At 71.3% G+C, this 57,671-nt stretch carries 45 protein-coding genes (2 of these 45 only partly in view); 32 read left to right on the top strand and 13 right to left on the bottom strand.

The genetic code is table 11. The features are described 5' to 3' along the window. The 3 genes from HZB25_10195 to HZB25_10185 form a co-directional block, all read left to right on the top strand. Positions 1 to 86, top strand: partial view of a hypothetical protein gene (locus HZB25_10195; protein ID MBI5837605.1) — the 3' end only. It extends 2,878 nt beyond the left edge of the window; the window shows 86 of its 2,964 coding nt (coding positions 2,879-2,964); its start codon lies off the left edge, out of view; its stop codon occupies positions 84 to 86. Positions 87 to 135: 49 nt separating this feature from the next. Continuing rightward, complete coding sequence (locus tag HZB25_10190) at positions 136 to 1,173, top strand: PorV/PorQ family protein (protein MBI5837604.1); 1,038 nt, start codon at positions 136 to 138, stop codon at positions 1,171 to 1,173. 739 nt (positions 1,174 to 1,912) lie between these two features. Continuing rightward, positions 1,913 to 3,274, top strand: a complete 1,362-nt coding sequence (locus HZB25_10185; GenBank protein ID MBI5837603.1) for a D-alanyl-D-alanine carboxypeptidase — start codon at positions 1,913 to 1,915, stop codon at positions 3,272 to 3,274. Between the two features lie 1,338 nt (positions 3,275 to 4,612). Here HZB25_10185 and HZB25_10180 read toward each other — a convergent pair. Further along, complete coding sequence (locus HZB25_10180) at positions 4,613 to 5,989, bottom strand: Glu/Leu/Phe/Val dehydrogenase (protein MBI5837602.1); 1,377 nt, start codon at positions 5,987 to 5,989, stop codon at positions 4,613 to 4,615. Positions 5,990 to 6,188: 199 nt separating this feature from the next. Here HZB25_10180 and HZB25_10175 point away from each other — a divergent pair, with 199 nt between their 5' ends. The 13 genes from HZB25_10175 to HZB25_10115 all read left to right on the top strand — a co-directional run bounded on the left by HZB25_10175 (position 6,189) and on the right by HZB25_10115 (position 20,552). Further along, on the top strand, positions 6,189 to 7,433 hold the full coding sequence (locus HZB25_10175; protein ID MBI5837601.1) for a rhomboid family intramembrane serine protease: 1,245 nt from the start codon (positions 6,189 to 6,191) through the stop codon (positions 7,431 to 7,433). Between the two features lie 209 nt (positions 7,434 to 7,642). Continuing rightward, a complete protein-coding gene (locus HZB25_10170) occupies positions 7,643 to 8,680 on the top strand; it encodes a rod shape-determining protein (GenBank protein ID MBI5837600.1) in 1,038 nt (345 codons plus the stop codon). Between the two features lie 107 nt (positions 8,681 to 8,787). Beyond that, positions 8,788 to 9,642, top strand: a complete 855-nt coding sequence (gene mreC, locus HZB25_10165) for a rod shape-determining protein MreC (protein MBI5837599.1) — start codon at positions 8,788 to 8,790, stop codon at positions 9,640 to 9,642. Continuing rightward, positions 9,639 to 10,142 (top strand): rod shape-determining protein MreD, encoded by a 504-nt coding sequence (gene mreD / locus HZB25_10160; GenBank protein ID MBI5837598.1) that lies wholly within the window; start codon positions 9,639 to 9,641, stop codon positions 10,140 to 10,142. The genes mreC and mreD overlap by 4 nt, the downstream gene beginning before the upstream one ends. Position 10,143: 1 nt before the next feature. Further along, positions 10,144 to 12,054 carry a penicillin-binding protein 2 gene (gene mrdA / locus HZB25_10155; GenBank protein ID MBI5837597.1) on the top strand — a complete coding sequence of 637 codons (1,911 nt, stop codon included), beginning with the start codon at positions 10,144 to 10,146 and terminating at the stop codon, positions 12,052 to 12,054. Then, entirely contained in the window at positions 12,041 to 13,267 is a 1,227-nt protein-coding gene (rodA, locus tag HZB25_10150; protein ID MBI5837596.1) for a rod shape-determining protein RodA, read from the top strand. Before mrdA ends, rodA begins: the two co-directional genes overlap by 14 nt. Before the next feature lie 18 nt (positions 13,268 to 13,285). Next, a complete protein-coding gene (gene lgt, locus HZB25_10145) occupies positions 13,286 to 14,083 on the top strand; it encodes a prolipoprotein diacylglyceryl transferase (protein ID MBI5837595.1) in 798 nt (265 codons plus the stop codon). Continuing rightward, a complete protein-coding gene (locus HZB25_10140) occupies positions 14,070 to 15,065 on the top strand; it encodes a shikimate dehydrogenase (protein ID MBI5837594.1) in 996 nt (331 codons plus the stop codon). The genes lgt and HZB25_10140 overlap by 14 nt, the downstream gene beginning before the upstream one ends. Before the next feature lie 58 nt (positions 15,066 to 15,123). Next, a complete protein-coding gene (locus HZB25_10135; protein MBI5837593.1) occupies positions 15,124 to 15,738 on the top strand; it encodes a ComF family protein in 615 nt (204 codons plus the stop codon). Between the two features lie 74 nt (positions 15,739 to 15,812). Then, complete coding sequence (locus HZB25_10130; protein MBI5837592.1) at positions 15,813 to 16,220, top strand: YjbQ family protein; 408 nt, start codon at positions 15,813 to 15,815, stop codon at positions 16,218 to 16,220. Then, positions 16,217 to 17,638: a replication-associated recombination protein A gene (locus HZB25_10125; protein ID MBI5837591.1), complete on the top strand. Its 1,422-nt coding sequence runs from the start codon at positions 16,217 to 16,219 to the stop codon at positions 17,636 to 17,638. The genes HZB25_10130 and HZB25_10125 overlap by 4 nt, the downstream gene beginning before the upstream one ends. 60 nt (positions 17,639 to 17,698) lie before the next feature. Further along, positions 17,699 to 18,493, top strand: coding sequence for an alpha/beta fold hydrolase (locus HZB25_10120; GenBank protein MBI5837590.1), 795 nt, complete (start codon positions 17,699 to 17,701; stop codon positions 18,491 to 18,493). A gap of 121 nt (positions 18,494 to 18,614) precedes the next feature. After that, on the top strand, positions 18,615 to 20,552 hold the full coding sequence (locus tag HZB25_10115) for an ABC-F family ATP-binding cassette domain-containing protein (protein MBI5837589.1): 1,938 nt from the start codon (positions 18,615 to 18,617) through the stop codon (positions 20,550 to 20,552). A 76-nt stretch (positions 20,553 to 20,628) separates the two neighbouring features. Here the strand turns inward: HZB25_10115 and HZB25_10110 are convergent, their stop codons facing one another. Further along, positions 20,629 to 21,594, bottom strand: a complete 966-nt coding sequence (locus tag HZB25_10110; GenBank protein MBI5837588.1) for a serine/threonine protein kinase — start codon at positions 21,592 to 21,594, stop codon at positions 20,629 to 20,631. A 409-nt stretch (positions 21,595 to 22,003) separates the two neighbouring features. Here HZB25_10110 and HZB25_10105 point away from each other — a divergent pair, with 409 nt between their 5' ends. The 3 genes from HZB25_10105 (at position 22,004) to HZB25_10095 (ending at position 24,971) form a co-directional block, all read left to right on the top strand. Further along, positions 22,004 to 22,792: a hypothetical protein gene (locus HZB25_10105; protein ID MBI5837587.1), complete on the top strand. Its 789-nt coding sequence runs from the start codon at positions 22,004 to 22,006 to the stop codon at positions 22,790 to 22,792. A 402-nt stretch (positions 22,793 to 23,194) separates the two neighbouring features. After that, positions 23,195 to 24,019 (top strand): hypothetical protein, encoded by an 825-nt coding sequence (locus HZB25_10100; protein MBI5837586.1) that lies wholly within the window; start codon positions 23,195 to 23,197, stop codon positions 24,017 to 24,019. Positions 24,020 to 24,152: 133 nt separating this feature from the next. Continuing rightward, entirely contained in the window at positions 24,153 to 24,971 is an 819-nt protein-coding gene (locus tag HZB25_10095) for a hypothetical protein (protein MBI5837585.1), read from the top strand. 47 nt (positions 24,972 to 25,018) lie between these two features. On the opposite strand, the gene HZB25_10090 is transcribed toward HZB25_10095, so the two are convergent. Next, on the bottom strand, positions 25,019 to 25,486 hold the full coding sequence (locus HZB25_10090) for an ATP-binding protein (protein MBI5837584.1): 468 nt from the start codon (positions 25,484 to 25,486) through the stop codon (positions 25,019 to 25,021). A gap of 39 nt (positions 25,487 to 25,525) precedes the next feature. Between HZB25_10090 and HZB25_10085 the strand changes: the two genes are divergently transcribed. From HZB25_10085 to HZB25_10065, 5 genes are all read left to right on the top strand, one after another. Further along, positions 25,526 to 26,476: a COX15/CtaA family protein gene (locus HZB25_10085; protein ID MBI5837583.1), complete on the top strand. Its 951-nt coding sequence runs from the start codon at positions 25,526 to 25,528 to the stop codon at positions 26,474 to 26,476. Continuing rightward, the gene (locus HZB25_10080; GenBank protein ID MBI5837582.1) at positions 26,473 to 27,531 is read left to right on the top strand and encodes a protoheme IX farnesyltransferase; all 1,059 of its coding nucleotides are present in this window, start codon (positions 26,473 to 26,475) and stop codon (positions 27,529 to 27,531) included. Before HZB25_10085 ends, HZB25_10080 begins: the two co-directional genes overlap by 4 nt. A 71-nt stretch (positions 27,532 to 27,602) precedes the next feature. Then, a complete protein-coding gene (locus HZB25_10075) occupies positions 27,603 to 28,841 on the top strand; it encodes a 6-bladed beta-propeller (GenBank protein MBI5837581.1) in 1,239 nt (412 codons plus the stop codon). Continuing rightward, positions 28,838 to 30,097: an MFS transporter gene (locus tag HZB25_10070; GenBank protein MBI5837580.1), complete on the top strand. Its 1,260-nt coding sequence runs from the start codon at positions 28,838 to 28,840 to the stop codon at positions 30,095 to 30,097. Before HZB25_10075 ends, HZB25_10070 begins: the two co-directional genes overlap by 4 nt. A gap of 166 nt (positions 30,098 to 30,263) precedes the next feature. Then, entirely contained in the window at positions 30,264 to 32,180 is a 1,917-nt protein-coding gene (locus HZB25_10065; protein MBI5837579.1) for a response regulator, read from the top strand. Here HZB25_10065 and HZB25_10060 read toward each other — a convergent pair. Together HZB25_10060 and HZB25_10055 are read right to left on the bottom strand one after the other, a co-directional pair. After that, positions 32,166 to 34,571: a PAS domain S-box protein gene (locus tag HZB25_10060; protein ID MBI5837578.1), complete on the bottom strand. Its 2,406-nt coding sequence runs from the start codon at positions 34,569 to 34,571 to the stop codon at positions 32,166 to 32,168. The two genes, HZB25_10065 and HZB25_10060, sit on opposite strands and share 15 nt — an antisense overlap. After that, the gene (locus tag HZB25_10055; GenBank protein MBI5837577.1) at positions 34,475 to 35,539 is read right to left on the bottom strand and encodes a hypothetical protein; all 1,065 of its coding nucleotides are present in this window, start codon (positions 35,537 to 35,539) and stop codon (positions 34,475 to 34,477) included. The genes HZB25_10060 and HZB25_10055 overlap by 97 nt, the downstream gene beginning before the upstream one ends. A 160-nt stretch (positions 35,540 to 35,699) precedes the next feature. Here HZB25_10055 and pepF point away from each other — a divergent pair, with 160 nt between their 5' ends. Continuing rightward, positions 35,700 to 37,577, top strand: a complete 1,878-nt coding sequence (gene pepF / locus HZB25_10050) for an oligoendopeptidase F (protein ID MBI5837576.1) — start codon at positions 35,700 to 35,702, stop codon at positions 37,575 to 37,577. Positions 37,578 to 37,630: 53 nt separating this feature from the next. On the opposite strand, the gene HZB25_10045 is transcribed toward pepF, so the two are convergent. The 4 genes from HZB25_10045 to HZB25_10030 form a co-directional block, all read right to left on the bottom strand. After that, a complete protein-coding gene (locus HZB25_10045) occupies positions 37,631 to 39,991 on the bottom strand; it encodes a hypothetical protein (protein ID MBI5837575.1) in 2,361 nt (786 codons plus the stop codon). Beyond that, positions 39,988 to 42,756, bottom strand: a complete 2,769-nt coding sequence (locus HZB25_10040; protein MBI5837574.1) for a hypothetical protein — start codon at positions 42,754 to 42,756, stop codon at positions 39,988 to 39,990. The genes HZB25_10045 and HZB25_10040 overlap by 4 nt, the downstream gene beginning before the upstream one ends. A 202-nt stretch (positions 42,757 to 42,958) precedes the next feature. Continuing rightward, positions 42,959 to 43,990 (bottom strand): inorganic phosphate transporter, encoded by a 1,032-nt coding sequence (locus tag HZB25_10035; protein MBI5837573.1) that lies wholly within the window; start codon positions 43,988 to 43,990, stop codon positions 42,959 to 42,961. Next, the gene (locus tag HZB25_10030; protein MBI5837572.1) at positions 43,990 to 44,634 is read right to left on the bottom strand and encodes a DUF47 domain-containing protein; all 645 of its coding nucleotides are present in this window, start codon (positions 44,632 to 44,634) and stop codon (positions 43,990 to 43,992) included. Before HZB25_10030 ends, HZB25_10035 begins: the two co-directional genes overlap by 1 nt. 199 nt (positions 44,635 to 44,833) lie before the next feature. Here HZB25_10030 and HZB25_10025 point away from each other — a divergent pair, with 199 nt between their 5' ends. The 3 genes from HZB25_10025 to HZB25_10015 are packed head-to-tail and all read left to right on the top strand — an operon-like array spanning position 44,834 to position 47,812. Continuing rightward, a complete protein-coding gene (locus HZB25_10025; GenBank protein MBI5837571.1) occupies positions 44,834 to 45,208 on the top strand; it encodes a hypothetical protein in 375 nt (124 codons plus the stop codon). Between the two features lie 13 nt (positions 45,209 to 45,221). Continuing rightward, on the top strand, positions 45,222 to 46,628 hold the full coding sequence (locus HZB25_10020; GenBank protein ID MBI5837570.1) for an amidase: 1,407 nt from the start codon (positions 45,222 to 45,224) through the stop codon (positions 46,626 to 46,628). A 2-nt stretch (positions 46,629 to 46,630) separates the two neighbouring features. Next, positions 46,631 to 47,812, top strand: a complete 1,182-nt coding sequence (locus HZB25_10015; GenBank protein MBI5837569.1) for a right-handed parallel beta-helix repeat-containing protein — start codon at positions 46,631 to 46,633, stop codon at positions 47,810 to 47,812. A gap of 134 nt (positions 47,813 to 47,946) precedes the next feature. Here the strand turns inward: HZB25_10015 and HZB25_10010 are convergent, their stop codons facing one another. The 4 genes from HZB25_10010 to HZB25_09995 form a co-directional block, all read right to left on the bottom strand. After that, positions 47,947 to 48,459 carry a hypothetical protein gene (locus HZB25_10010; protein ID MBI5837568.1) on the bottom strand — a complete coding sequence of 171 codons (513 nt, stop codon included), beginning with the start codon at positions 48,457 to 48,459 and terminating at the stop codon, positions 47,947 to 47,949. A gap of 9 nt (positions 48,460 to 48,468) precedes the next feature. Further along, positions 48,469 to 49,869 carry a thiolase domain-containing protein gene (locus HZB25_10005; protein MBI5837567.1) on the bottom strand — a complete coding sequence of 467 codons (1,401 nt, stop codon included), beginning with the start codon at positions 49,867 to 49,869 and terminating at the stop codon, positions 48,469 to 48,471. A gap of 467 nt (positions 49,870 to 50,336) precedes the next feature. Continuing rightward, positions 50,337 to 50,696 (bottom strand): DUF302 domain-containing protein, encoded by a 360-nt coding sequence (locus HZB25_10000; GenBank protein MBI5837566.1) that lies wholly within the window; start codon positions 50,694 to 50,696, stop codon positions 50,337 to 50,339. Positions 50,697 to 51,028: 332 nt separating this feature from the next. Beyond that, positions 51,029 to 52,063 carry a sigma-70 family RNA polymerase sigma factor gene (locus HZB25_09995; protein ID MBI5837565.1) on the bottom strand — a complete coding sequence of 345 codons (1,035 nt, stop codon included), beginning with the start codon at positions 52,061 to 52,063 and terminating at the stop codon, positions 51,029 to 51,031. Positions 52,064 to 52,267: 204 nt separating this feature from the next. Between HZB25_09995 and HZB25_09990 the strand changes: the two genes are divergently transcribed. From HZB25_09990 to HZB25_09975, 4 genes are all read left to right on the top strand, one after another. Next, positions 52,268 to 52,939 carry an SURF1 family protein gene (locus HZB25_09990; GenBank protein ID MBI5837564.1) on the top strand — a complete coding sequence of 224 codons (672 nt, stop codon included), beginning with the start codon at positions 52,268 to 52,270 and terminating at the stop codon, positions 52,937 to 52,939. Between the two features lie 131 nt (positions 52,940 to 53,070). After that, complete coding sequence (locus HZB25_09985) at positions 53,071 to 55,110, top strand: hypothetical protein (GenBank protein MBI5837563.1); 2,040 nt, start codon at positions 53,071 to 53,073, stop codon at positions 55,108 to 55,110. Beyond that, positions 55,107 to 56,882: a peptidase M14 gene (locus HZB25_09980; GenBank protein MBI5837562.1), complete on the top strand. Its 1,776-nt coding sequence runs from the start codon at positions 55,107 to 55,109 to the stop codon at positions 56,880 to 56,882. The genes HZB25_09985 and HZB25_09980 overlap by 4 nt, the downstream gene beginning before the upstream one ends. A gap of 173 nt (positions 56,883 to 57,055) precedes the next feature. Continuing rightward, on the top strand, positions 57,056 to 57,671 hold the 5' end (the start) of the coding sequence (locus tag HZB25_09975; protein MBI5837561.1) for a polysaccharide biosynthesis C-terminal domain-containing protein. Its footprint extends 917 nt past the window's final position; the window shows 616 of its 1,533 coding nt (coding positions 1-616); its start codon is at positions 57,056 to 57,058; the stop codon falls past the right edge of the window.

Raw genomic sequence — 57,671 nt, 5'->3', positions numbered from 1 at the left:
TCTATCACGTCGACGCGCCCGGGGTCGGGACCACGGTGGGCCGGATGGCCGTCTTCCTCGAGCGCGAGAAGATCAACTTCTTCTAGGCGCGGGCGGCGTACAAGGACTTCAAGGACGACAGGAGGCACTGAGTCCATGAATCGCAAGGGAGTTCTCGCGGCGGTCGCCCTGCTTGCGCTTGCCGGAACCGCGTGGGCGGGGAGTGAGAACCGCATCGGCACGGCCGGCGCCCCGGAATTGCGCATCCCGGTGGGGACGCGCACCTGGGCGCTGGCGGGCGCGGCCATCGCCGACGTCCAGGGCGCCGAGGCGGCGTTCTGGAACCCGGCGGGCATCGTGCTCTCGGAGCGCAACGAGGCGTACGTCTCGCACATGAAGTACATCGCGGACATGAAGCTGAACTTCATGTCCGTGCTCTACCGGACCGATGAGAACGGCACCCTGGCCATCTCGGCCAAGGTGCTGGACATCGGCGGCATCATCGTCACCAACGAGGAGAACCCGGAGGGGACGGGGCAGGTCACATCGCCCACGTTCACCGTGCTGGGATTCTCGTACGCGCGGCGCTTCACCGACCGCGTGAGCTTCGGCGGGACCGTCTCGGTCATCAACGAGTCGGTGCTGCAGGAGCGGGCCAACGGCCTGGCGTTCGACCTCGGATTCCAGTACGCGCTGAACTGGCACGGAGTGCGCCTCGCGGCGGTGCTCAAGAACTGGGGCCCCCAGATGCGCTACGACGGCCCCGACCTCGAGACGTTCTTCATCCCGCCCGGCGGCCGGCCGGACGCGACGGGCCGCAGCTACCGCAGCGTCTCGGGCGACTTCGAGATGCCGGCGCAGGTGCAGATCGCCGCGACCGGGAACGTGTTCGCGCGCGAGGGGCAGCGGCTGAGCCTGTCGGGCGCGTTCGTGGGCAACAACTTCTACAAGGACGAGTACCGCTTCGGGGCGGAGTACGCCTACCGCAACACGCTGTTCCTGCGTGGCGGCTGGACGTACTCGGACGCCAAGACGGCGGGCTCCAGCGACAACAGCTACCTGTACGGGTTCACCGGCGGCGCGGGACTGTCCTGGCCGATGGGCGACAACCGCGTCGACATCGGGTACGCGTTCACGCAGGTCCGGAACTACTTCAGCCAGAACCACACATTCAGCGTCCGGTACCTGTTCTAGCGTTCGTTCGGACGTTCTCGTGGACCGGGCACGTCCACGGAGCCCGTCGGGCCGGTCGTCCGTCGGGAGCCAGGAGAGGGAGGGGCGAGCGCCCCTCCCTCTCGCTTGTACGCCCAGCATGGGCACTGACTTGGGGGTGGAAGTCCCCCGGGGACTTGGTCACAGGGACCCAAGGGAACCGCAAGGGCATGACCGTGAGGGAGTGTCTGAAGGAAGCGGGAAACGAAACCGCGGGCCGACGAACAGAAACCGGATAGCAGGCGGTGCCGATCAGGGCGAGCGGGCAAGTGACCGCGAAGCTCTCGTGACCAAAGGTCGGTGGCGTAGATCCGGCGGTCGTGCGGGGAAGGCCAGTGCTCTTATCTGGGGAGATCTCGCCTCATGCCTGAAAGGGCGACGTGGCGACACGGAGCGAGAAGTCAGCCGAGGCCATAGTAGTGGGTGACCACGAAGGGCCGAACGGAAGCGAGGGCAGGAACGAGGATCACGAAGGGGCCATGCCCCAGATGTCTGCTCAGCAGAGCTCGTACGCGCGGGTAGGGTGAATCCCGAGAGGCGCGCACAGCGTGGGAAGCCCTGACGACGTTTCTCGATTGCTGGTGCCCAGGCGGGCCATTATGGCACGCCGTCAAGCTTCTGAACCGCCGGATGCGGACCCGCATGTCCGGTGGTGTGGGAGGGGGATGGCGGGGAAACCCGCCACCCCCTATCCCGATTGTCAGGACCCTGGAGGCGCCGCATGACCCGCGCACGGATCGCACCGGCACCTGCGGCCGGCCTTGCGATGGCTGCCCTCGTGGCCGCCGTCGTGGCTGTCCTCATGCCCGCCCCCGCAGACGCACGCAACCCGCGCAAGGAACTGCGCAAGGTGTGGGAGGCGGGCTCCGCCGGTGGAGGGAACTGGGCGGTGGTGGTCCGCCCGCTGGGCGAAACGGATGACGACGCCGCGTTCGAGGCGGAGGCCACGCTGCGCCTGCTGCCCGCCTCCACGGCGAAACTGTTCACGGCGTGGACGGCGGCGCACGTCCTGCCGCAGGACACCACCTTTGCAACCGGCTGGGTGTGCGACTGCCAGCGTCGGGCCGGGTCCGCATCCCTGGACGGGATCTTCGCGCTCTTCGGTGGGGGGGCTCCCGGCCTGTTCTCCCGCGCCCGCGGCGACTCGCTGGATCCCGACCCGGCTCCGGGGGTGTCGGCGCTGGATTCGCTGGCTCGCATGGTGCGCGACTGGGGCGTGGACTCCCTGGTGGGCGAGATCAGGGTGGAGAACTCACTCTACCGGGCCGATTCGCTCGGCGCCGGGTGGCAGTGGGACGACCTCGACGAGTGGTATGCCGCACCGGTCACCGCACTGGCGCTGGACGACAACACCGAGGAAAGGCAGGCAGGCCAGAGGGCGGCCGTCCACTCGCCCGGGTCGTACGCGGTGGCGCGCTTCCGGGAGGCGCTGGGCAGGGCTGGAGTGGCATTCCGGGAAGTTCGCGGCGGGGCCCGGCCGGGGTGCGATGCCCCCAAGAGCGACACCGCGCGGTTCGGAGAACTGCGCTGGCCGCCGCTTCGAAACGTCTACCACCCGATGCTCGCCCGCAGCCAGAACCTGCGCGCGGAGATGCTGCTGCGCGACCTGGGGGAGGCGCGGCGACGGTCGGCGTCCGCAAGGTCGGGCCTGGATGTCGTCGGCAACGCCCTCGCCGCGATCGGCCTGGGGGTTCCTGCGGATGTCCGGCTGGTGGACGGCTCCGGCCTCTCGAGGCTCAATCTCGCTACCGCCGACGCCCTGGCCCGCGTCCTCACCGACGCCTGGACCCGCGCCCGCGACGGCGAGCAAGGAATGCAGGCGCTGCTGGACGGTCTCGCCCGCCCCGGCCAGCGCGGCACACTGATCCGCCGCTTCACCGCCGACCCCTGGAGCGCGCTGCCCGCGGGCTGGCTGCGCGCCAAGACCGGGAGCATGGACGGCGTGGACGCCCTGGCCGCCATCGTCCAGCCCGATTCCGAACGCGCCTACGTTGTGATCAGCCTCCGCAATCGCTTCCCTGAAACGCACAGCGATGCCCGTGAATGGGAGGAACGCCTGATCCGGGTGCTGGTGGAGGAGTGAGGGGCTACCCGCAAGGGGAGTCTCCCGGCTCTCCGAGAGGGACAGATTCCGAATCTCGCGGGGGAAGAGATTCCGCCGATGCCGCCACGTTTCGAGCCTCTTCGCGCCGGCAACCCGGGTGGCGGAGGGCCAGCCTGACCTCCCGGGCATGACCGCCTGCGGGGGGCGGCTGCGCCCCGCGCGCACCACGCTGGCTCTGTGCGCTCACCCGCCTGCTCTCCATGAATCCGGGTCCGAAGACCCGCTCCGCCTCCAGTTGATTGTGCGCGCGGCACCGTAGCCTCACGTTCTCGACCGTGGACTCTCCGCCGCGGGCCGCCGGCTCTGCGTGGTCAAACTCCAGGAGTTCCCGCGCCGAGCAACGCCTGCCCTTCGCGCTCACGAAAGCACACCGCCCGCCGTCGCGCTCCCACACCACACGCCGCACGTGCGCGGGAATCGAGCGGGATGCCGGGCTCGTCCGGAGGAGCGGCGGCCGCCTGCGCGCGCGCGTGCCGCGCAGGGCGCCGTGGCCTCCGCCGAGGCATCCGGAGCGGCAACCGCCGGGATCTCCGAGGCGGCAACCAGCACTGCGCCGGGCGCCTCGCCCTGCCCGGGAGCCGGTGCGACATCCATCAGTTGTTGGTGTTCCACCCGTTCCGGAACGGATACGAGATTCTGCATGGATAGCAACGCTCCTGGGAAACCCTGCGAATCCGGCGTGGGAAAGCGCGCACCAAGCAGGCGCTGGACTTCCTTCTTGCTTCGACCGGCGGCCTCCTCGATCAATACCCTCACATTCCCGGACTCGAGGTAGGGAACGAGAAGGACCAGGCCGCTCAGATGAAGTCTGCCATCCTCCAGGGCCTCCAGCAGCGCCGGGAACCGTCGCGCCGCTCGCGCCGACTTGATCCGCAGGCAGCACGCCCGGTTTCGGCCTTCGCAGACTCGCGCCACATGCGCGGCAAGCCGCGACTCGAGCGCGATCTCTCGCAGGGCCCTTTCGCTTCCAGGAAAGCGGTCCCGCCTGTGTCAGGAGACATCGTGGGATGGACCGGCGGAGAATGCTCGTGGGGGAAGGAAGACCAGTCAAGGAAGAAACGACGGTGCGAGGGAGAGAATAACTCGAGCGCCCCCCCCGGCTGCAATCATGTTGTCACCGACCGAGCTACGTCTGCGCCTTCCCCCACGAGGGAGTGCGTGCTCGCGGCACAACTCTGCGTGTCAGCCTCCGCAGGAGACGGGTTAGAGAAGGCCCCGAGGGCAGTCGCCCCCGGGGCTTTCAGTGGAGAGGAGAGACGGGAATCCCGCGGCCTTGCGAAGCGGCTCCCAGGCCGACACAGCCCTCGAAACGCCTCCCTACGCGTACACCCCGCGCAACTTGATCACGTCCACCACGCGCTGGATCGCCAGGATGTAAGCCGCCACCCGCATCGTCACCCCGTGCTTGTCCCGCATCGCCACCACGTCGTCGAACGCCTGGTCCATGATCCGCTCCAGCCGCTCGTTCACCTCCGCCTCGGTCCAGTAGTAGCCCGCCCGGTTCTGCGCCCACTCGAAGTAGGACACCGTGACTCCGCCCGAATTGGCCAGGATGTCGGGGATCACCAGCACGCCCTTGGAGTTGAGGATCTTGTCCGCGTCGGGCGTGGTGGGTCCGTTGGCGCCCTCGGCCACGATGCGGGCCTTGATGCGCGCCGCGTTGGCGCCGGTGACCTGGTTCTCGAGCGCCGCCGGCACCAGCACTTCGCACTCCAGCTCCAGCAGCGCGGCCGGCGCGATGGACTTGCTGCCCGGGAAGCCCACCACCGAGCCGGTCTTCGCGGTGTGCGCGATAAGGGCCGGCACATCCAGGCCCTGCTCGTTGAGGATCGCGCCCTTGACGTCGCTGGCGGCGATCACCCGGCCACCCTCCTGGTGCAGCAGGCTGGCGGCCACCGAGCCCACGTTGCCGAAGCCCTGGACCACCACGCGGGCTCCCTCGAGGCTCAGGCCCAGCAGCTGCGCCGCGCGCCGCACCGTGAACAGTACCCCGCGCCCGGTGGCCTCGCGGCGTCCCAGCGAGCCGCCCAGCGTGAGCGGCTTGCCGGTCACCACGGCGGTTTCGGTGTGCCGGGCGTGCATGGAGTAGGTGTCCATGATCCAGGCCATCACTTGCTCGTTGGTGTTGACGTCCGGGGCGGGCACGTCGGTGTCGGGGCCGAAGACCTCGATCAGGTCGGCGGTGTAGCGCCGGGTGAGCCGTTCCAGCTCGCCCGCGGACAGCTTCGAGGGGTCCACGGCGATGCCGCCCTTGGCCCCGCCGAAGGGGATGTTCACCACCGCGCACTTCCAGGTCATCCACGCCGCCAGCGCCTGCACCTCGTCGATCGTGACGTCGGGGTGGAAGCGGATGCCGCCCTTGCCCGGGCCGCGCACGATGGAATGCTGCACCCGGTAGCCGGTGAAGACCTTGAACGAGCCGTCGTCCATGTGGATGGGCAGGTTCACGATCACGGCCTTGCGGAAGTTCTTGATCACGTGCAGCAGGCCGGGCTCGAGCTTCAAGGCCGCCGCGGCCTCATCGAATTGCTTCTGGGCGTTGGCGAGCGGGTTCAACTCCTTCTGGATCAGGGCACCTTCTTCCACGGCTCCTCCGTCGGATGGCGGGCTGGCAGGATTCCCCGGGCCCCGGCCGAGCGGGACCCCCCTGCGCACGCGAATTCGGCCCCCCCGCACGGAAGGGCCGTAAGACATTGCCGGAAAAAGAGAAGTTGCGGGTCGGGCCGGCCGATACCCCATCCGGGCATCCACTCCCGGCCGGGCCGGCGCCAGGGGGGCGCCGCGCCGTTCCCCATCCGGGCCCACGGCCCGGCGCAGGACCTGCACCCGGGGCACGCCCCGGGCCTTTCACACCAGCAGAATGACCCCCGGATTGTCCCCGGGGATGGGAGAGGTGTCAAGGGAACCCATGTACTTCCTCTACTACCTGCCCATCGGGACGGAAGTGCGGCTGAAGCGCGTGCCGTGGGTCACGCTGCTGCTCATCGCTCTCAACCTCGCCTGCTTCCTGGTCTTCCGCTACGACCCCAAGGGCTACGTGCTGATCAACGCGTGGGCGCTGGTGCCCAGCCAGCCCTCGCTGGTCAACGCCGTGATGGCGAACTTCCTCCACGCCAGCTGGATGCACCTCGCCGGCAACATGCTCTACCTGTGGCTGTTCGGTGCGCCGGTGGAGGACCGCACCGGACCGGTGCGCGCCCTGCTGGCCTTCCTGCTGTGTGGCGCGTTCTCCCTGCTGGCGCATGCGTGGTTCCTGCTCACCTTCACGCCCCAGTACCAGGCCGTGGGGGTGCTGGGCGCCTCGGGCGCGGTCTCGGGCATCACCGGCCTGTTCCTGGTGCGGTTCTACTATGTGCGGGTGCGCGTGGGCATCCCCGCGATGCTGCTGCTGCGCGGGGTGCGGCGCGGCTCGCAGGTGTTCCTGCCGGCGCTGGCCGCGGTGGCGATCTGGAGCGGCATCCAGCTGGTGTCCGCCATGATCGACCTGGTGCAGCGCCGCGCGACCACCGCCTACGCGGCGCACATCGCGGGCCTGGCGATGGGCATCGCCCTGGGCTACGGCTTCGGCCTGCACCGGGGCGCGCACGCGGAGCGGCTGCGCACCATGGCCGACCGCTGGTTCCGCGAGAGCGAGTGGTACCAGGCCATCGAGGGCTACGCGCGCTTCCTGGCGGTGGTCCCCGCCGACCTGGGCGCGCGCCTTCAGCTCGCGCGCGCCCACATGCTCACGCGCCAGGAGAGCGCGGCCGTGCGCGAGTACGCGCACGCGGTGCGCGCGGCGGTGGAGGCGAAGGACGCCCCGCAGCTGCGCGAGGCCTACCTCGAGATGCGCCACCTGCTGCCGCTGCAGGGCCTGCCGCCCTCGCTGCAGCGCGCGGTGGCCGGCACGCTCGAGGACACCGGCTACTTCTTCGAGGCCGCCGAGGCGTGGGAACGCTGCGGACGCCTGGAGCCGCAGGCCTCGCGCGCCGTGCCGGCGCTGTTCCGTGCCGCGCGGCTGGCGCAGGACCGCCTGGGCGACACGGCCCGCGCGCGCGACCTGTACGAGTCGGTGCTGGCGCGTTTCCCCGACAGCGACGCCGGCGACGTTGCGCGCGAGCGGCTGCGTCACATGGAAGGCTACGCCGAGGCGTCCTAGGGCGCGGCTCCGCCACTCTCCCAAATGCACTAACCCCCTGAAAACACAAGTGTTAACGCCGTGGGAGGCGCCCTTGTCTCCCCCCGTGGGGCGTGGTACAGTCCGACGGCGCGCACGGCACCCCCCCCGGCAACCCGAGAGCCGGAAGCGGCCCGCTCCGCGTTCCGCGGCCCGGGCTGCAGCCACCTTTTCCGACAAGGACTTCGGACATGTTCTTCGACCGGCTGATGGGCGTGGTTTCCAGCGATGTGGCCATCGACCTGGGCACGGCCAACACCCTCGTGTACGTGAAGGGCAAGGGCATCGTCCTGAACGAGCCCTCGGTGGTGGCGGTGGACAAGGTGACCGGCAGGGTGCTGGCAGTGGGCTCGGAGGCCAAGGCCATGCTGGGCCGCACCCCCGAGGGCATCACCGCCGTCCGCCCGCTCAAGGATGGCGTCATCGCCGACTTCGAGGTCACCGAGGACCTGCTCCGCGAGCTGATCAAGAAGGTGCAGCGCCGCCGCTTCCTGGTGCGTCCGCGCATCATCATCTGCGTCCCTTCCGGCATCACCGAGGTGGAGAAGCGCGCGGTGCGCGACAGCGCGCAGCACGCGGGCGCGCGCGAGGTGTTCCTGGTGGCCGAGCCGGTGGCCGCGGCGATCGGCGTGGGGCTGCCCGTGGACACCCCCACCGGCAACATGGTGATCGACATCGGGGGCGGCACCACCGAGATCGCGGTCATCGCCCTGAACGGCATCGTGAACGAGACCTCCATCCGCGTGGGCGGCGACGAGATGGACGACGCGATCGTCCAGTACGCCAAGAAGGTCCACAACCTGCTGATCGGGGACCAGACCGCCGAGCAGATCAAGATCCGCATCGGCTCCGCCTTCGAGCTGGAGGAGGAGCTGGAGATGGAGGTCAAGGGTCGTGATCTCATCGGCGGGATCCCCAAGACGGTCAAGATCACCAGCGAGGAGGTGCGCGAGGCGCTCGAGGAGCCCATCGCGCAGATCGAGGCCGCCCTGCGCCAGTCGCTGGAGAAGACCCCGCCCGAGCTGTCCGCCGACATCGTGGACCGAGGCATCGTGATGAGCGGTGGGGGGGCCATGCTGCGCGGGCTGGACAAGCGCATGCGCGAGGCCACCAACCTGCCCATCTACGTCGCGGACGATCCGCTCACCTGCGTGGTGCTGGGGACCGGCAAGGTGCTGGACAACCTCGAGCAGTATGAAAAGGTCATCATGAAGAGCGGGAAGGACTAGCCCCGCTCCGTCCCGTCCCGCGACGGCCGACGTCCCGCGGCCGCCGCCGCACTCTCCCCGTAGATCTCGTCGACAGCGACCCGCTTATGCCCGAACCCCGACACTCCATGGACCGCGTCGCGCTGGTGGTGTACGTGCCGCTGGCGCTGCTGGCGCTGGGCCTGTTCCTGATCCGCCCGGAGGCTCCCACCATGTGGGTCTCGCGGGCCGCGGCAGCGCTGTACCTGCCGTTCCGACTCGTGTCCACCACGACGCAGCAGCTGAGCTCGCTCCTGGTGGAGCGCGGGCAGCTGGCCACCGATTCCCAGGAGTTGCGCCGCGCCCGACGGCTGCTGCAGGAGCTGCGCGAGGAGAATCTCCTGCTGCGCGAGCAGGCCGGCTTCGCCCGCCGCGACACCCTGCACCTGCTGCCGGCATGGGTGCTGGCCAAGCTGGGCGACCGGCTGGGCACCCGCGTGCTGATCAACCGCGGGAACCAGGACGGCGTGCGCATGGGCAGCGCGGTCCTGAACCGCGGGGGGCTGGTGGGACGGGTGGACGCGCTGGAGGCGCACCTGGCGCGCGTGCGCCTGCTCACCCACCGGGCCAGCGCGGTGAGCGCGCGCGTGGAGCGCTCGCGCGTGGAGGGAGTGGTGGAGGGCGACCCGCTGGAGGGCCTGCGGTTGCGCTTCGTGCCTTCCTCGGCGGACGTCAGGGTGGGTGACGAGGTGGTCACCTCGGGCCTGGGCGGCGGGTTCCCCGAGGGACTGCGGGTGGGCCGGGTGCGCGCGCTGGGCCTGGAGCAGGGGGGGCTGCTGCGCCGGATTGACATCGAGCCCGCGGCCCCGCCCGAGCATCTCGAGGATGTCTTCGTGCTGGTCGCGCCGGACAGCTCGCGGGGCTGGGGCTACCTGTGGGCGCAGCCGAAACCGCCGGCCGACTCGCTGGCGGGCTCGGTGCGCGCGGACGGGCCCACGCCGTGAACGCGCTGTGGGCGGGCCTGCATGCGCTGTGGCTGTTCGCGGCGCTGGCCGGGGTGGGTTTCCTGCTGCAGACCGACGTGGCCTCCCGCATGAGCATCCTCGGCGCACGGCCCGACCTGGTGCTCGCCGCGGTGGTGCTGCTGGCGCGCCGCCGGGGCCCCCTGGCCGGCACCCTGGCCGGCTTCGCCGCGGGCCTGATGACGGACGGCCTCACGCCCGACCGCCTCGGGCTGCACGCGCTGCTGCTGGGCAGCGTGGGCTACTTCTTCGGCCACCTGCGGGTAAACCTGCTATGGGAGACCCCCGCCGCCGCGGCGCTGATCCTGTTCCTCGCGGGCCTGATGCACGAGCTGCTGCTGCGCGTGCTGCTCTCCGGCGGGCAGTGGGGTGCGGTGGGGGTGTCCTTCGTGGTGAACGGCGTGGCCACCGCCGCCTACACCGCGGCGCTGGTGCCGCTGGTGGCCTGGGCCGCCCCGCGCGTGGTGCGCGGGAAGGAGTGACGTGGGCAGCCCGCTGTCCTCCCACGGCGACCGCACCCCCCGGGCGCTGGTGCTGGGCGTGCTGCTGGTGGGCCTGGTGGGCGTGGCGTGGCTCCGCCTGGCGCAGCTGCAGCTGGGCCAGTTCGGGCAGTTCCGGGCCATGGCCGAGAACAACAGCATCCGCCTCAAGGTGGTGCCCGCGCCCCGCGGCGAGATCTTCGACTGCAAGGGCCGGCTGCTGGCTGACAGCCACGCGCTGTTCGCGGTCAGCGTGGACGTGCACCGCCCGGCGTTCGCGCGTCGACCCGCGCTGCTCCGGCTCACCCTGCTGCGCCTGGCCCCGCTCCTGAACCTGGCCGACTCCACCCTGCAGCGTATCGCGCTCACGCAATCGCGCGGCTCCATGCGCCCGGTGCGCGTGGCGGCCGATCTCGACCTGGCCACCCTGGCCCGCATCGAGGAACACCGCGACGAGCTGCCCGGGGTGGAGATCGAGACGCTGCCGGTGCGGCACTATCCCTGCGACACCCTGGCGGCCCACGTGCTGGGCTACAGCAGCGAGATCACCGAGCGCGAGCTGGCCGCCACCGGCGACGCCTACCTGCCCGGGGATCTCTACGGCCAGGCGGGCCTGGAGAACATGTACGAGAGCTGGCTGCGCGGGCGCGACGGCGAGAGCCTGGTGGAGGTGAATGCCCTGGGGCGCGTGGTGGGGGAGATGAAGGACCGCCCCGCGCGCGCGCCGGAGCGCGGCAAGTCGCTGTGGCTGACCCTGGACCTGGACCTGCAGCGGGCCGCCGAGGAGGCGCTCTCCCGGTGGCCGCGCGGCGCGGTGGTGGCGCTCGACCCGCGCACCGGGGCGATCCTGGCCATGGCCAGCCGGCCGGCCTTCGACCCCAACGAGTTCGCCCACGGCGTCACCGCCCGGCGCTGGCGGGAGATCGCGGAGGGCGCCGCCTTCCCGCTCCTGAACCGCGCCATGCAGTCGGCCTACCCGCCGGGCAGTACCTTCAAGCTGGTGACCGCCTCCGCGGGCCTGCGAGAGCGGCTGATCACGCCGGAGAGCCGGTTCCAGTCCTGCGGAGGCGCGTTCTCGCTCGGCAACGCGGTGTTCCACTGCTGGCAGCACAAGGGCCACGGTTCGCTGGGCCTCCATGACGCCATCGAACGCTCCTGCGACGTGTACTTCTACCAGGTGGGGTTGCGGCTGGGGGTGGAGCGCCTGATGCGGCAGGCGCAGGAGCTCGGCCTGGGAGTCAAGACCGGCGTGGACCTGCCCTCGGAGCAGAAGGGGCTGGTGCCCACGGAGAGCTGGTACCTCAAGCGCGCCCGGGCGCACGGGTCGAACCGCAGGCCCGGCAAGGGCGTGGCGGTGAACCTGTCCATCGGCCAGGGCGAGTTGCTGCTCACGCCGCTGCAGATCGCCATGCTGGCCGCGCAGGTGGGCACCGGCGGCCGGCGCGCGCGCCCCTACCTGGTGGAGACGGTGCGCGACATGGACGGTCGCGTGTGGATGCGCCACCACGCCGAGACCCGCGACGGCGTGCTGGGGCTGGACGCCGCCGGCGTGCAGCAGCTGCGCGACGCCATGGAGGCGGCGGTGGAGAATCCCTCCGGCACCGGGGGACGGGCCCGGGTGCCCGGCGTGCGGGTGGCCGGCAAGACCGGCACCGCGCAGAACCCGCACGGCGAGGACCACGCGGTGTTCATGGCCTACGCGCCCGCGGATGCGCCGCGCATCGCCATCGGCGTGGTGATCGAGAACGGGGGGCACGGGGCCAGCGCCGCCGCGCCGGTGGCGCAGCGGATCCTGGCGGCGATGTTCGCGCCGCAGACGCTGCTGCCGCGCGAGGGGGCGGCGCGCGATTCGTCCGGGACGGCGCGCCCGGCCCCGGCCGCGGCGGCCGTGGAGGACACCAGTGCCTCGGACTGAGCGCCCGCGCCTCATAACGGCCGACCCGCCGCTCTTCGCCGCCACGCTGGCGCTGCTGGCCGGAGGACTGCTGATGGTCTTCAGCGCCACCACCGGCGTCGAGGTGCACCGCGGGCTGTACCTGAAGCAGGGGGTCTTCGCGCTGGTCGCGCTGGCCGCGATGTTCGGGGCGGCGCGTGTGCCCACGCGCATCTACGAGGCTTTCGCCCCGGTGCTCTACACGGTTTCGATCGTGCTGCTGGCGGCCACGCTGGTGGTGGGACACGTGGGCATGGGCGCGCAGCGCTGGCTGGGAGTGGGCCCGTTCAAGTTCCAGCCCAGCGAGCTGGCCAAGATCACCACCGCGCTGCTGCTGGCGCGCTACCTGGCCGACCGCACCCGCGACGTGACGCGCGTGCGCACGCTCGCCGCGGTGGCCGCGCTCGCGGGCCTGCCGGCGGTGCTGGTGCTCAAGGAGCCCGACCTGGGCACCGCGCTGTCGTTTCCCGCGCTCACCGCGGCGATGCTGTTCTGGGCCGGGCTGCCGCCCGCCTACTTCCTGTTCCTGGCCCTGCCGCTGCTGGGGATGTTCTTCGCGTACTCCGCGGCGTGGGGGACCTTCCTGGGCGCCTGCCTGCTGGTGGTGCTCTACGCCACCCGGCCGCGCGCCAGCCTGGCGGCCACCGTGGTGCTGCTGTACCTGGCCGTGGCGGTGGTGGGACCGCGCGCGTGGACCCACCTGGAGGACTACCAGAAGGAGCGGGTGGTCAACTTCATCAACCCCGGCCACGACCCCACCGGCACGGGCTGGCAGCTGATGCAGTCGAAGATCGCGATCGGCTCCGGCGGGCCTCTGGGCCGCGGCTTCCTGAACGGCACGCAGAAGCGGCTGGCGTTCCTTCCCATGCAGCACACCGACTTCATCTACTCGGTGGTGGGCGAGGAGCTGGGCTTCTGGGGGGGGACGGCGGTGCTTCTGCTATACTGCGTCTGGCTCCTGCGGGGGCTCAAGATCGCGGCGCGCTCGCGCAACCGGTTCGCCGGACTGATGTGCGTGGGAATCGTGGGCGCGCTCTCGTATCACGTCCTGATCAACGTGTGGATGACGCTGGGGCTGGCGCCGGTCACGGGCCTGCCGCTGCCGCTGATGTCCTACGGCGGGTCCAGCCTGGTGATCACGCTCTCCGAAGTGGGGCTGCTCCTGGGAGCGGCCGCGCGCGAACGCGAGTTCTGACCCGGGAGTTTCGATCTCATGTTCCCCGATCTTCCCCCCCTGGGCCCCCTGCACCTGCACAGCTACGGCATCATGCTCGCCCTGGCCTTCTGGCTGGGCTCGGGCCTGCTGTGGCGCGTGTCGGCCCGGCGCGGCTGGGACGAGAACAACGTGGCCACCTTCTGCCTGGTGGTGCTGGTGGTGTCCGTGGCCGGCGCGCGCGTGTTCTTCGTCGCCACGCACTGGGGCGAGTACGCCGCCGACCCGTGGGGCGCGCTGCGCATCTGGGAAGGCGGGCTGACGCTCTACGGCGGCATCCTGGCCGCCATCCCCGCGGCGATCCTCTACTGCCGCCGGGCGCGGCTCCCGGTGTGGGAGGTGGGCGACGCGGTGGCCCCCGCGCTGGCCGTGGGAACGGCCGTGGGGCGCGCGGGCTGCTTCCTCAACGGGTGCTGCTTCGGCGTGCCCACCACGCTGCCGTGGGGCGTTCACTTCCCGGTGCACTCGTACGCGGCGTTGCAGTTCCCGGGCTACCCGGTGCATCCCTCCCAGGTGTACGCGGTGCTGGGGGAGCTGGCGGTGATCGGCGCGCTGTTCGCGGCCCGGCCGCTGCTGCGCCGGCCGGGGCAGTTGTGGTGGCTGTTCGTGATGCTGGACGCGGTGGCGCGCTACCTGGTGGACGTCACGCGCTACTACGAGCCGTCGGCGTTCCTGGGCCACGGGCTGACCGTGAGCCAGGCCATCAGCGTGGGTCTGTTCGTGCTGGGGCTGGCCATGTTCGCGTGGCTGGGCCGCGGGCCCGCGCGCGTGACGGGGGCCGCCGATGCCCGCCGTTGACGCCAGCACGGCGCTCTACGGGGTGGCCGGCTGGCCGCTGCGGGACACGCTCTCGCCGCGGCTGCACAACGCCGCGTTCACCGCGCTGGGGATCCCCGCGGTGTACGTGCCGTTGCGCGTGCGGCCGGAGCGCGGGGACGGGCTGATCGCGGCGCTGGAGACGCTGGGGATGAGCGGCGCCAACGTCACCGTGCCGCACAAGGAAGCCGCCTTTCGCGGGTGCGACCGGCTGAGCCCGGCCGCGCGGGCCGCGCGGTCGGTGAACACGCTGGTGCGCGCCGGCTCCGGGTGGACCGGGCACACCACCGACGGCGAGGGCCTCCTGGACGCGCTCGCGCGCGCCGCCCACGACCCGGCGTGCGGGCCGCTGGCGCTCCTGGGCGGTGGCGGCAGCGCGCGGAGTGCGGCGGTGGCGCTGCTGCGCCGGGGCGGGCTGCGCCTGAGGCTGATTACTCGCGACCCGCACGGGGTGGCGCGCGCGCTGGCGCATGCGGACGACGTGGGTGCGGGGAGCTCGCTGGAGATCCTGGCGCGCGGCTCGGAAGCCGCGGCGCGCGCGCTGCGCTCGGCGCGCACGGTGCTGAATGCCACCACCCTGGGCTCCGGCTCCGGGCGCGGCATGCCGTGCCCGCCCGCGTGGCTGCGCGCGGACGCGGTGGCGGTGGACTTCGTGTATGGCGCGCCGACCCCGTGGCGCACGGCGCTGCGGGCCCGGGGCATCACGGCGTTCTCCGGGCTGGGGATGCTGATCTGCCAGGCGGCGCGCTCGTTCAGGATCTGGACCGGGAAGGATCCCCTGGAGTGGATGCTGTGGGCGGGGGGGTGGGATCGTGAGATGGTCGAGTCCGGGGCGGGAGCGGGAACGGCCGGAAAGTCTCCGCCGGGCGGCCCCGCCCGGAGCGGTGCGAAATCGGCGCGCGCGCCTCGCCGCCTCCGCCGCATGGCGAAGCCTGTGGGCGGAACTCGGCGCGCTCGCCGCTGAGGCGCTGAGCCCGCCGGTCTGCGCGGGCTGCGCCGCCGAATCGGATCACCCCGGGGCGGTGTGCCCCGCGTGCCTGGCCGCGCTGGCCGACGACGGCGCCCGCTTCTGCCTGCGCTGCGGCGGGGCGCAGGAGGGCCGCCCCCGACACCTGCTGCAGGCCGCCTGTGCGCGCGCCGCGCACGAGGACTTCCGGGCCCGCTGCCTGTTCTGGATGCGCGCGCCCATGCCCGCGCTCATCCACCAGTTCAAGTACCGGGGCGTGACCCGGCTGGCGGAGACCTGGGGCCCGGCGCTGGGGCAGCTGCTGACGGGCGGCCTCGCCGTGGACCTGGTGCTGCCGGTGCCGCTGCACCCGGCCGCCGAGGCCCGGCGTGGGTACAACCAGGCCGCGCTCCTGGCCCGGCTTGCGGCGCGCGAGGCCGGACTCCCCTGCATCGAAGACGCCCTGGCGCGCGCGCGGCGCACGCCCACGCAGACACGCCTCGATCCGCTGGAGCGGCGCCGGAACCTCGCCGGGGCCTTCGAGGCCCGCAGGCCGGAGCTGCTGCGCGGCCGGCGGGTGGCGCTGGTGGACGACGTGGTCACCACCGGGGCCACGCTTTCGGCCGCGGTGGAAGCGCTGAAGTCCGCGGGGGCGGAGAAGGTGCGGTGCGTGGGGGTGGCGCGCGCCTGACGCGGTGGACGCAGGGCGCGCGGGACCTTCCCGCGCACGGCAAGGCGCGCCGTCACCCGGCTGGAGGCAAGGCCATGATCTTCGACACGCTGGGGGTGGAAACCTCCGCTCACACCCAGATGGTGGACCTCACCGGGCGGCTGCGCGCCTGGGCGGGGGAGCGGCGCCTGCGCGACGGCGTGCTCACGGTATTCTGCCCGCACACCACCGCCGGGATCACCATCAACGAGGGGTACGATCCGGACGTGGCCGACGACATGCTGCGCACATTCGCGCGCCTCGTCCCGCACCAAGGCGGGTACCGGCACGCCGAGGGCAATTCCGACGCCCACATCCTGTCCACCCTGGTGGGAGCCTCGGCGCGGGTGCCGGTGCGGGACGGCACGCTGGACTTAGGGCCCTGGCAGGCGGTCTTCTTCTGCGAGTTCGACGGCCCGCGCTCGCGCGAGTGCCGGCTGTGCTTCGAGGGGGAGGCCGGATGAGCGGGCAGGAGCCTCTGTTCGGCCCCGGCGTGGAGGGCGGTCCCGGCGGGGAAGGGGCGGCCGGCGGGCCGGGCGGGCCGGGTGGCGCGCGCGGCCGGCCGGGCGCGTCGGAGCACGCGCCGCTGGCCGACCGCATGCGCCCGCGCACCCTGGACGAGTTCGTGGGGCAGGAATCGGTGCTGGGCCCCGGGGCCCCGCTGCGCGAGGCGCTGCTGCAGGACCAGCCGCACAACATGATCTTCTGGGGCCCCCCGGGCACCGGCAAGACCACCCTGGCGCGCATCCTGGCCGAGCGCACCCGCAGTCGCTTCGAGGCCTACAGCGCGGTGACCTCCGGGGTGGCCGAGATACGTGCCGTGGTGAAGGCCGCCGCGGAGCGCATGCGCGCGAGCGGGCGCCCCACGGTGCTGTTCGTGGACGAGATCCACCGCTTCAACAAGGCCCAGCAGGATGCGTTCCTGCCGTGGGTGGAGAACGGCACGGTGGTGCTCATGGGCGCCACCACCGAGAACCCCTCCTTCGAGGTCAACTCGGCGCTCCTGAGCCGGGCGCGGGTGTACGTGCTGGAGCGGCTCTCGGAAGAGAACATCGTCGCCATCCTGGGGCGGGCCCTGGCCGACGCGGAGCGCGGGCTGGCACGCATGGAGCTGAAGGCCTCGCCGGAGGCGCTGCGCCACTTCGCCCGGGTGGCTGACGGCGACGCGCGGCGGGCGCTCAACGCGCTGGAGATCGCCGCCCGCCTGGCGGGTCACTGCGGCAGCGTGGACCTGGAGCTGGCCGAGCGCGCGCTGCAGCAGAAGTCCCTGCTCTACGACAAGGCCGGCGAGGAGCACTACAACCTCATTTCCGCGCTCCACAAGAGCCTGCGGGGCAGTGACCCGGACGCCGCGCTGTACTGGATGACGCGCATGCTGGTGAGCGGCGAGGAGCCGCTGTACGTGGCCCGCCGCCTGGTGCGATTCGCCTCCGAGGACGTGGGCCTGGCCGACCCCAACGCGCTGGCCGTGGCGCTCCACGCCATGGAGTCGTATCATTTCCTGGGCTCGCCGGAGGGCGAACTGGCGCTGGCCGAGGCGTGCCTGTACCTGGCCGTCGCACCCAAGAGCAACGCCGTGTACCAGGCGTGGCAGCGCGCGGAGAAGGCGGTGCGGGAGCTGCCGGGGGAACCGGTTCCGCACCACATCCGCAACGCGCCCACGCGGCTGATGAAGGACCTGGGCTACGGGCGCGACTACGAGTACTCGCACGAGTTCCCCGGGCACGTGAACGCGCAGAGCTACCTGCCGGAGGCGCTGGCGAACATCAGGTTGTACGAGCCCACCGACCAGGGGGTGGAGGCGCGGATCGCCGAGCGCCTGAAGCAGCTGGCCGCGCTCAAGGCCCGGCTGCGCGCCGCGCAACCCGGCGAGACGCCGTGACTTGCCGGTCCTGCCAACGCCGCGGGGCCCCGGCGCGTCCAAGGAGTGGAGGTGCACGACATGCTCACGAGACTCGGCGGTTTTCTCTGTATGACCGTGGTGGGACTGACTTTCGCGGTGGCACTGGCTTTCGCGGTGGGCCCGGCCTGCGCGGCGGGCGCGCCTGCGCGGGAGGCGGACGCTAAGATGCCGGGTCAGGCGGTCACCCTGGCCACGCCCGACGGCGTGGAACTCGCGGGCACCTGGTGGGCCGGCGAGGGCCGCGGTCCGGCGGTGCTGCTGCTGCACATGGTGGGCGGCCGGCGCGCCGACTGGCAGCCGGTGGCCGCCGAGCTTTCGACCGCGGGCTTCCGGGTGCTGGCGGTGGACTTCCGCGGCCACGGCGAGAGCCGCAAGCAGGGCAGCCGGCGGCTCGACTTCACCGACTTCACCACCCGCGAGTGGCGGCAGCTCACCGACGACGCCGCGGCGGCGCTGGCGTGGATGCGCGCGCGGCCCGAGGTGGACACCGCCTGCGTGGGCGTGGTGGGTGCCAGCATCGGCGCCAACAGCGCGCTGATCGCGGCGTCCAACGACCCGCGGGTGCGCACCGTGGTGCTGCTCTCGCCGGGGCTCGACTACCACGGCCTGCGCACCGAGCGGGCCATGGAGAAGTACGGCACGCGCCCGATCTTTCTGCTGGCCAGCGCCGACGACGAGGCCTCCGCTGCCGCGGTGAAGCGGCTGGGCTCGCTGGCCCGCGGGCGCAACGCGGTGAAGGTCTTCCAGGCGGCCGGGCACGGCACCGACATGTTCCGGGCCGAGCCCACGCTGCCGGCGCTGGTGAGGGGCTGGCTCGCGGAGCAACTTAGGTAGGTCAGGCATGAATGCCTGACCTGAGAGCCGGGCATCCCTGGTAACCCTGTCCGAAGTGCACAACCGTAGCTGCCGGAGCGCCCGGGACCACCGGGCGCTCCGCGCGTGAAGGCCCCGACCCATGTCCCTGCTCCGCGCCCAGTCCATCGCGCATCACTACTCCGGCACCTACGTGCTGCAGGACGTGCAGTGGCAGATCGGCCCCGGCACCCGCTGGGCGCTGGTCGGCCGCAACGGCGCGGGCAAGACCACGCTGCTGCGCATCCTGGCCGGCGAGCTGCAGCCCTCCGAGGGCACCGTGTGGCGCCGCCCGGGACTGCGCGTGGCGGTGCACCACCAGATGGACCAGGACCTGGATCCCGGCCTGAGCGCGCGAGAGGCGGTGGCCGCCGGGCTGGAGTCGCTGGCCGAACTGGAGGCGGAGCGCGAGGAGCTGCACCGTCTCCTGACCACGCTCACCCCCGACGGGGACGACGCCCACGAGGTCCTGGAGCGCCTCGGCCACGTGGAGGAGCGCTACCGCCACGAGGGCGGCTACACCATCGAGTCGCGGGTGGAGCGCGCGCTGGCCGAGATCGGCCTGCCCGAGTCGAGCTGGACGCTTCCCGTGGGGGCGCTCTCCGGCGGGCAGCGGACGCGCCTGCGGCTGGCGCGTCTGTGGCTGGGGGATCCCGAGCTGCTGCTGTTGGACGAGCCCACCAACCACCTGGACCTCGAGACCACCGAGTGGCTGGAGGAGCGCCTGCAGCAGTTCGACGGGGCCATCGTGCTGATCGCGCACGACCGCGCCTTCCTGGACGCGCTGGTGGACCGCGTGGCGGAGGTGGAGTCCGGCGGCGTCACGTTCTGGCAGGGCGACTACACCGAGTACCGCGAGCAGAAGGCCGTGGCGCAGCAGCAGGCGGCGCGGGCCTACACGCTCGAGAAGCGGGACCGGGAGCGAATCGAGGACTTCATCCGTAGGAACATCTACGGGCAGAAGACCAAGCAGGCCCAGTCCCGCCGCAAGCAGCTGGCGCGCCGCCAGGCGCTGGTGCGCCCGGAAACGGAGAAGGATGCCGCCGACCTGCGCTTCTTCGAGGCCTCCGGGACAGGCGAGCAGGTGCTGGTGGTGCGCGGCCTCACCCGGCGCTTCGACGACAACGTGGTCCTGGACCGCGTGGACCTGCGCGTGACGCGGGGGCGCAAGATCGGCATCGTGGGGCCCAACGGCTCGGGCAAGTCCACCTTGCTTCGCACGCTGGCGCGCAGCGAGCCGCCGGAGGCGGGGGAGATCGTGCTGGGCAGCCGCGTGAAGCCCGGCTACTACGACCAGCGGCACGAGCAGCTCTCCTCGCACAACAGCGTGCTGGACGAGGTGTGGAGCGTGCTGCCGCTGGAGAGCCAGGAGACCATGCGCACCTTCCTGGGCCGGTTCGACTTTCGCGGCGACGAGGTCTTCCGCCCGGTCTCCACGCTCTCGGGCGGGGAGAAGAGCCGCCTGGCGCTGGCCCGCCTGATCCTGACCGGCGCCAACGTGCTGATGCTGGACGAGCCCACCAACCACCTGGACCTCGGCCCCCAGGAGTCCCTCGCCCGCGCGCTCGCCCGCTTCAGCGGCACGCTGCTGCTGGCCAGCCACGACCGGTACCTGCTGGACCAGGTGGCCGACACGCTGTGGGTGGTGGGGGACGGGCGCGTGGAAGTGTTCGACGGCGCCTACTCGGAGTGGCGGGAGAAGCGCGAGGCGCGCCGGGCGGAGGCGGAGAAGGCGACGGCCGCCGCGTCCGAGCGGGCGGCACGCCGGGCCGCCGCGGATACTTCCCGCGACCAGGCGCCGGGCGCCGAGCGCCGTCGCGCCGCGGCCCTGGAGCGGCAGCACAAGCGGGACCTCGAGAAGCTGGAGGAGAAGATCGCCCAGTTGGAGCGCCGCCGCGCCGCGCTGACCGAGGAGATGGCCGACCCCGCAAACGCCATGAACTGGGCCAAGCTGGCGCAGCTGCAGGCGGTCGCCGGAGAGCAGGACACCGAGCTGGCGCGGCTTTTCTCGGAGTGGGAGCGACTGGGTTCGGAAGGGTAGCCGGCCGCCGCGAGTCCGGCGCAGGTCGGCGCGCGGCAGCATCCTCGCACGCCGCGGCACTTCGAGACTTCCCCCGCTACTCCAGCCCCAGGATCACACTCAACTGCTCCATCAGATCCTGCGTCTCCTGCTGCCAGTACCTGACCGTGCCGAAGTGCGGGAACACCCGCTTGAAGGCGGCGTCCTCCCAGCGGCGCGCGATCCAGGCGCTGTAGTGGATGATGCGCAGCGCGCGCAGCGGTTCCGCGAGCACGAGCGTGTCGCGGTCGAACTCCCGCAGCGCCTCGTAGCCTTCCAGCAGCGCCTTGCGCTGCGCCAGCCCCTCCGCGTCGCGCCCCGGCGCCAGCAGCCATACGTCCTGCACCGGCGGACCGTTGAGCATGTCGTCGAAGTCCACGAAGAAGAAGTCGCGCCCGTCCCACAGGAGGTTGCCGCGGTGGCAATCCCCGTGGATGCGCTGCTCTGCAATCCCCTCGAACAGCGGCTGGATGGCGTCGAGGATGCGGTTGGCGGTGTCGCGGTAGCGGGGCCAGGCACTCTCCGGCACCAGCTTGTTGGCCTCCAGGAACGTCAGGTTCTGCCGCCCGTAGGTGTCGGGGTTCACGCGCATGCGGTGGGGCGCTCCGCGGCGGGCGCCCACGTTGTGCAGCTGGGCCAGCAGCGCGCCCAGGCTGCGGAGGTCGGCCTCGCTGGGCTCCTCCACCATCCGTCCCCGCACCCTCGGCCACAGGGCGAACAGGATGCCGTCGCGCTCTCCCAGCGTGCGCCCGTCGGCCAGCGGCAGGGGGGCGGGCGTGGGCACGCCCTCGGCGGCCAGGTCGGCCAGGAAGGCGTGCTCGTCCAGGATGGCCTCGGCCGTCCAGCGGCCCGGCCGGTAGAACTTGGCCACCACGCGCTCGCCGTCCTCCAGCTCCACGTCGTAGACCCGGTTTTCCATGCTGTTGAGGGCCACCACCCGGCCGGTGGCCCGGCGGCCGTAGACTTCCACGGCGTCGAGGATGCCTTCGGGGGTGAGGTTGAGGAAGGTCTCGGTCAGGGACATGGCGGGGAGTGTACACGAAACGCCTGAGGGGTGCGGGGCGGGTGGCGGGGGAGCTTTCGGAGCGCGTGGCCACTCATGCGATGGTTTGAAGTACCAGGAACTCAGCGGGTCTCTGGCCAGCAGAGCTGCCGGGCGCGACCTTCGCTCGAGGTTCGGGCAGCCTGCCGCCGGGCAGGTCTGGCCCAAGCTAGGCTGGACTTCGTGGGGGCGGAGCCCCTGTATTTGCGCCTGCCCACTCATTACTGGGGGGGGGTACTCTCTCGGGAGACCCGCGAGATATCGAGCAGCGGGTTGATTGAGGGGGCAGCGTGTGCGCCTCTGGAATGCAGCGTGGCGGCGAACTGCGGGCTCAGCGGAGCCATCGGGTCGCCGCTTCTTGCTTTTCCGCATGGGAAACGGAAGGAGTATCATGAAAGCCAGAGTGTTCGCCACGGCCGCAGCGGCGCTCGTTCTGGTACTTGGTGTCCGAGACGCGATGGCCGGGCAGAACGCGGGAGCGACCGCGAGGATGTACTGGCAAGTGGGAACGGGCCAGGGGGACACCGCCCGAAACTCCACCGCCGCCACGGTGCAGTTGGTCGTGACCGTGAAGGGTGTAAAGTATGTCCGCGGTGCCGATGTTCAGCTCACGGTGCAGGGCTGCTCGGGCTTCCTACCGCCCGCCTGGCAGTTCCAGGGAGGCGGTTGCGCCGAGGCCGCCGTGGACTTCCGGCGGGGCGGATTTGGCGGCACGAATTACCCGAACTTGTTCACGTCCGGCAGCGCTGTGCCAAGTCTTGCGCAGACGCAGGGCGGGATGTACTACCAATTCGCCGAGAACCCCTGCATCGCCCCGGATAGCACCGCCACTGTCTGGCTTTCTTGTGCGGGGGCTGCGGGCGTCGCGCGGGACTGCACGAGGGAGTACGCGGTTCTTGCATTCAGCCTGGATCTCAGCGGCGCATCCACCGGCGGGTGCCAGGGGGACCTCGCGGACTCAAGCGGACCGCTCGGTTTCCTGATTGCCGCGAACCACCATATCCCGTGCGGCTTCCCCCCGACCGGTGCCTATGTCGTGCTCGTGGACACAAACGCGGAGAAGGACTGCGTTCCGATTGAAGCGGGGAACGATTCACTGATGTGGGAGTGCGCCGGGTCAATTACCCCCAACCTCTCCGCGGTTTCGCCGATACGGCTCTTCCCAAACCAGACAGCGTGATTGACTCTCCGAGGTAGCGCGCTTGCGGACCCGCGGCTGGTTGCCTTGACCAATCGGGAAGCTGGGATAGCGCTCATTGCGGATTCCCTCTCGTCCAGCCAGCCAACGTCCCTGCAGGCGAGTTTCACGGTGCCCTCGTCAGTCCGGGGCCCTCTGGACGTGCAGATTAGGACCGCCAACGGATCAGATTCACTGCCGTCAGCCGTGAGGGTGACGGACCCGCCCATCCCTGGGATCGTCGTCGATGGCGTTCCCCTCCAGTTGGATCCAGTCCCCGCTCGCTTGGAAGTCAGCGGTGGCGAAGCCCCGAGAGTCTATACTCCGGGATGCACACACTATTCCGCATGCGCCCTTCGCCGCCCACCGAGTGTGCGGCGCTTCCACAACAAGCATGGGCAGCTGGTGGACGTGCCCCCATTTCGCGGCAACTTCATCGCGCGCGGCCAAGTCATGTACTGCTTTGTTAATAGCCCTGGCTGCAACCCGTATCTGGACCCCGATTGTGCCGTCAAGAACGTGCCGGTTGCACTCGAAGTCTACCCGGTTGAGCTCTCAGGGAGCCACTACCACGCCGCAGACAACACCCGACCCACCGGTTTTCCGGCCCGGGGGCAAACCTACTACGGAAATACTGGCAGCGACGGCTGCCAGGTCGTTGTTACGCATGAATGGCCGGAGGTCTGTGGCAAACTGAATATTCTCTTCCGCTGCACTGCGGACACTTGCGCGCACGCCTGCGACCGCGACACGCTGGCGGTCCTCTGCATCATGGACACCCTGGGCAATGCGGCCGCCAATGGTCTCACGCTTCTGCCCGACGACACGACGCTCTACCTAAAGAACAACACCGGACAGGACCAGCAGGTCAGGCACCCATATCATCTCTATGGTACCCCGGAGATGATTGATTCCATTCGCGCGGCGGCGATCGAGATCAGGGCCAAGTTCCCCAGGAACCCTCACCTTCTGGTCGTCAACGACATCAGTCTGCCATGGGGTGGGATGTTCGATCTTGTGGACGCCACTCACAGCAGGCCGCCAGACTGGACCCCACCACATGGAGGACACCGGTTTGGCATTGAGGCTGATTTCCGGGACTGGAACATGGGCAACCGAATCGGGCTTCGCGACTCAGTCAGGAGCATCATGAGGCGTCACGGACTCATTCCTAACACAGAGACAGGGCATATTCACGTGACGCTCAGGTCGTTGTCACACAACCACTAGGGGGATGCTCATGCGAATGATTGACTTGTCCCTGGCTCGGCAGAGCGCAGTCCTAGTGGGCCTTGTAATCACCGCGCTGTTGACGGCGCCGGCCGAGAGGGCACCGGCGACCGCGGTGCAGGAGCGGCCAGTCGTGTCGCGGATTCTCTCCGCCGACTCCATTCTCATAGCCACCTCGCCCACGCAAATGGTCAGTGTGACAGTAGTGGCGTCGTGGTCCGGTCATCACAAGCACTACACGTATACCTACGTCGTGACCAACGACAGCACAAGCCAGAATTCGCTGCATCTATTCTCCATTGCCCCGGTGCCTCGCCCCACGAGCTTCACCTCACCCCTCTACTGGGAGGGTACGTACGGTTATGACGGAGACACAGTCGCCTTCGCATGGGAACGGACCGGTGGACCAGACACGACGCTTCCAGAGCCCGACGCTGCCAACGTTGTCCCGAGTCCCTACAACTTACAACCCGGCAGCTCATTGACCTTCAGTATTGATAGCGATGCAGACCCAGGGCTGGTGAGCTTCTACGGCGAGGGCTTTGACACGCTGGAGGAGGGTGGTGATGAAGGGCCGGTGGCGAAGTCTGTATTCGAACAAGGCGTCACCGGTATCGTCGTAGGCCCCGGCGGCATCGTTGGGGTGGTCCCCCCGAATCAGGAGGCGGCACCGCGTGGATTGTCAGCCCCGCGGCCGAATCCGACGAGGTATGCTGCATCGATCGCCTTCGAACTCGTGCGCGAGAAGAGCACCGTGAGGCTACAAGTATTCGACATTGGCGGGCGAGCAATCAGGACGCTCCTGGATGGCGGGTGCGATCCAGGAGTTCATGCGGTAACGTGGAATGGCCTGGACGGGGTTGGGCATCCTGTTGCATCGGGCGTCTACTTCTTCAAGCTGTGGGTGGATGCCAAGCCGATGGGAGAGCGGCGACTGGTCGTGGTAAGATAGGTCGCCGCTGATGCGGGAGCAGCTCGAGCACTGCTCTGCCCCGGGTTTCATCGCCATTGATTACGCCCCAGTTGTCGCACCGCACTCTCTCCTGTTCCGCAGCAACGCCAGCGCGCCCACTGCGCGCGCCGCGCCGCCTCCACGCGGGCATGCACCACGCAGCTCGCCTCCCCGGGCTCCCGCGCCAACATCTCTCGCAACGGCACCGAAGGCACCGGCACCTCCAAATCAATCCGATCCAGGATCGGCCCAGTGATCGACGAGCGATAGCGCTCGACATCGAGCGGGGTACACCGACACGGCCTATCAGGATGAAGGAAAGTTCCACAGCGACATGGGTTCCGTGCCCCTCCGCCCCCCAACTTCCCCGGCGTCTCCCGGCAGGCAGCCGCATCTAACCCCTCAGAAGTCGCGATCCGACAAGGTGTTCCAGCGCAGGAGTGGGCTGTGGGCGGTGGCCCGGCCCGGCCCGGGATGCCCCTAATAAGTAACGTATTCTCAAAGACTTGGCCCATTCGAGCCCGGCTGGACCCCCGGCCCGGGCAGGAGTTCCGATGCTTTCGACGGCTTCACCGCTGCGGGGCGCGGCCGCCCTGTCCCTCGCCACCGCGGCACTCACGTTTCTCCTGGTGGTGCTCGGCAACCTGGTCCGCAACACCGACTCCGGCCTGTCCTACTTGAGCTGGCCGCTTTACAACGGGCGGCTCATTCCGGACCGTGAATTCCACGTGCTGATGGAGTTTTCGCACCGCGCGGTGGCGGGGGCACTCTCGGTGCTGCTGCTGGTGCTTGCCGTGGAGGTGTTCCGCCGCCGCGAGGCTCGCGCGCGGGTGGGCACGCTCACCGCGGCGGCGCTGGGACTGCTCGCGGTCCAGATCCTGTTGGGTGCGCTCACGGTGTGGAAGCTGCTCGCACCGGCGGTGGTGACCAGCCACCTGGCCACTGCGGTGCTGCTCTTCGCCACGGTGGTTGCGATCCATGTGCGGGCCCGGTGGGGCAGCGAACCGCGGCCGGCCGGGGCGCTGGCGGGCCAGCCCCGGGGCCTGCGCGGCACGATGGCGTTCGCCGCCTTCGCGGTGTACCTGCAGGTGATCCTCGGCGGGCTGGTCAGCACGCAGCACGCGGGGCTGGCGGCGCCCGACTTCCCCAAGCTGAACGGTGAGTGGTTCCCGCCCATGGTGGGGCTGGTCGCGGTGCAAGCCGTGCACCGGTTCGGAGCCTACGCCCTGACGCTCATCCTCCTGCTGGTCGCCTGGCGGGCCCACGGCTCGCCGCAGCGGGAGGTGCGCGCTGGCGCCCGCCTGGCAGTGGCCCTGGTCCTGGTGCAGGTCGTGCTCGGCGCGCTCAACGTGCTGTGGCGGATCCCCGCCTGGCTCTCGGCGCTGCACCTGGCCAACGCGGAGGCCATCCTGGCCACGTGCGTGGTCACGGCGCTGCGCGCCGCCCCGGCGGCAGCATCGGAGCCGGTGCGCGGGCACGCGAGCCGCGTGGCGGTGGCGCGATGAAGGGCACGCTTCCGGCGGTCTCGCAACGGTCGCCGGTTTCAACCGCATTGCCGGCTTCGACCGCATTGCCGGCTTCGACCGCATTGCCGGCTTCGACCGCGTTGCCGGTTTCGCCGGCCTCGCCCATTGCACCCGTCTCGCCGGGCCGTGTGGTGCCCGGCGTGCCGCGCGAGCAGGGCCTGGCGCGTACGGCGCTCGCCTACTTCGAGCTGACCAAGCCCCGCATCATGCTCCTCGTGCTCATCACCGGCGTGCCCGCCCTCCTGGCGGCGGCGCGCGGGATGCCGCGGCCGTCGGTCTTCTGGGGCGCGCTGCTGGGGACCGCGCTCGCCTCCGCCTCGGCCTCGGCGTTCAACCACTACTTCGACCGCGACATTGACGGGCTCATGGTGCGCACCGCGCGCCGCCCGCTGCCGGCGGGGACGCTGCCACCGCGCAGCGCGTGGATGTTCGGCCTGCTGCTGGCGGCGCTCTCGTGGGCGGTGCTGGCCACCTTCACCAACGTGCTGGCGGCGGCCATCGGGCTGGTGTCCATCTTCTACTACGCGGTGGTGTACACGGTGTGGCTCAAGCGCAGCACCCCGGAGAACATCGTGATCGGCGGGGGGGCGGGGGCGGCGGCGCCGCTGATCGCGTGGGCGGCCGTGACCGGGCACCTTTCCGCGGCCGCCGCGCTGCAGGCCTCGATCGTGTTCCTGTGGACGCCGCCGCACTTCTGGGCGCTGGCGTTGTACCGGAGCGCGGACTACCATGCGGCGGGTGTGCCGATGTTGCCGGTCACCCACGGCGGGCGGGTCACGCGCCGGCGCATCCTGCTCTATTCCCTGGCGCTCGTGCCGGTCACGCTGGGGCTGCAGCCGCTGGGTGCGGCCGGATGGCTGTACACGGTGCCGGCCGCGGTGCTGGGCCTGGAGTTCCTCAGGCGGGCGGAGAAGCTGCGCCGCAGCGGCGCGGAGCGCGACGCCGTGCGGCTGTTCCGCTACTCGATCCTGTACCTGTTCCTGATCTTCGTCTTCATGACCGCGGACGCCGCCCTGCGCGCCGCCAGGGGGTGAGCGGGACCTTCGGGCCCCGTGCTTCTCCTGCCCCGGGACGGAGCCTCGGGGCGTCACCCGGAGTGTGAATCATGACCCGACACCGTGCCCTCCCTTCGTGGCTCCTCCTGGTCCTGGCCGCCCTCCTGGCCTCCCCGCGCGCCTTCGCCGCGGCTCCGCCGCCGGACCTCTACGCGGGCCAGTGGGGCACCCCAGGCTCGGGCCCCTCGCAATTCAACAGCCCCAACGGCGTGGCGGTGGACGCCGCCGGGTTCGTGTACGTGACCGACTACGTCAACAACGTGGTGCAGAAGTTCACCCCTGCGGGGGCCTTCATCCGCCAGTGGGGGGGCGGCGGGACTGCATCGGGCCAGCTCAACGCGCCCTACGGCATCGCGGTGGACCACACCTTCAAGGTTTACGTCGTGGAGTATGGCAACAACCGGGTGTCGAAGTTCGACAGCTCGGGGGTGTTTCTGGGCAAGTGGGGCTCGCCGGGCCTGGGCAACGGCCAGTTCCAGAACCCCACCGGTGTGGCCGTGGACGACAGCGCCAACGTGTACGTGACCGAGCCCCGCCGGGTGCAGAAGTTCACCTACTCCGGTACATTCCTGGTCAAGTGGGGCGGCCCCGGAAGTGGGGACGGCCAGTTCATCAACGCCAACGGCATCGCCTGCTTCGACGGCAGGATCTACGTGGTGGACACCGGCAACAACCGCGTGCAACGGTTCTCCCGCACCGGCGCCTTCGAGCTGAAGTGGGGCGTGTCGGGCTCCGGGGACGGCCAGTTCACCCAGCCGGCCGGCTGCGCCGCCGACCGGGCGGGCACGGTGTACGTGACGGACACCAACAACCACCGCGTGGAGCGCTTCAACCCCAACGGCGTCTACCTGGGCCAGTTCGGGATCGCCGGCTCCGGGGACGGTCAGTTCAGCTATCCCTTCGGCGCCGCGGTCCATCGCGCGAACTACGAGGTCTACGTGGCCGACACCTTCAACTACCGGGTCCAGCGCTTCGTGCCCAACCCCGTCGCGGGCCTGGGCGACGGTCCGGCCCTGGCGGCGCGCCTCGTGAGCGCGCGCAACCCGGTGCGCGCCGCCACCACCCTCCGTTACTCCCTGCCCCGGGCGGGCGCGGCGCGGCTGGACATCCTCGACCCCGCGGGCCGCAGGGTGCGCACGCTGGAGAGCGGCACGCTGGGCGCCGGGGAGCATTCCACGGTGTGGGACCTGCGGGACGCCGCCGGCGCGCCGGTGCGCCCGGGCGCCTATTTCGCGCGTCTGGCCGGCGCGGGCGTGCTTCGCTCGGTGAAACTGGTGGTGGTCCGCTGACCGACGGCCCGCCCCGCATCCTCCGCGCCCTCCGCCACCGCAACTTCCGGCTCTTCGCGGCCGGCCAGCTGATCTCGCTGGTCGGCACGTGGATGCAGAGCGTCGCCCAGTCATGGCTCGTCTACAGCATGACCCACTCGGCGGTGCTGCTGGGCGTGCTCGGCTTCACCGGGCAGGTGCCCACGCTGCTGCTCGGGCCGCTGGCCGGGGTGGTGGCCGACCGCCATCACCGCTGGCGCATCATCGTGATCACCCAGGCGCTCTCGATGGCCTGCGCCCTGGCGTTGGCGGCCCTCACCCTGGGTGGGGTGGTGCGCGAGTGGCACATCTTCGCGCTGGTGCTGGCGCTGGGCTGCATCAACGCCTTCGACGTGCCCGCGCGACAGGCCTTCCTGGGCGAGATGGTGGGCCGCGAAGACCTCCCCAACGCCATCGCGCTCAACTCCTCGATGTTCAACGGCGCGCGCATGATCGGGCCGGCCATCGCCGGCATCGTGGTGGCCACGGTGGGCGAGGGGTGGTGCTTCCTGATCAACGGCGTTTCGTACGTGGCGGTGATTGCGGGCCTGCTGGCCATGCGGCTCGAGCCCTGGACCCCGCCCCGCGGCGAGCAGGGCGTGGCGGAACAGCTCCGCGAGGGCCTCCGCTACGTGCTGCGCAACGAGGCGCTGTGGCTGCCGCTGGGCCTCCTGGGGTTGGTGAGCCTCACCGCAATCCCCTACCTGGTCCTCATGCCCATCTTCGCCGACCAGGTGCTCCACGGGGGCGCCCGCGGGCTGGGGATCCTGATGTCCGGCGCCGGCCTGGGCGCGCTGGGGGCGGCGCTGGCCATGGCCCGGCGCGAGAACCTGCGCGGCATGGGCCTCACCATGGGCTGGGCCGTGGTGGGCATGGGAATCTCGCTGCTGGCTTTCAGCCTCTCGAAGTCCCTGTGGCTGTCCGCCGCGCTGCTGGTGCCGGTGGGCTTCTCCATGATGACCCAGATGGCCGCCACCAACACCTTCATCCAGAGCATGGTGCCGGACTTCATCCGCGGCCGGGTGATGAGCTTCTACCTGGTCATGCTGCTCGGCATGGCACCCTTCGGGAGCATGTTGATGGGCGGGCTGGCCCACGCGTTCGGAGCGCCCTTCGCGGTGCGCGTGGCGGCCGTCTGCGCGGCCGCGGCCGGGGCGCTGTTCCTCAGTCGCGTGGGGCGGTTCCGGGCGGCGGCGCAGCGGATGCGCGCCGAGACCGCCGCGGCGGGCCGCGCCTGAGCGGAACCCGGGAGCAAGCGAGCCGGCCCGGGGCCTTGAACTCGCAATTGACGGTGGTCTGGGGGGGGCAGAGAATACCGCGTAGAGGTTCCGGCCCCCCGCGTGGCGCTGCCCGGCACGGCGCGGGGGTTGGGCTATCCCCGGGTAACGGAAGGACGGCCACCCCATGCCCTCCACGCCCCCGGCGGACGCGGGTTTCTCGGGGCCCCGGAGTCGCGGCTTCCGCGGCCTGGGACGCGCCTGCTTCTGCGTGCTCGAGGCCGACGGGCGCATCCGTTGGTCGAGTGACTCCTTCGGGCGGTCCCGTGGCCGGCCTGCCGCCGAGCTTGCCGGCACCTCCCTTTTCGACCATTGCGCCTCCCCGGCCGACGCCGACGCGCTCCGCGGCGCGCTGACCGGCGGGGGCGCATCCGCATCGCCGTTCCTCCTGCGCCTTGCAGCCGTTCCACCCGCCCCGCCGGTGGAACTGGAGTGCGCCCTGCTGGGCAGCCCGCCGGCGCTGCTGGTCGGCTGGAGCACCGATGCCGCCCCCGCCCCGGAGGTGGATGCCCCCGAGGCCCTGCGCGTGGCGGAGGTGCGGCTGCAGGCGGTGCTGGACAACGCCCCGATCGGCATCTGGACCTGGGAGGACTGGAAGGTCACCTACTTCAGCCGGTCGTGGGCCGGGATGCTGGGCCGCGAGCAGCCGCCCGGGGCGGAGATCTCGCATTGGGCCGAGTTGCTGGTGCCCGAGGACCGCGAGCGGGTGGTGGGCGAATTCCGCGCCGCCGTGCGCGCCGGCAACAGCTACGAGGGCGAGGCCCGCCTGGCGCGCGCCGACGGCACGCGGCGCCACGTGTGGACGCGGGCGCTGCCGGTGCACGACCTGCACACCGGGCAGTTGTTCTACCAGGGCTTCACCGTGGACATCACCGAGCGGCGCGAGCTCGAAGAGCGGCTCCGGCAGGCCCAGCGGATGGAGGCGGTGGCCGAGCTCGCCGGCCGCGTGGCCCACGACTTCGGCACCCTGCTGGGGGCCATCAGCAGCCAGATCCAGATCATGCAGATGGGGACCGGGCCCGAGGATCCCCTGCAGCGCCAGCTCGACGAGATCACGCGGGCCGCCGACCACGCCGGCACGCTGATCCGCCAGCTGATGGCGGTGAGCCGCCGCCAGGGGCTCGAGCGCACGCCGCTGGACCTGAATCGCGTCATCGGGGACCTGCGCCGGCTGGTGCAGCGGGTGCTGGAGCCCAGTTCCCGCTTCGTGGCGGACCTGGCGCCCGAACTGCGCCGGGTGTACGCCGATCCGGGCCAGGTGGAACAGGTCCTGCTCAGCCTGTGGCTCAACGCGCGCGACGCCATGCCGGGAGGCGGCGACCTCACGGTCCGCACCCGCAACGTCGAGCTCGGCGCGGACTTCTGCCGCACGCGGCCTTCCATGAACCCGGGCTCCTACGTGGAGCTGACGGTGCGTGACACCGGCTCGGGCATGGACGCCGAAACCCGCGCCCGGCTCTTCGAGCCCTACTATTCCACCGGCAGCGAACGGGGCGGCCTGGGTCTGGCCATGGCCTACGGCTTCGTGCGCCAGCACGAGGGCTGGATTGACGTGGAGTCCACCCCCGGCGCGGGAACCACGGTGCGGGTGTACCTGGCCGCCATCGTGGAGCACATGGCGGTTTCCTCCGCGACGCCCGCGGCGCCGGTGCGCGGCGGCGACGAGACCATCCTGGTGGGGGAGGACGACCCGCTGACCCTTGGCTTCACCGAGAGCGCGCTCCAGGGAATGGGATACCGGGTGCTGAGCGGCGCGGACTCCGAGGAGGTGCTGCAGCTCTTCCGCGCGCATGCCGGCGAGATTGACCTGGTGGTGCTCGACGTGGTCATGCCCTCCCGCGGCGGGAGGGAGGTGGCGCGCGAGATCCGGCTCCTGGAGCCCCAGGCGCGCATCCTCTTCGTCAGCGGCTACCTGGTGGCGCCGGAGCAGGGCGCCGAGGGCTGGCCCCGCGGGGCGGGCTTCCTGGCCAAGCCGTTCTCGCCCACCGCGCTGGGCCGCAAGGTGCGCGAGGAGCTGGACCGCGAAGGTTCAGCTTCCGCCTGAGCCCGCGGGCGTTTCGGCGCGCGCGTCGAGGACCGCCCGCACCCGGGCCAGGAGGTCCCGCGGCATGTAGGGCTTCTGGAGGAAGGGCGTGTCGCCCGGCATCACGTAGTCCTGCCCCGCCAGCTCCTCGTTGAATCCGCTGGTGTAGAGGACCTGCATCCCGGGGAAGCGCGGGGTGAGTTCCCTCGCCACGTCCACGCCGCTCATCCCACCCGGCAGGACCACGTCCGTCAGCAGCAGCTGGGGGGCGACCGTCCATTCCGCCGCGCGCGCCAGCGCGGCCGGGCCGTCCGCCTCGGCGAACACCTGGTAGCCCGCCCCGCGCAGCACCTGCGCGGAGAGGTCGCGCAGCGCGCCCTCGTCCTCCACCAGCAGGATGGTCTCGGTCCCATGCGCCCCGCTCCCGGACACCGGCTCGGGCGCCGGAGCCGCCGGGGCTTCCAAGGTTGCGGGCAGGAACACGCGGAACGTGGTCCAGTGCCCCGGGTCGGTGTTCACGCGGATCCAGCCGCCGTGCTGCTGCACGATGCCGTGCACCGTGCTCAGCCCGAGCCCGGTGCCTTCGCCGGGGTCCTTGGTGGTGTAGAAGGGCTCGAAGATGTGGTCGAGCTCGCGCGGGTCGATGCCGCCACCGGTGTCCGACACCGCCAGCATCACGTGGCGCCCCGGCCGGCCCTCGGGCTGCCGCGCCAGGCCGGCTTCGTCCACCCCGACGTTGGCGGTCTCGATCACCAAGTCGCCGGCGCCGCGGATGGCGTCGCGCCCGTTCAGCACCAGGTTGACCAGGAGCTGCTCGATCATGTTGTGGTCGGCCATCACCGGCCAGGCGCCCTCCTCCAGGCGGGTGTGGATGCGCACGTTCTCGCGCACCAGGCGCGTCAGCATGCCGGTCAGGGAGCCCACCAGCGCATTGAGGTCCAGGGGGCGGGGGTGGATCACCTGCCGCCGGCTGAAGGTGAGCAGCTGGCGCGTCAGCGCCACCGCGCGCTCCGCGGCGGCGAGCACCTCTCCGACGTCGTGGTGCTCGCGCGTGCCCGGCTCCAGGGTTTCAAGAAACCCCTGGCTGTAGCCGCAGATCACCGTGAGCAGGTTGTTGAAGTCGTGGGCCACGCCGCCGGCGAGACGGCCCACCGCCTCCATCTTCTGGGCCTGCCGCAGCCGCTCCTCCAGCGCCTGGCGCTCGGTCAGGTCGGTGAGTGCGGCCACCACGCCCACGGTCTCACGCTGCGGGTCGCGCACGGGCGTGGCGCTGACCTGGACGTGGGCCACCGCCCCGTCGGGGCGCTCGAGCGCCAGCGGGACCTGGCGTTCGGCGTGGCCGGTGGCCAGCGCGCGAATCCACGGGGCCTCCCCAAGGGAGGCCGGCGACCCATCCGCGCGGACGATCCGGACGCGGGACAGGACGTCGGCGGGCCCCGCCACCTCCCCGCCCTGGATGGCCAGGAGCCGCTCGGCTTCGGGATTCAACCGGATCTCCGAGCCGTCGCGGCTGATGTAGATGAGTCCCTGCGCGGCCGCCGCGAAGATCTGGTCCAGGGTCTCGCGCTGGTGACCCAGCTCCGCCGCGTTCCGGGTCAGCTCGGCGTACAGGATCGAGTTGCGCAGCGCGAAAGCCACCACGTCGGCGGCCAGGCGCAGGTAGCGCACGTGGACCTCGTCGACGCTGTCCCCAGGGATGGCGAGGTGGAAGAAGCCCACCATCTCGCCGTGGGCCCGGAGCGGGATGGCCAGCACATTCCGCTGGTTCGCGGCCTTGAGCAGCTCGCGGGCCTGCGGGATCGGGTGCTCCTCGACCGGGAACGCGGTCGGCGCGGTGAGGGTGGCCAGCCTGCGCACGTAGGGGTGGTCCACCGGAAGGCGCGACCCGGTGAGGGTCGGGGGAGCGTCGAACCGCCGGGACGCCCGGACTACGAATTCTCCCCCCGGTCGCTCCTGGGCGTAGATCGCGCCGTAGCGGTACGGCAGGGAGAGCACGATGTCGTCGAGGGCGGCCTCGAGCACCGCGTCGCGGTCCAGGCTGGAGATCAGCCGCTCGGAGAGACGCCGCAGCGCATCCAGTTGCCGCCCCCGGGTCTCCAGCTCCTCCTGGGACTTCTGGCGCTCGCTCACGTCGCGGGAGAGCACCAGCACCGCGCCGCGCCCGCCCACGAGGACCGGGGTGACGGTGAGCTCGAATTCCCGGTACTCCCCGCCCTTCACGCGCCAGGAGAAGCGCGTCTCGGACGTCAGGCCGTGCAGCGCCGCGCGGGCCACCTCCTCGGCGGTGCTGCGGTCCCGGGGATCCAGCCGGGACATCACGTCGAGCCCCGAGAGCTCCTCCACGCTGAAGCCGGAGACCTCCGCGGCGTACGGGTTGGCGTAGAGCACCCGCATCCCCTCGTCGAGGACCACGATGGACTCGCGGGCCTGCTGGAGGATCTGGCGCTGCCAGGAGGCGTCGTGAGGGTCCAGCAGCGGGCCGCGCGAGGCGCGCGCCGGCGCCGCCGCGGGCTTCGCCGCCGGCCCCCGCCCCCGCAGGCACCCAGGACCAGCAGCGCCGCCGCCGCCGCAGGCAGGCTCCCGGCCGCTCCGAGAGGGGAGTGGGGCAGGGCGGCGGCCACGTAGGGCACCGCCCCGGTCGCGCCCGGGAAGGCGGGCAGCGCCAGCACTTCGTAACCGGCGGGGCCGGGAGCCGAGACGCGGAAGCGCACGCGCGGCGCGCGGGAGGCCTCCGCGCCCGCGTGCCGCAGACCCATCGAGATGCGTGATTCGAGGCTGTCGGCCTCCGGCAGCGCCCGGCCGGCCCACAGGACCTTTACCTGGGCCCGCGCTCCGACCCCCGCCGCCTCGATGAGGTGGGTGAGCACCAGCACCCCCGTCACCTCGCCGCCGCGGCGCAGGGAGGCGGCCAACGCCAGCACCGGGCGCCCGGATTCCTCCAGGCAGTCGGTCGCCGAGCCCGTTTCAATCGCCTGCCGGATCAGCCCCCGCGGCGGCGGCCCAAGGAGCCCCAGGGCCGGGGAGGTGACGGCCACGGGCAGCCCCCGGGGGTCGAAAACCGCCAGCGCCCCATCGCTGGGCCGCGGCAGGATCTCGTCCCGCGTGGCCCGGAGCAAGGAATCCAGCCCCGCCCCCGTGCCGCCCGCCGCCACCACCAACTCCGCCCGCGCCACCGCGCCGCCCACGCGGGCCGCCAGCCGGTCGGCCTCGGCCCGCAGGGCCGCCTGGGCCGACTCGGCGGTGTGCTGGAGCACCAGCTCGCGCTCCGAGGCGGCGGCGCGCTCGGCGGCACGCCACAAGAGGGCGCCGGCGGCGAGGGGGATGGCGGCGCCGAAAAGGAGGATGCCGGCGCGTAGCCAGGCGGACAGGGAGTACTTCATGCCCACCGATGCTAGCGGCCGAACCCCGCCCGTGCAACTCGCGTTGCGTTGACCGTCCGGGAGGGGCGCGCTAGGCTCCGTGAACCCCGGTGCACAGCGATCCCCGCCCGGCGCGCGACCTGCCCGCCCGGCCGCGTACCCACCCACATGGAAGGTCGCCATGAAACGAATCCTGGTTTCCGCCGTCCTCCTGGCTGTCCTGCTTCCCCTCCTGGCCGCCGCCCAGGGGGCCTCGAAGGTCCCGATGCGGTCCGAGATCGATCCTGCCCACAAGTGGCACCTCGAGGACATCTACCCGAATGACGAGGCCTGGGACGCGGGTTTCAGGCAGCTCGAGGCCATGCTGCCGCGGGTGGCGGCTCTCAAGGGCACGCTGGGCACGTCCGGGGCATCGCTGCTGGCGGGGCTGCGGATGCAGGATTCCCTGGGCATCCTCGGGTCGCGTCTGGGGGTGTACGCCTCCATGCGGCGCGACGAGGACACCCGCGTGCCCAAGTACCAGGGGATGGGCGACCGCATGAGCGGGCTGGGCTCGAAGCTGCGCGCGGCCACCGCGTACATGGACCCGGAAATCCTGGCCGTGGAACCCGCCAGGCTGGAGCAGTTCCTGTCCGATCCTTCGGCGACGAATCTGGCGGTCTACCGCCAGAAGCTGGCGGACCTGGAGCGCACCCGCGGGCACACGCTGTCCGAGGACCTGGAGCGACTGCTGGCACAGGCGGGCGAGATGTCGGGGGCCTCGGGTCAGATCTTCGGCGCGTTCAATGACGCGGACCTGAAGTACGGCAGCATCAAGGACGCCTCCGGCAAGGAGGTGGACGTCACCAAGGGGCGCTTCCTGGGGTTCCTGGAATCCCCCGACCGGCGCGTCCGCCGCGACGCATTCCGCGCCGTGAACGGCACCTATGCCTCCTTCAACAACACGCTGGGCGCGTGCATGAACGCCAACGTGAAGCGCGACATCTTCTATTCCCGCGCCCGGAAGTACGGGAGCGCGCTGGAGGCCTCGGTGGACCGGGGGAACATCCCGGTGGCGGTGTACCAGAACCTGGTCCGCACCGTGAACGCCAACCTGGCCCCGCTGCACCGCTACGCGGCGCTGCGCAAGAAGTGGATGCACCTGGACACCCTGAACGTGTATGACCTCTACACGCCGCTGGTGCCCGCCGCCAAGGTGGACGTGCCCTTCGCGCGGGCGCGCGAGGAGGTGCTGGCGGGCCTCAAGCCGCTCGGGGAGCAGTACCTGGCGGACTTCCGGAAGGGGCTCGACTCCGGCTGGATCGACGTGTACGAAAACCAGGGCAAGCGCAGCGGCGCCTACAGCAGCGGCACGCCCACGGTGCATCCCTACGTGCTGCTGAACTACAACAACACCCTGGAGGACGAGTTCACGCTGGCCCACGAGATGGGTCACTCGATGCATTCCTACTACACCTGGAAGACGCAGCCGTTCGCCTACTCGGGCTACTCCCTGTTCGTGGCGGAGGTGGCGTCCACCGGCAACGAGGCCATCCTCATCAATTACCTGCTGAAGCAGCCCATGGACCGGCAGCAGCGGCTGTTCCTGCTCAACCACTACCTGGAGCAGATCCGCACCACCTTCTACCGCCAGACGCTCTTCGCCGAGTTCGAGATGCGCACCCACGAGATGTCCGAGGCGGGCAAGCCGCTCACGGCCGAGGCGATGAACAAGTTGTACCGCGAACTGTTCCAGCGCTACTACGGCCCGGACCTGCACCTCGACCCGCTGGCGGACTACGAGTGGAGCCGGATCCCGCACTTCTACCGCAGCTTCTACGTGTACCAGTACGCCACCAGCTACGCCGCGGCCACGGCGCTCTCGGAGAAGGTCCTGAACGAGGGACAGCCCGCGGTGGACCGTTACCTGGGCTTCCTGAAGGCCGGCAGCAGCGAGTACCCGATCGAGGTGCTGAGGAAGGCCGGGGTCGACATGACCACGCCGGCGCCGATCGAGGCCACCTGCCGGCTCTTCGACCGGTTGCTCACGGAAATGGAACAGCTCTGGGACCAGAAGTAGGACCGGCACTCATGTCCGCCGGCGCCCGGCAGACATGGACGCCGGGCAGGCATTCACTCATGCCTGCCCGGCGTCTTTGAGGGCCTGCCGGGACACCCGCCGGGATGGATGTCCCAGCCCTTGGTGGACAGCAGCACGTCCGCGAGCCGGCGCACCTCCTCTCGGTGCATCAGCGCGAGGTCCACACCGAAGAAGTACAGCTCGAAGGGCGCGGACAGGGCGCCCGCGGTGGAGGACAGGCTGGTCCCCCGGTGGTACCAGCCGACCACGGTTCCGTCCAGGGGCACCGGGGGGGAGAGTCCCGCGATGCTGGCGGTGGCCTGTCGGCCCCGCGGCCGGTAGATGGCGATCGGCTGCCACGGCGAGGAATCGGGGCGGGCAGGCTGGTAGGACTGCGGCTGGCCGTCCAGGCACTCGTTGGCGCCGCTGTAGGGCAGGCTCTGGTAGCGCGTGTCGTAGCGCGTCAGGGGCATGGTGTCGTAGCGGCCGGCGTCGAAGGAGAGCATCGGGATTCGCGAGGGTTCCGTGCCCCGCGCGGTGGCGCGGCTAAAGGAGACCGGGTGCGGTTCAAGGGACTCCATCCGCGGGTCGCGCTCCGGATGGGTGTTCGGATTGACCGAGTTGTTCTGCGTCGGGAACAGCGTGCACGACCCGCGGATGCCCAGCAGGTCGTACACCAGGCTGCCGACCGAGGTTTCCCGGCCGGCGTTGACCGGGTAGGACGGCGTGCCGAGCGTCTCCAGCGCCTTGCCGAATCCGCCCCCGAAGCCCCACACGTGCCCGCCGGACTGCAGGTAGGCCACCAGGTTGTTGTAGCCGCCGCTGGCGGCGTACTGGTGGAGGATGTAATCGGTGGGGGCGAGCACCCGCCCCTGCGGGACGTACCATACGATCGCCCGGTAGCGCGCCAGTACCGAGTAGGGGATGTTGCGGAACAGATTGGGCCGGTTGACGATGAACGAGTCGGCCCCCGCCACCGGCCGGCAGCGCCCCGCGGGATCCTCCCGGGTGTCCAGGAAGGTGCGCCCCGACTCGAGGATGTCCCTCCAGAAGGCCACGTTCTCCTCGACCGTCATCGCCGTGCCCACGCCGGCGCCGCTGACCATGTCGGGGGAGTCCATGATATAGAGCACCGCGCGATCGAAGCGCGGCGCCACCACCTCCACCAGCACCGCGGCGATGGTGGTTGCGCCCGCCTCGTCCAGCGTCTTGATGAACAGCCTGTGCTGCCCGGGCGGGGTGCTCGACGGGAACACGAAGATCGTGGCCCGGGGATCCACCGGGCCCCATGCGAAGCCGCCCGGCTGCGTGATGACCGGCCGGTCGGCGGTGGGATCGTCGATGTCCAGCGCGTAGCTGTAGCCCAGGACCTGCCCGCCGTAGTCCGCAGCGCTCGCGGTCCATGACACCAGGAAGCCCGCGCCCGCCGGCACCTGCACGCTCAACGCCTGGTTGGGGTCGTAGCCCAGGAAGGACCGCGTGGCGGAGCCCGCCCGAACCGTCAGATTGGGTTTTGAGGTGCTGGCCTGCACGGTGAAGATGGACATGTTCACCCCCAGGCGCGCCGCGTTGGCCTGCAGGATGCGCACTTCCCCGGGCGGGTCCCGCTCCAGCGTGGGCAGGGGCTCCTCGGCGCCGGCCTCGTCCACCGCCCGCACGATGGCGCAGTAAGTGTGGCCCACCTCCAGGACCAGCGGCCAGCTGGTGGTGTCGCCCCCCACGCAGAAGCCGCGCGTGAGCAGGGTGATGCGGGCCATCTGGTCCACGTCCGACTGGAACAGGGCCACCGGCGGTGGCGTGATGTCGCGCACGAAGAGGTGGTAGCGCGCCGGTCGCCTGCCTTCAGTGGTTGCGTCCAGGTCCTCGCCGTCCCAGTGGAGGACGGTGCTGGGTCCCACCTTGGCCGGCCGGTTGATGCTGATGGGCGAGCGGATCACGGTGGTGGGCGCGATGTCGTAGGCGGTGAACATCCGCGCTTCCCAGGCCGACATCATCCCGGCGTCGTCCACGGCACGGACGAAGAAACCCTGCGCGCGGGCGAAGGTGAACTTGCGGCGTGAGCTGTCGCCGAGCGCCGCGTACGCGCTGTCGGCGCGGTAGCGCAGCCGCACCGAGCCGAGGCGGGTGACGCCCCAGCGGTCGCGCCGCTCCAGGGCGGTGTCCGCGGCGCTCGTGGCGTAGGCGTAGTGTTCGACGGCGCCGTCGGGATCGAATCCCGTCCAGCGGAAGCTCACGGTGTAGGGCGAGAGATCGGAGCCGTCGGGCGTGCCCAGCACCTCACCCTCGGTGATGCGCACCACGGGTGCGCGGTTGGGCAGCGCCACCCCCTCCAGCTGCCTTCCGCAGCCCGCCAGGGTGAGCACCCCGAGGGCCAGCGTGGCCGCCGCCACCCGCAGGCTCGCCGGCGCGATCACCGGATCACCGTGAACCGGCCGACGAAACTTCCCGACCCGGATTCGACCGCGTACACGTAGATGCCTCCGCGCACGTCCTGGCCGTTGCGGGAGACCAGGTTCCACTCCACCGTGCCGGAGCGCCGCGTGTCGGTCTCGTGAAAGCGCTGCACCAGGTCGCCCGCCGCGGTGTAGATGCTGAGCGTAAAGCGGCCGCAGGGCAGGTGGTTGAAGTTCACGTGCGTGCCCGTGGGGTCGTCGGAACTGGGCCGCAGGTCCCACGCGGCCCGGAATCGGTAGGGGTTGGGCACCACCTTCACGCCCCGCGGGTCGCCCGCGCAGTCGGTGCGCGCGCTCACCACCGTGGATTCCACCGCGGCCAGCGCCGTCTCCCCGCGTGATACCTTGCCCGCCTCGGGGCCCAGCATGTCGGAGCGGGTCTCGCTGTAGGCGGTGACCGCGTAGAAGTACCGGAATCCGTTGGCCACGTCGCGGTCCACGAAGTGGTAGTAGCCCACCGGGTGGGCGCGGCAGCCGGGCACCGGACACACCGCGGTGGAGTCGTAGCGATCCTCCGGAAACGCGGGATTGCGCGCCGAATCCAGGGGCGCCGCCTGGCCCACGGACCCCTCGGTGGCCCACCAGCCCACCAGCTGCCACAGGTCGGTGTTGGGCCCGATCACGCCCGTGGCGGCGTCGCGCTTCCATCCCGCGGCGCGGTACAACCTGTAACCCACGAAGTCCCGCATGCCGGTGACCGGGTTGGGCACCTGCTCGGCGAGGTCGTCCCACAGCACCTCGACACTCCGGTCGCCAGCCACGGTCCGCAGCCGGGGCAGGACCGGCGGGAGGCTCGCGTTCCAGGTCTCCTGGTCCACCAGGTGGTTGCCGGTGTAGTTCGCGCCCACCGGCGAGTCGCACGTGCCGGTGGCCATGTCGCAATCGAGGTCGAACCAGGTGCACTTGAACGGGTCGAGCCGGCGGTAGTTCACGCCGATCTCGTCGTTGACGTCGCGGCAGTCGAAGTACTCGATGGTGCGGCCCCGCTCACCCATCACGCACACCTCCCGGCCGCGCTGGCCCGCGTTCCGGTAGCTCAGGCTGGAGGGGTCCGAGCCAGGGTTGCGGCAGGAGGTCGAGGCGGAGGGCTGCTCGGGCGGGAAGTAGGTGATCTTGTTGTACTGCGTGTTGGCCTTGTAGCGGCCGCGCCGCACCTTCCAGGCCTCCTGGCAGGCCTCCAGCAGGCTCTGCGGGTGGGGATCGAACTCGGTCTTCGGGATGAGGTCGCCCATCTTGCGGCGGAACCCGGCGCGGTCGTCCCAGGTGCGGGGCATCGGCACCGACAGGTCGTAGTCGGCGCGTCCCACGCACACCGCGACGTCGAACTCGATACTGCTGTCGGCGGGCAGGGCCAGGAAAGGGCCGGTCGAGAACAGCGCCCGGTAGCTCCCGGTGGCGGTGGGGGCGGGGAAGGCACGCAGCTGGCGGGACGCCTCGGTCATCGCGTCCCAGCGCTCCGCGTCGGTGACCGGGCGCCCGCCCTGGTCATAGGGGATCGACGGGTAGAACAGCCGGAAGGAATTCACGCGGGTGGCCCGGGGGGCGATGCCATAGGTGTCCCCGCTCACGTCGTCGGGGGTGATCGCGGCCTTGAACCCCAGCCTCGGGTACTTCGTCGCGCCCAGCAGCACCAGCGCGCCGGCGCCGGGGGTGTCCCCGCCGTCGCCGTCGTCGTCGGCGCACCAGAAGACGTGCATCACCGAGTCGGCGTGCGAGGCGTGGATGATCGAAAGCGGCGCCCGCGCCACGGAGAACTGCGGCAGCAGGGAGGGCAGCTTGAACGAGGTGTCGGGAAGGCTGGCCCCGTCGGCGCCGATCTCGAGCCAGCCCACGTGGTCGTCGGAGGTGGCCGCGGTGCCCCCTCGGGGGCCGGCGGTGGGCCGCCAGTACATGCCCACGAAGACCGAGTCCAGGGCGTGCCCGCGGCCGTCCAGCACCCGCGTCACGTTGGTGATCTCGTAGTGCAGCCCCACGAAGTCGCTGGCCCCGGCGGTGGGCCAGGCGAACGAGGTGCGGCGCACGCGCAGGCCCAGCGGGACGTGCGTCTCGGTGTAGCTTCCGTCCTCCATCGCCTGCGGCGTGTGGTCGGTCATCTCGGTGGCGAACATGTCGGGGGAGACGGCGCCGAAGTCCTCGTCCACGCGCCCGTCGCCGTCGTCGTCGCTGCCGTTGAGGAAGTCCTCGTCCACGCGGGTGTCTGCGTCGTCATCCTCGCCGCGGCGCCCTCCGCGCATGCCGGCGTAGGCGTGGAGGGTCCGGGCGGATTCGGCCAGGTCCCCGCGCAACTCGTCGGAGTCGTCCACGCGGCGCGCGCCCTGGTCGTCCTTCGCGGCCACCCACAGGCTGGAGTAGTAGAGGTACTCGGCCTTCGATGGTCCCGGCCACTGCGCCCCCGGATCGCGGTTCAGGCCCCGGTCGAACCAGGCGTTGCCCGGGGAGAGATTGGTGTTGTCCACGTGGAGCCAGACGTTGCCCGCGGTGTGCAGCCCGCCGGTGCCGGCAGCCTGCTCGTAGACCTGGGGGGCGATCCCCACGGGGGGAGAACCCACCCCGCGCGGGCCCGGCGCGCGGCTGTCCGCGCCCGTCCCGCGGCCGGCCCGGCTCGCGAGGCGGACTTCCTCCGGGTCCAGCCCCGGCTGCGCGGCGCGCGCGGATGCCCCGCTCCAGCCGAGCCAGGTGAGGACGAGTGCGAGAGCGGAAAGGGTGCGGACCAGGGCTCGGGGCAACGGGTGATCTCCCGACAGAGTGGGTGCGGGCCAGGGCGGGAGAGGGGGTCCCACAAGTATGCCACATTCCGCGCCGTCCGGGAACGCGCACGCCACGCGCGCGCCACGCGCACGACCGGGCGTGCGACCGGGGGTGCGACCGGACGCGCCACCCGGGGGAGGCCCCCGGGTCGGTGCGCGGCTGCGGCGGCCGCCCGCGCGCCTAGCCCCGGATCAGCAGCGCCGTGAGCGCCAGACAGATCAGCCCGGAGGCCAGGATGGTGAAGGGGAACGTGAGCAGCCAGGCGTAGGCGATCTTGCGGCCCAGGCCCCAGCGGACCGCGGAGAGTCGGCGGGTGGAGCCCACCCCCATGATCGAGGCGGTGATCACCTGCGTGGTGGACACCGGCAGCCCCGAGTGCGCGGTGAACATCAGCACCGTGGCGGCGGCGGTCTCGGCGGCGAATCCATGCACCGGCTGGAGCTTCAGCAGGCCCACCCCCAGGGTCCGGATCACGCGCATGCCGCCCGCGGCGGTGCCCAGCGCCATCGCGGTGGCGCACGCCAGCACCACCCAGGTCGGGATGTGCCCGCCCTGCGACATTCCCACCCCCGCCAGCGCGAGCGTGATGATGCCCATGGCCTTCTGGGCGTCGTTCTGCCCGTGCGAGAAGGCCATGAACGAGACCGAGCCCAGCTGCAGCAAGCCGAACCAGCGGTTCACCCGGCTGGGTGCGCGGTCGCGGATGAGCAGCGAGAGGGCCGCCATCACCACGAACCCGCCCAGGAATCCGAAGAGCGGCGCCAGGAGCATGAACAGGAGCACCTTCTCGATGCCCGGCCCGTGCAGCGCCGTGAGCCCGCCGGCATAGGCCACCGAGGCCCCGATGAGCCCGCCCATGATGGCGTGCGAGGAGGAGGCGGGCAGCCCGCGGCGCACGGTCAGGATGTTCCACACGATGGCGGAGAGCACCGCGGAGAGGGTCAGCACCAGCGGCGCGAACTGCACCGCCTGGCCCGTGAGGTGCAGGGCCTTCACGTCCACGATGCCCTTCATGATGGTCTTGGCCACCGCCTGGCCCGCCAGCGCGCCGAGGAAATTCAGCGTGGCGGCCAGCATGATCGCCGCGGCGGGGGTGAGCACTCGCGTGGAGATCACCGTGGCCACCGCGTTGGCGCAGTCGTGCCAGCCGTTCGAGAAGTCGAACGCCAGCGCGGCGATCACCACCAGGACCACCAGCAGGGTGAGTGTCATCAGGCGTGCTTGATGACGATCCCCTCGAGGAGGTTGGCCAGGTCTTCGCAATCGTCCACGGCCGCCTCGAGTTTCTCGTACAGCTCCTTCCAGACCATGATCACGATGGGGTCGGTCTCGCGCGCGAACAGCTCGGAGAGGGCCAGCCGGAACGCCTCGTCCGCCTCATCCTCGAGGTTGTTCACCTCCACGCACGCTGCCAGGATCGTCTCCGGGCGCTTGAGCGTGCGCAACTGGCGGACCGCGGTCTCCACTTTCTCGGTGGTGCGCAGCAGGATGCGGGCGATTTCCGCCGCGCGCACGGTGTGCCGGACCGACAGGTCCACGCGGTAGATGGCCAGCCGCCCCGCGGCCTCGTCGATCAGGTCCAGGATGTCGTCCAGCTCGGTGATGAGCAGGTGGATGTCCTCGCGGTCCAGCGGGGTGATGAAGGTCTTGTTGAGGCGGGCCAGCGTCTGGTGGGTGACGTCGTCGCAGGCGTGCTCGATGTCCTTGATCTTGAGCACCGCCCCCACCATCTCCGACTGCGGCGTCCGGGCCTCGATGAGCTCCACCAGCGAACGGGCGCCGGACACCACGTGGGCGGCGGCGCGTTCGAACAACTCGAAGTACTCCTCGCCGTGGCTGAACAGGCGGCGAATCATTCGGGGACCTCCTCCGTGGGTGAGCCCCGAAGCTAGCGGTGCCGCGCGCCGGGGTCAAGTGCGCCCCGATGCGCCCCGATGCGGCGCGGATCGCGCGGCACGCCCCGGATTGTGTCTGGCACACCGGGCCTCCGAGGCGATACATTCCAGTTTCCCGGGCGCGATCCCGCGCCGCCCGGATTCACCCAGGAGGACCCGAATGGCACCCCTGAATCCCGACTTCCACCGCCGCGGCTTCCTCAAGGCGCTGGCGTGGATCCCGGTCCTGCCGCTGGCGGCGTGGGCCGGCCGGGCCCTGGCCCAGTCCCCGGCCCCCGCGCCCGGGCAGCCGGCTCCGACGCCACCGGCGGCGCCCGCCGCCCCGGCCGCGCCGGCGGCCCCGCCCCACCCCGACCTCGCCCCGCTCACGCAGCTGCTGAAGAACCGCTACGGCAAGCAGGTCACCGATGAGCAGCTGGCCGCGATGGCTCCCGACATCGAGCGCGTGGCCCGCCTGGGCGAGCGCCTCCGCAAGTCGCCGCTGAAGAACGCGGACGAGCCCGACTTCGTCTTCCGCGCCACGCAGTGGCCGTGAGGGGGCCGACGCGATGACCACCTCGGAGCTGTGCTTCAAGTCGGTGCGCGAGCTGGGCGCGCTGCTGCGCGCCCGCAAGTTGTCCCCGGTGGAACTGACCCGGGCCTGCCTCGAGCGGCTCAAGGAGCACGGCCCCGGGCTGGGCGCGGTGGCCACGCTGATGGAGGAGTCCGCGCTGCGCGAAGCCGCCGCTGCGGAACGGGAGATCTCCGCGCGGCGCTACCGCGGTCCATTGCACGGGATCCCCTACGGGGTGAAGGACCTGCTGGCCACCCGCGGGGTGCCCACCACGTGGGGCGCGCAGCCCTACCGGGACCAGGTATTCGACTACGACGCCACCGCGGTGATCCGCCTGCGTGAGGCCGGGGCCATTCTCGTGGCCAAGCTGGCCATGGTGGAACTGGCCGGCGGGCTGGGCTACAACACCGCCGACGCCTCGTGGACCGGCCCGGGGCGCACCCCCTGGAACCGCAATTTCTGGAGCGGCGGCTCGTCCAGCGGGCCGGCGGCGGCGGTCGCCGCCGGACTGGCGGTCTTCGCCATCGGCTCGGAGACCTCGGGCTCCATTCTAACGCCCGCCGCCTTTTCCGGCGTGAGCGGCCTGCGCCCCACCTATGGCCGGGTGAGCCGCCACGGCGCGATGGCGCTGAGCTGGACCCTGGACAAGCTGGGCCCCATGGCCCGGTCCGCGGACGACTGCGGGCTGGTGCTGGCCGCGCTCGCCGGGCACGATCCGCTGGACCCCAGTTCGCTGCGCGGGACCTACTCGCATCGGGAGCCCGGCAGTCCCGCCCCAAGCGGGGCGCGCACCCCGGGGTCGCGCCGCGCCCCCGGAGCGCGCGCGGAGGTGCGTGCCAACGTCGAGGCCTCGCTTGAGGTGCTGAGGAAGTTCGCGGACGTCACCCTGGACGTGGACTGGCCCGACTTCCCGTGGGGGCCCGCGGTATCGGTCATCGTGGGCTCGGAGGGCGCCTCCGCGTTCCTGGAACTGGTCGAAAGCGGTCGCGCGGCCGAATTGCGCTGCGTGAAGGACCGCACCGGCGGGCTGCCCTCCACGCTGATCCCGGCGGTGGACTACCTGCACAGCATGCGCCTGCGGGGTCCGATGCGCCGCGCGGCCGCCGCGCTGTTCGAGCGCTTCGACGCGGTGGCCGCCCCCACGCGTCAGACCGTCGCCTATCCCGTGGGCGTGGAGTTCGAGAAGGTCTACCCGGGTGTCGGGGGAGGGCCCGCGCTGATCCCGGCGGGCAACCTGTGCGGGCTGCCGGCGCTGGCCGTGCCCAACGGCTTCGGCGAGAAGGGCCTGCCCACGTCGCTTTCGCTGCTCGGCGCGCCGCTCTCGGAAGCCACGCTGCTGGAGCTGGGAGCCGCGTTCCAGGCCGCGACCGACTGGCACCGCAGGCGCCCGCCAGGAGTGTGAACGTGATGACCCTGTGGCCACCCCGGCGCGCGGCGGCGCGCGTTGGCGCGACACCCCCCGCGGTTCCGGCCCGCCCCGGCGGGCGTGTTCGCGGTCCCTTCGTCACCACGGCCCTGCTGGCCTCCGCGGCGCTCCTGGCCGCCGGGGCCGCCGGAGCCGCCGAGATCGTGGTGCGGCCGCAGGGGCCCGGGCACCTGCCGATCCAGGACGCGCTGGAGCGGGCGCGCGCCGGCGACGTGGTGCTGGTGGAGCCGGGGAACTACCGGGAGCGCCTCGAGATCCCCTCCGGCGTGACGCTCCGCAGCCGCGCCGGCGCCGCGCGCACCGTGATCCAGGGCGACGGCACCGGCAGCATCCTCCTGGTGCGGGCGGCCGACACCCTGGTGACCATCGAGGGCTTCACGTTCCTGGGCGGCGGCGCCACCGGCATCCTCGGGCGGGGCCTCGCCGGGGGCGGGGCCATCCTGTGCGACGAGTCCAACGTGGTCATCCGGCGAAATGTCTTCCGGGCCAACCGCCTGCCCGGCCGCAACGCGGTGGGCGGGGCGGTGGCGATCTTCGGCGGGTACGTGTCCATCGAGGACAATCGGTTCGAGGACAACATGGCCGTGCGCGGCGGCGGGCTGTACGTGCGCGGTCACGCCCGCGTGGTGGGCAACGAGTTCGTGCGCAACCGCTGCTCGCAGTACGGGGGCGGGCTGTACGTGGAGCGCGCCGTGGGGGTGGTGGAACGCAATATCTTCCGCACCAATTTCGCGGGCTGGGGCGGGGGACTGTGCGTGGGGCGGCTCACCGAGGTGAAGGTGTTCCGCAACACGCTGGTGGAAAACCACTCGGTCCAGTGGGGCGGGGCCATGTTCGTGCTGGAGAGCGAGCCCACCGTGGAGCGCAACCTGCTCCTGGGCAACACCTCGGACTTCCGCGGCGGGGGATTCGCCAGCGGCGCGTTCGGCTTCCCGGTGCTGCGCGACAACCTGGGCTGGAACAACCGCCCGTTCAACTTCTTCTACGCCGAGGACACCCTCGACATCGCCGGCTCGGTGGAGCAGCTCGAGGCCGACCCGAAGCTGGCGGACTACGTGCGCGGCGACCTGCACCCGAGGCGCGGCGGGCCCGCCGCCGGCCCGCGCGGCCCGATCGGCGCGCTGGATCCGGTGGACCGGCCGCTGCGGCCGAAGCGGTAGCGGCGGGGGCGGGGGCTCACGCCCGGCCGGGTTCAGGGAAGAGGTCTCCGAGGATGTCGAGCGGAGTCCGGTACGACCAGGGGGACGGCCGGCGGCCGTCCCCCTGACGTCTCAGGCAGGCAGGACTGCCTGCCCTAGATCAGCTCGAAGTACAGGTCCAGGCAAGTGTGAGTCGCGTCCTTGCCGGTGCGGAACTTCGCGCGCACCTTGTCGCCGATCTTGATCGGCTTCCGGTCGGCCAGGTAGCTCTTCACGATGGTCGCCACGCCGGCGATCTTGACGTCAATCTGGTAATACGGCGTCTCGATCTCCAGGCCCGTGCCGCCGCGCTCCACGTAGGTGTACGTGTAGATGTACCCCTCGGGCTTCTGGATCTCGGTCCACTGCATCGGCTGGTGACAGTCGGGGCAGTCGGCCCGGGGCGGCAGCCACATGTCCCCGTTGCCCTTGTACACCGGGCACTTGGGGTTCACGCACCGGGTGGCCCTCAGCTTGCCCTCGGTGAGCCCCTTGAAGTACGGGGTGATCAGCCCGTAGGTGTGGAAATGCGTGCCTTCCTCGCCGAAGCGGGGGAAGTGCAGGACCCAGGCGTCCCCGACGACGTCGATCTTCGAGGGGCTGGTCTTCAGCGTCACTCTCTCGCTCATCGTCGCCTCCTACCAGGCCTTTTCGAGGACCGCACAGGTCACGTGACTGCCGACGCCGGCGTGGGAGATGGCCAGCCCGCGGCGCGGGTTCTGCACCTGCAGGCTCTCCCAATCCTCCGGCTTCTCCTTGCCATACCTCTGCCACAGCTTCGGGTCGCCGTGGAACTTGTCGTACTTGCCCTGGAGCTGCCACATCACTTCCCCGCACTGGAAGATGCCGGTCGCGCCCACGGCGTGCATGGTGCCCAGCAGCCCACCGGAGAGGTTCGCGGGGCACTTGCCCTGCTTGCCGGTCCTGGGGTTGTGGAGGTAGCACTCGCCGGAGGTGATGAAGTCCTGCTCCTTCCCGTACAGTGTCAGCCCCACGTCCCCGTAGGTCTGCAGGTCGGAGATGGTGAACGCGTCGTGGGTCTCGACCAGGTCGAGATCCTCGAGCGGGTCCTTCACGCCGGCCATCCGGTAGGCCATGTAGGCGGCGAAGCGGGTGGCGCCGAAGCTCTCGAATCCGGGCCAGCGGCCGTCGTGCGCCTCCATCTCCCGGTACAGCCACTCATAGTCCTTCTCGGTCTCGTTGGGCAGGAGCGGGATGCGCATCGGTCGCCGGTCGCCGGTCCGCAGCGTGTCGGTGCCGCCGCAGGTGAAGAGCTTCACGGGGTGGTCCGAGAGCTTGAATGCCAGCTCCTCGGAACACAGCAACACGGAGGCGGAGCCCACGCTCATGGCGCAGCATTCGAGGAAGCGCAGCGGGTCGGAAACGATCTCGCCCGCAAGCACCTCCTTGACCGTGTGCTTGCCGGACTGCTGGGCGTACGGGGACATCCGCGCGTAGCCGCGGTTCTTCACCGCGATCTCGGCGCGCACCTCCTCCGAGACGCCGTACATCTCCTGGAAACGGCGGGCCATGGGCGCGTAGTAGCTGGCGTAGTTGCGCGCCAGCCGCGTCTCGAAGTCCTTGCACGCCGCGCTGGCGATGTAGAAGTTTCCGGTCCAGGTCTTGACCTCGTCCATGCGCTCCCAGCCCAGGACCAGCGTGCAGTCGCTGTAGCCGCTGGCCACGGTGTTGGCCCCGGCCAGCATGGCGTAGCCGCCGGTGGCGCCGCCGGTCTTGATCCCGAAATTGGGCAGCAGGTTGAGGCCGAGGTAGTCGTGCACCTTGGCCTCGCACAGCAGCTGGTCCTGGAAGTGGTCGGCGAACTCGCCGTAGGAGCAGAAGTTGATCAGCCCCTTCACGGCCAGAGGGTCCATCTTGAGGTCGTTGTCCTCGAGCATCATCCGGAAGGCCATCATGGCCAGCTCTTCGAGCTTCTTCTCCGGGTAGCGCTTGCGGTAGTCCGACGTGCCGTAAGCGACCATGTAGACGGGCCGGCTCCATTTCGGGACCCGGAGGTTGCCTGCGCCGAATTCGATCATGCCGACTCCTCGTTCGTTTGCGCGGGCCAACATGGGCGGCCTCGCCCGTGTCGCGCCGTGCGGGGAGCAACCGGAATACCTCAATCGATGCCACGGAATTGGAGAACGACGGGGATGAACCGGAGAGGCAAAATACCACCCGGTCTCGGGGGGTGGCAAGGCGGAAGCGGAGGGTGAGGCCGCGGGGACACCCGTCGGACGGCGCCGGCACGGCCGGCAACAGCAACGGGGAGCGCGGACCCACCGCGCCCCCCGCGCTTCCATGGCCTGGATCCCGGCTCCCGGCCGGAATCCCGCGGACACAGCCTGGAGGCGTCAAGCCCGACGCCTCCCGCGACATGGGAGATTGGAGCGAACAGCTCGTCGCCCGGCTGCGTCCACTTCCTGTACCGGGACGTGCCCCCACGTCCCAACGTCTTAGAGCCAGAACCGGCCCGGCTGGTGTCGGCGGGAGGCTGGGGTCGAATCTACCCCAGCCGCTCCAGGACCCGGCCCAGGCGGGCCCGGACCTCCTCGGCGATGGGGGCGAGGGCGGGCAACCCGATGGACGCCAACGTCCTGACCGGATCCATGGCCGCCACCACCGACTTGCCGTCGGCCCCTTCGTACACCACCAGGTTGCAGGGGAGCATCAGCCCGATCTCCAGCTCCGCCTGCAGCGCCCGGTGGGCCAGCGGCGGGTTGCAGGCGCCCACGATGCGGTAGCGCCGGAAGGCGACGTCGAGCTTGTCCTTCAGCGTCTTCTGCACGTCAATCTCGGTGAGCACCCCGAATCCCTCGGACTTGAGCGCTTCGGGCAGCTTGGCCAGGGCTTCGTCGAAGCCCATGTCGAGTTCCCGGCGCAGAGCGTACGAACTCACGTGGTGCGCTCCTTCCTCCTGGGTTCCACGTCCTCCGGGGCGTGGGCGCCCTCCTTCTCGCGCGCCGACCGGCGCGGATCGGGCACCGCTCAGGTGGGCACTCCCAGGCGGGGCAGGACCCACGCCTGGACCACCGCCCAGACTACGAAAAACGCCGCAATTGTCAGCACGGATTCCACCTTGGAGCCTCCTCGGGGACCCCCGGCCAGACAGGTCCAGACGTGAGAGTCGCGAGCGGAGGGCGGGGATTCGGGGAAACGTGCGCGGCCGGGCCGGATCCGGGGGCCTCGCCGCGGGGGCTAGACCCAGGGCTCGCCCGCCAAGGCCGCTTCGGCGCTCACCAACAGCGGCGCCGCGGGGTCCAGCTCGGCCTCCGGGACCGCCAGTTCGGGAGCGGGCTGGCCGCGGCGGCTTCGGGCCGGGGCGGGCGGGCCCACGCGAAGCCTGGTGGTGCCCGGACCCGCGTCCCGCGCATGGCCCCGGGCCCTGCGGAGAGCCTCGAACTCGCGGTGCACCGCTGCGCGGACGGCGCCGGGAGCCTCCGGGGCCTCCAGGGAGCGGCACATCGAGAGCATGCGGCGGAAGGACTCGCACCGGTGGCGACAGCTCTCGCAGCCCGCGAGGCGCGACTCCAGCGCCGCGCAGCGCTCGGGGGCGAGGTCGCCCTCGAGGCATTCGGAGAGCAGCCGCACCACGTGGATGCAGGGTCCGGGGCAGCGCTGCCCGAGGTCCTCCTCGAGGCCCAGCACCGGGGCCACCTTCTCGCGGACCGCGACGCGCGCCCGGTGCAGGCGGCTCTTCACCGCGTCCATGGACACCCCCAGCACCTGCGCGACTTCCGCGGTGCTGAGCCCCTCGACGTCGCGCAGCAGCACCACTTCGCGATAGCGTCCGGGGAGCGCGGCGATGGCGGCGTCCAGGGCCTCGCCGGCCTCGCGCGAGCACAGGTCATCCTCGGGCCCGCGCGCCGGGTCGGGCAGCTGGCGCGCTTCCTCGCCGTAGCCGCCGTCCAGCGACTCTTCGCGCTGCGGGGCGAACTTGCTCCGCCGGCGCAGCTTGATGACGTGGCTTCGGGCAATGGTGTACAGCCAGGTGGAGAGGGATGCGGCGCCACGGAACTCCTGCACCCCGCGCGACATCGCGAGCAGGGTTTCCTGCAGGACGTCCTTGGCTTCCTCGGGGTCGCGACACATCTTGACGCTGAAGCGATAGATGCGTTGCTGGTAGTGCTCGAGCAACCGCTCCAGGGCTTGCGCGTCCCCCGATCGGGCGGCCTGGACGAGTTGGAGTTCGTCCTTCTCCGTCACGGTGGGGCTCCCATTTGGAGAGTGCATTCTCGACTATACACCCTCCCGGTCCGCGCGCACGGCCTTTCTGCGGAGAGGCGGGCTCCCTCCTGGCCGCCCGGTCCGATCCGGACCCCGCCTCCGGGGGGCGGGCGCCGCGACGGGCTCCCGGCCAGGCTGTTGCGCCGGGCTCCCTGCCGGCCGCCCGCACCGGGCTGGACACGCCCGGCTGCCGCCCGGCACACTGCGGCCATGAGACTTCCCCGCCGGGTCATGGTGGTCCTGCTGCTCGCGGCCGCCGCCGGGTGCCTGCGACTGTGCCTCTGGCAGGTGGACCGGCTGGGCCAGCGCCGGGAGCGGAATGCCCGGATCGCGGCGGATCTCAGGCGGGCGCCCGCGCTGCTGACCGCGGCCGACGCCCGGAATCTCGCTCTGCTGGAGGGTCGGCGCGTGGCGGCGCGCGGGGTGTTCCGTCCGGCGGGAGAGCAATGGCACAACACCAGCGTGGAGGGTGTTCCGGGCGCGCTGGTGGTCACGCCGCTTTCGCTCGGGGAGGGGACCGAGGCGCCGGTGGCGCGTGGCTGGGTGCCCGCTCCCGGGGGGCCGCCGAAGCCGGGTGCCTATCCGGCGGACACCGGCCGCGTGACCGTGACCGGCCGCGTGACCCGCGTCGCGCCCCTGAGCTTCGCGCTGCAGGTGGAGCCCGGCGCGCCGAGCCCGGCTGCGGTGCTGCCCCCGGGATCGCCCGGGACCGGGCGCGGCAGCGCGTCCGGCCCGGGGGCCGGCCCCAGGGTGGCGCTGCGGCCGCTGCCGCCACCGCGGCTCGACGACGGGCCGCACCTGGGCTACGCGGTGCAGTGGGCGGTCTTCGCCGCGATGTTCGCCGTCGCGGCCGCCTATTTCGCCCGGGGGCCGCGGGCCTGAACTGGCGAGGCGCGGAGCGGCGATTCCCCCTTTCCCCCCGGCGCGATATTGCTACCATCCCCCGCATTCCGACCCCGGCCGGCCGCGCGGGTCCATCCATGCGCAAGACCCTTTCGCGAAAGGACGCTGCAGTGACACGCATCACTCGATGGTCGGTCGTGGCCGCGCTCGCGGGCCTGTGGGCCGTGGGGCCGGTGGCGGCCGCGAAGGCGCCTCCGGCCGCCCGCAGCCGCCCCGCGGCGGCGGCGCGCCTCACCGACGTCTCCGGCTACCACGATGCCGCCGCGCTCGCCCGGGAGCTGGACCGGCTCGCGGGCGCGGGCGGGCCTCCGGTTCGCAGGGTGTCCATCGGGCGCACGCGCGGCGGGCGCGACATCTGGATGGTGGCGGTGGGGGCGGATGCCGCGCGCCTGGCGGCGCCCGCGGGGCGCGCCGGGGACATTCGCGAGGATCCCGCGCAGTACCCCGGACTGCTCGTGGTGGGGGGCACGGACGCCACGCAGATCGCCGGGTCGGAGGAGGCGCTGCGCTTCGTGGCGCGCCTGGTGGGCGACTATGGCCGCGTGGACAGCGTCACCCGGTTGCTGGACCGGGTCACCGTGTACGTGGCGCCCCGAGTCTCGCCGGATGCCTGCGAGCGCTTCTTCCACGCGCCGACGGTCGAGAGCGCCGGCAGCGAGTCGCCGGTGGACGAGGACCGCGACGGCCGGATGGACGAGGACGCCCCGAGCGATCTCGACGCCGACGGCCGCATCACCGGGATGCGCGTGGAGGACGCCGAAGGCGAGTGGTTTCCCGATCCCGCCGATTCCCGCCTGATGAAGCGCGCCGACCGCTCCCACGGCGAGTCCGGCAGGTTCAAGCTGTACGTGGAGGGTGGCGACGCCGACCACGACGGCCGAATCGCCGAGGACGGGCCGGGCGGCGTGGAGTTCAACCGCAACTTCCCGATCGGCTACCGCTACTTTTCCACGGGCGCGGGCGCGGACCCCATGAGCGAAGTGGAGAACCGCGCCCTGGCCGACTTTCTGTTCGACCATGCGTCCATCGCGGCGGTGTTCGTGTTCGGCAGCCAGGACAACGTGGTGCAGCCCTGGAAGGCGGACCCGTCCAACGCCGGCGCGGTCGAGCGCGCGCTGGCCGCGGGCCGCCGCGGGGACTTCGAGGGCGGCGACGGCGGGCGCACCGGCGGGCTGCCCGCCGCGGGCACTTCGGCGCCGCGCCGGCGCGGACAGCCGCGCGTCGAGGAGTCGCCGGTGGAGGCGCGCATCACCGCGCCGCCGGCCGCGGACGCCGATGTCTATGACTTCCTGTCGCAGCAGTACCGCCGGCTCGCCGGGGTGAAGGACGTGCCCGCGGGCGCCCCCGGCGAGGGGGACTTCGCCTCCTTCGTCTACTACGGCATGGGCCGCTGGGCGTTCGCGGCGCGGCCTTGGTGGCCGGCGCAGCCTGAATCGGCCAGGGCCGATTCGTCCGCGCGCGGGGAGCGCGGGGACGAGCCAGGGCCGCGCGGCGACCGCGGCCGTGGCGACGTCGGCACCCGCCCCGATCGCGGCGGCGCGCTCATGGGTCGCGGGGGCCGCGGCACGCCGCGAATCGGCGGCGCGGGCGGATCTTCCGCCGGCGCGGAGGGCGCCTCCGACGCTCAGACCCTCAAGGCGCTGGCGGCGCTGGGGGTGGACGCAGTCGTGCCGTGGCACCGCGTGGAGCATCCCGACTTCCCCGGGAAGACGGTGGAGGTTGGCGGATTCGTGCCTTACACCCGCACCGTGCCCCCGGGCGCGTTGCTCGATTCGCTGTCCGCGGGCGCCGGCGCGTTCCTGCTCGACCTGGCGTCCCGCCTGCCCCGGCTCGAGCTGCGCGACACGAACGCGGAGAAGCTGGGTCCGGGCCTCTACCGGGTCCGCGCCCGGGTGGTGAACCCGGGCTACCTGCCCACCCTGCCGGTCCTGGGCTCCACCGCGCGCTGGCCGCGGGGGGTGCGGGTGCGGGTGGAGGGCGCGCCCCGGCTCGTCTCGGGACATCCGATTCAACAACTGGGGATCGTGGCGGGCAGCGGCGGAAGCAGCGAAGTGACCTGGGTGGTGGCGGGCGAGGCAGGCGCGAAGTTGAGGATCACCGCCGACTGCCCGTCGGCCGGCGCGGCGACGGGGGAGGTGACGCTGCCATGAGGACCCACGTTTCAGACTTCGCCCGGGCCACGCTGATCGCGGCGTGCCTGGGCGCGTGCCTCGCGGCCGCGTCGTCCGCCGCGCCCGCCCCGGATGCCGCGCTGGCCGGCGGCCCCGGTGCGTTCAAGGGCATGGGCGCTCCCGCGCACCCGAAGGTCCCGGTGGCGTGGAACCGCTACTACGATCATGCGGGCATCACCGACATCTGCAGGCGGCTCGCGGCCGCGCATCCGGGGCTGTGCCGGCTGGAGTCCATCGGCAAGTCGTACGCCGGGCGCGACCTGTGGGCGCTCACCATCACCGACTTCTCCGCGGGGGATCCCGCCCGCAGGTCCGGCTACTACATAGATGGGAACATCCACGCCAACGAGCTGCAGGGCAGCGAGGTGGCCCTGTACACCGCGTGGTACCTGCTGGAGAACTTCGGCGTGGTGGAGGGGATCACCCGGCTGGTGAGGGAGCGGACGTTCTACATCGTGCCCACCATCAACCCGGACGGGCGCGACGACTTCCTGCACCGCGCCAACAGCCCCAACAGCCCGCGCTCCGGGGTGGTGCCGCGCGACGACGACGGGGACGGCCAGCCCGATGAGGACCAGGCCGCCGATCTGGACGGCGACGGCAACATCACCCAGATGCGCAAGGCCGATCCCAACGGCCGATGGAAGACCTCACCCGACGACCCGCGCCTCATGGTGACGTGCGAGCCGGACGAGAAGGGGCAGTGGACGCTGCTGGGCGAGGAGGGCACGGACCAGGACCGCGACGGTTCCGTGGCCGAGGATCCCACCGGCTACTACGATCCCAACCGCGACTGGGGCTGGAACTGGGCGCCACGCTACGTGCAGCAGGGCGCCGAGCGCTACCCGTTCTCGCTGCCGGAGAGCCGCGCGGTGCGCGACTTCGTGCGCGCGCACCCCAACATCGCCGGCGCGCAGACCTACCACAACGCCATGGGCGCGATCCTGAAGGGTCCGGGCGAGCGCAGCGACGCGTTCCAGCCCGAGGACGTGGCCACCTTCGACCTGGTGGGCCGCCGCGGTGAAGAGGTGCTGCCGGGCTACCGCTACCTGACCGTGTGGAGCGGGCTGTACACCGTGTACGGCGGGGAGCTGGACTGGTTCTACGGCGCCCGCGGCGTGCTGTGCTTCAGCAACGAGCTGTGGACCGCGTGGAACCTGTTTCGCAAGGACGCCGGCGGCGGATTCTTCGGCGCGCAACCCGACCTGTACCGGTTCGACCGGCTGCTGCTGTTCGGCGAGGGCGTGGTGCCGTGGCGGGCGTACCGCCACCCGCAGTTCGGGGACGTGGAGATCGGCGGTCTCAAGAAGATGTGGACGCGCATGCCACCCACGTTCCTGCTGGAGGAGGAGTGCCACCGCAACATGGCCTTCACCCTCTTCCACGCCTGGACCCTGCCACTGGTGCACGTGGACAGCCTGCGGGTGACCGCCCTCCCGGGAGGCGTGCGGCAGGTGGACGTGCGGGTGGTGAACGAGCGTCCCATGGCCACGCACACCGCGCAGGACCGGGTGAATCGCATCACGCCCCCGGACGCGTTCACCCTCACCGTGCCGGGCGGGAAGGTGCTCGCCGGTTTCGCGGTGGACAACGAGTACCTGGGCAACCTGGCGGAGCAGAAGGAACATCCCGAGCGGCTGGTGGTGCCGGGCATCGCCGGCAACGGCGTGCTCAAGCTGCGCTGGCTGGTGTCGGGAGACGGCGCGCCCACGGTGACGGTGGAGTCGGTGCGGGCGACGGTGCGGGAGTAGGGCGCAACGCAGGAAGGCTACGGGCGCGGGCGGGCCCCGTGCGGCGGGACCCGGGTGCTTGCCCTGCTGGTCTCCCATCGCTATTGTCCGGTTCGATGCCGAATTCAGCCGATCCGGCTGCCGGGACCCCCGCCGGTCCCGGCAGTGGCGCGTCCGGGGGACACGGCGCCCGGGTGGCTTCCAACTCCCTGGCCAGCATGGCCGGCCGCGTTGGATCCATGGCTTTCTGGGTGCTGGCCACCCCCTACATCCTGCACCGGCTGGGACCCGAGCGATTCGGGTTGTGGTCGCTGTTGTTCGTGTTGACCACCTACATGGTGATCATGGACCTGGGCGTGGGCACCGCCCTGAGCCGGTTTTCGGCGGACTCCTCGGCGCGCGGCTCGACGTCCGACCTGGGTCGGTACATCTCCAGTTCCAACTCGATCTACCTCGGACTGTCCGCCGTGTTCCTGGCGGCCGCCTCGCTGCTCGCGGATCCCATCCTGCTCGCGCTGCGGGTGCCCGTGACCATCCCGGAGGCTCGCACCGCGCTAGCCCTCGGCGCGGTGACCGCCGTGGTGGTCGGTTTCGGCTCTCTCGTCGCCGGAGTCATGAACGGACTTCAGCGACAGGTCACCGTGAACGCGATCTCGCTGGCGGCCCTGGTGCCGGGCGGGCTCGGGATCTGGCTGGCGCTGCGCCAGGGAGCCGGCTTGTCCGGGCTCCTGGCGGTCCAGGCGGGCGTGGCCGCGCTGGCCGGGCTGGGCACCGCCATTTTCCTGTACCGCGGCACCCCGGGTCTTCGCG

It is taken from the genome of Candidatus Eisenbacteria bacterium, assembly GCA_016235265.1.
Taxonomy (GTDB): Bacteria; Eisenbacteria; RBG-16-71-46; order RBG-16-71-46; family JACRLI01; genus JACRLI01.
Note: the sequence above shows the minus strand (reverse complement) of the source record. Positions and strands in the feature narration are given on the sequence as shown.

What these genes read in the sequence shown, in the direction of transcription:
- HZB25_10190 (MBI5837604.1), top strand. Translation starts at nt 136, where the DNA reads ATGAATCGCAAGGGAGTTCTCGCGGCGGTCGCCCTGCTTGCGCTTGCC.
- HZB25_10185 (MBI5837603.1), top strand. Translation starts at nt 1,913, where the DNA reads ATGACCCGCGCACGGATCGCACCGGCACCTGCGGCCGGCCTTGCGATG.
- HZB25_10180 (MBI5837602.1), bottom strand. Translation starts at nt 5,989, where the DNA reads ATGTCTTACGGCCCTTCCGTGCGGGGGGGCCGAATTCGCGTGCGCAGG.
- HZB25_10170 (MBI5837600.1), top strand. Translation starts at nt 7,643, where the DNA reads ATGTTCTTCGACCGGCTGATGGGCGTGGTTTCCAGCGATGTGGCCATC.
- mreC (MBI5837599.1), top strand. Translation starts at nt 8,788, where the DNA reads ATGGACCGCGTCGCGCTGGTGGTGTACGTGCCGCTGGCGCTGCTGGCG.
- lgt (MBI5837595.1), top strand. Translation starts at nt 13,286, where the DNA reads ATGTTCCCCGATCTTCCCCCCCTGGGCCCCCTGCACCTGCACAGCTAC.
- HZB25_10140 (MBI5837594.1), top strand. Translation starts at nt 14,070, where the DNA reads ATGCCCGCCGTTGACGCCAGCACGGCGCTCTACGGGGTGGCCGGCTGG.
- HZB25_10130 (MBI5837592.1), top strand. Translation starts at nt 15,813, where the DNA reads ATGATCTTCGACACGCTGGGGGTGGAAACCTCCGCTCACACCCAGATG.
- HZB25_10125 (MBI5837591.1), top strand. Translation starts at nt 16,217, where the DNA reads ATGAGCGGGCAGGAGCCTCTGTTCGGCCCCGGCGTGGAGGGCGGTCCC.
- HZB25_10120 (MBI5837590.1), top strand. Translation starts at nt 17,699, where the DNA reads ATGCTCACGAGACTCGGCGGTTTTCTCTGTATGACCGTGGTGGGACTG.
- HZB25_10115 (MBI5837589.1), top strand. Translation starts at nt 18,615, where the DNA reads ATGTCCCTGCTCCGCGCCCAGTCCATCGCGCATCACTACTCCGGCACC.
- HZB25_10110 (MBI5837588.1), bottom strand. Translation starts at nt 21,594, where the DNA reads ATGTCCCTGACCGAGACCTTCCTCAACCTCACCCCCGAAGGCATCCTC.
- HZB25_10105 (MBI5837587.1), top strand. Translation starts at nt 22,004, where the DNA reads ATGAAAGCCAGAGTGTTCGCCACGGCCGCAGCGGCGCTCGTTCTGGTA.
- HZB25_10090 (MBI5837584.1), bottom strand. Translation starts at nt 25,486, where the DNA reads ATGGGCCAAGTCTTTGAGAATACGTTACTTATTAGGGGCATCCCGGGC.
- HZB25_10085 (MBI5837583.1), top strand. Translation starts at nt 25,526, where the DNA reads ATGCTTTCGACGGCTTCACCGCTGCGGGGCGCGGCCGCCCTGTCCCTC.
- HZB25_10080 (MBI5837582.1), top strand. Translation starts at nt 26,473, where the DNA reads ATGAAGGGCACGCTTCCGGCGGTCTCGCAACGGTCGCCGGTTTCAACC.
- HZB25_10075 (MBI5837581.1), top strand. Translation starts at nt 27,603, where the DNA reads ATGACCCGACACCGTGCCCTCCCTTCGTGGCTCCTCCTGGTCCTGGCC.
- HZB25_10065 (MBI5837579.1), top strand. Translation starts at nt 30,264, where the DNA reads ATGCCCTCCACGCCCCCGGCGGACGCGGGTTTCTCGGGGCCCCGGAGT.
- HZB25_10055 (MBI5837577.1), bottom strand. Translation starts at nt 35,539, where the DNA reads ATGAAGTACTCCCTGTCCGCCTGGCTACGCGCCGGCATCCTCCTTTTC.
- pepF (MBI5837576.1), top strand. Translation starts at nt 35,700, where the DNA reads ATGAAACGAATCCTGGTTTCCGCCGTCCTCCTGGCTGTCCTGCTTCCC.
- HZB25_10035 (MBI5837573.1), bottom strand. Translation starts at nt 43,990, where the DNA reads ATGACACTCACCCTGCTGGTGGTCCTGGTGGTGATCGCCGCGCTGGCG.
- HZB25_10030 (MBI5837572.1), bottom strand. Translation starts at nt 44,634, where the DNA reads ATGATTCGCCGCCTGTTCAGCCACGGCGAGGAGTACTTCGAGTTGTTC.
- HZB25_10025 (MBI5837571.1), top strand. Translation starts at nt 44,834, where the DNA reads ATGGCACCCCTGAATCCCGACTTCCACCGCCGCGGCTTCCTCAAGGCG.
- HZB25_10020 (MBI5837570.1), top strand. Translation starts at nt 45,222, where the DNA reads ATGACCACCTCGGAGCTGTGCTTCAAGTCGGTGCGCGAGCTGGGCGCG.
- HZB25_10010 (MBI5837568.1), bottom strand. Translation starts at nt 48,459, where the DNA reads ATGAGCGAGAGAGTGACGCTGAAGACCAGCCCCTCGAAGATCGACGTC.
- HZB25_10005 (MBI5837567.1), bottom strand. Translation starts at nt 49,869, where the DNA reads ATGATCGAATTCGGCGCAGGCAACCTCCGGGTCCCGAAATGGAGCCGG.
- HZB25_10000 (MBI5837566.1), bottom strand. Translation starts at nt 50,696, where the DNA reads ATGGGCTTCGACGAAGCCCTGGCCAAGCTGCCCGAAGCGCTCAAGTCC.
- HZB25_09995 (MBI5837565.1), bottom strand. Translation starts at nt 52,063, where the DNA reads ATGCACTCTCCAAATGGGAGCCCCACCGTGACGGAGAAGGACGAACTC.
- HZB25_09990 (MBI5837564.1), top strand. Translation starts at nt 52,268, where the DNA reads ATGAGACTTCCCCGCCGGGTCATGGTGGTCCTGCTGCTCGCGGCCGCC.
- HZB25_09980 (MBI5837562.1), top strand. Translation starts at nt 55,107, where the DNA reads ATGAGGACCCACGTTTCAGACTTCGCCCGGGCCACGCTGATCGCGGCG.